We start from the raw sequence: 41090 nt of genomic DNA on the forward strand, positions 1-41090 counted from the left end.
AGTGATATGTGTGATTAATTTATTTATATAAATATTTGATTCTAAATATTTATTTCAACTCACTTAATGTCATTATTCCGAAAGCGCCAAGGCGGGGCCCAATGCGGGGCAATGTTGATCCTGCGCAAGGCAGCCCCGAGCGGGCGCAGCTAGTTTCTCTCCGTCAAGCCGACAGGAGAGGGACATGTCCGAGGCAACAATCACGCCGGAGCCGGTGACCGAAAAGATGGTCGAGGCCCTGGTCGAAACCTTTTACGGCCGCGCCCATGCCGACCCTTTGCTGGGTCCGTTTTTCGCCGCCACCATCCCGGACTGGCAGGAGCATCTGGTCACCGTCGGCGCCTTCTGGTCGCGCGCCCTGCTGGGCACCGACCGCTACCGCGGCTGCGTCATGGGCGCCCATACCCACCTGCGGATGGCGCCGGCGCATTTCGACCGCTGGATGGCGCTGTTCGAGCAGAGCGCCCGCGAGACCCTGTCGCCGGCCGGCTACGAGCGGGCGATGTCGGTCGCCGGCTTCATCGACGAGCGGCTGCGCGAATTCGGCCGCCGGTCGGCGGCGGCTGCCGGGGTGGGCTGACCGGCCGGGTTGCGGTCTGGCAGGGGGGGCGATATATCCACCGCGCCCCTTGATTTGGAGTCCCTGTCCGATGCCGAAAATGACCTTCATCCAGCCGGACGGCAAGCGCGTCGAGGTCGATGCGCCCATCGGCCTGTCGGTGCTGGAGATTGCCCATAAGCACGGCGTCGACATCGAGGGGGCCTGCGAGGGCTCGCTGGCCTGCTCGACCTGCCATGTCATCATCGATCCCGACTGGTACGGCAAGCTCACCCCGGCCAAGCCCGACGAGGAAGACATGCTCGACCTCGCCTTCGGCCTGACCAAGACCTCGCGGCTCGGCTGCCAGCTGATCATGTCCGACGCGCTCGACGGTCTGGTGGTCAGCCTGCCGGCCGCCACCCGGAACATGATGTAAGTCGGCCCAGGCAGTCCGTCCGTGGATCCCCTGTTTCTCGTCGTCGCCCTCGGGGCGGCGCTGGCCGGTTTCGTCCAGGGCCTGTCCGGCTTCGCCTTCGCCATGGTCGCCACGGCGGTCTGGGCCTGGTGGGTCGACCCGCAACTGGTCGCCGCCATGGCGGTGTTCGGCGGCTTCAGCGGCCAGCTGCTGGCGGCGCTCACGGTGCGGCGCGGTTTCGATCTCAAACTGCTGCTGCCCTTCGTGATCGGCGGCCTGGCCGGCATTCCGGTCGGCGTCGGCATCCTGCCGCTGCTGGATGTGACGCTGTTCAAGCTGGCCTTCGGCGCGCTGCTCGTCGTGATCTGCCCGGTCATGCTGCTGGGCCACCGGCTGCCGAAAGTCGCCGGCGGCGGACGATTTGCCGATGGCGCGGCGGGCTTCATCGGCGGCGTGCTCGGCGGCATCGGTGGCGTCTCGGGTGCGATCCCGACGCTGTGGTGCACCCTGCGCGGCATGCCCAAGGAGGCGCAGCGCGCGGTGATCCAGAATTTCAATCTCGGCATGTTGGGCGTCACGCTCGCCACCTATATCGGCACCGGCGTGATCACCACCGCCACTTTGCCGATGCTGGCCATCGTGCTGCCGGCCATGCTGATCCCGACGCTGCTGGGGGCAAAGCTCTATATCGGCATCAGCGAGGTGGCGTTCCGCCGCATCGTGCTCGGCCTGCTCACCGTGTCGGGGCTGGCGATGCTGGCGGCGGCGCTGCCGAAAATTCTCTAGTCGCGGAACCAGGCCGGGTACTTCGCCCGGATCGCCGCGCTGTCGGTCAGCGACCGCGACAGATGGTGACGCAGGGCGGCGCGCGCATGCTCCGGGTCGCCGGAGTCGATGGCATCGACAATCGCCGTATGGTCGCCGACGATCTGCTTCGGCCGGCCCTCGATCGGCAGATACAGCCGGCGCAGGCGGTCGATATGGCCGCTGTGGCGCCGCACCAGCGTCCACAGATCGGGCACGCCGGCGGCCTCGTACATCTGGCGATGGAAGGCCTGGTCGGCATCGTTGAAGCGGGCGAGGTCGCCGGCCTCGGCCAGCGCAAGCTGCAGCTTCAGGATATTGCGCAGGCCGGCGATCAGGTCCGGGTTGCGCTGCTGTGTCAGCAACTGCACGGCTTCCGTCTCGATCGAGCGGCGCAGGAAATGTGCCTGTCGCGTCAGGGTCAGATCGATCGGGCTGACCCGCGTGGCATGCTGCGGAAAGATCTCGACCAGCGATTCTTCGGCCAGGCGGATCAGCGCATCGCGGATCGGTGTCGAGCTGAGGCCGAACTGCAGCTGCAGTTCCTGGCGCGACAGCACAGTGCCGGGCACCAGCTCCAGGGCGATGATCTTCTCGCGCAGATGCTCGAAAACCTGCGGCGCGGCCAGACGCGAGCGGTCGCGCGGCGGGGTAAGGGCGAGGCGGCTGACGGTCACGGTCATGAGGTCTTTATAGCACGGCCTGCGGTTTGACGCACTAATGCATTAGTGCTTTAATCCCGGTCATAAGAAGAACCACTGGAGGAAACCATGACCGCGAAGACCCGCTTCCGGCGCCTGGCCAGCGCCACCCTGCTTGGCCTTTTGGCCACGGCAGCCGCTTTCAGCTCGCCCAATGCCGCCCCTTACCCCGAGCGCAATGTCACGATGATCGTGCCGTTCCCGGCCGGCGGCGCCTCGGACATCACCGCGCGCAACGTCGCCGCCAGACTGACCGACAGCCTCGGCAAGACCGTGGTGATCGACAACCGCGCCGGCGCCAACGGCTCGCTGGGCGCCACGCTGCTCAAGCAGGCAGCGCCCGACGGCTACACCATCCTGGTCGGTTCGATCGGCGTCTTCGCCATCAATCCGGCGCTGTTCCCGGACCTGAAATACGATCCGCTGAAGGATTTCGACCTGCTCACGGTGGCCGTGCGCACCCCCAACGTGCTGGTGGCGCATCCCGGCTTCCCGGCCAATACGGTGGCCGAGTTGGTCGACTATCTGAAAAAGAACCCGGACAAGGTGTCGTTCGCCTCCTCGGGCACCGGCTCGTCGGACCATCTGACGGCCGCGCTGTTCATGCAGAAGACCGGCACGGTCGGCGTCCATGTGCCTTACAAGGGCGGCGGGCCGGCCATCGGCGATCTGATCGGCGGCCATGCCAATGTGTCGTTCCAGAATCTCGGTGCCATCGCCAACCATGTGCGCGGCGGCAAGCTGAAGGCGCTGGCCGTCACCGCCGACAAGCGCAATGCTGCGCTGCCGAACGTGCCGACCATGGCGGAAGCCGGCGTCAAGGATGTGGAGGTCTATTCCTGGCAGGCGGCCGCGGCGCCCAAGGGCCTGCCGGCCGATATCCGCGCCCGGCTGGAAAAGGACACGATCGCCGGCCTGAAGTCGCCGGAGATGACGGCGAAGTTCAACGATATCGGTTTCGACGTGGTGGCCAACAGCAGCAAGGATTTCGAGGCCTTCCTCAAGGCCGAGATTGCGCGCTGGAAAACCGTGATCGAGGTCGGCAAAATCAAGCCGGAATAAGCTATCCTCCCGGGGCGGGCAGCGATGTCCGCCCCGTCTGCTTTTTACAAGAGTCGAGACCATGGCCAGCAAGAAGAAAACCCCAGACCAGTTGCGCTCCGCCCGCTGGTTTGCCCCTGACGACCTGCGCAGCTTCGGCCATCGCTCGCGCATCATGCAGATGGGCTATGCCGCCACCGAATGGACCGGCAAGCCGCTGATCGCCATCGTCAACACCTGGTCCGACATCAATCCCTGCCACGCGCATTTCAAGCATCGCGTCGAAGACGTGAAGCGCGGCGTGCTGCAGGCCGGCGGCCTGCCGATCGAGCTGCCGGCGATCTCGGTCTCCGAAAGCTTCGTCAAGCCGACCACCATGCTCTATCGCAACCTGCTGGCGATGGAGACCGAGGAACTGATCCGCAGCCATCCGGTCGATGGCGTGGTGCTGATGGGCGGCTGCGACAAATCCACCCCGGGCCTGCTGATGGGCGCCACCAGTGCCGGCCTGCCGATGATCTACCTGCCGGCCGGTCCTATGCTGCGCGGCAACTGGAAGGGCAAGATTCTCGGCTCGGGTTCGGATGCCTGGAAATTCTGGGACGAACGCCGCGCCGGCAACATCTCGAACCAGGAATGGAACGACATCGAGGCCGGCATCGCGCGCAGCTACGGCACCTGCATGACCATGGGCACGGCGGCCACGATGATGGCGATCACCGAGGCCATCGGCATGACCCTGCCGGGTGCCTCCTCCATCCCGGCCGCCGATGCCAACCATATCCGCATGAGCAGCGAATGCGGTCGCCGCATCGTCGAGATGGTGTGGGAAGACCTCACGCCCACCGCGATCCAGACCCGCAAGGCCTATGAGAATGCCATTGCCGTTGCCATGGCGATGGGCTGCTCGACGAATGCGATTATTCATCTCATTGCCATGGCACGCCGCGCCGGACAGGACATCTCACTGGATGATTTCGAGACGGCGTCACGTAAAGTACCGGTGATCGCCAATATCCGGCCGTCGGGCGACGCCTACCTGATGGAAGACTTCTTCTATGCCGGCGGCCTGCCGGCACTGATGACGCGGATCAAGCCGCATCTGCATCTGGATGCGGTCACCGTCAGCGGCAAGACGCTGGGCGAGAATATCGCCCATGCCCAGGTGCATAACGACGACGTCATCCGCAGCACCGAGACGGCCATCTATGCCGAGGGTGCACTGGCAGTGCTGAAGGGCAACCTGGCGCCGGATGGCTGTGTGATCAAGCCAAGCGCCTGCGAGCCGCGCTTCCTCAAACATTCCGGCCCGGCGCTGGTGTTCGACGATTATCCGTCGATGAAGAAGGCGGTGGACGACGAAAACCTGGATGTGACTGCCGACCATGTGCTGATCCTGCGCAACGCGGGCCCGCTCGGCGGACCGGGCATGCCGGAATGGGGCATGCTGCCGATCCCGAAGAAGCTGGTGAAGCAGGGGGTGCGCGACATGGTGCGCCTGTCGGATGCGCGCATGAGCGGCACCAGCTACGGCGCCTGCATCCTGCATGTGGCGCCGGAATCCTATATCGGCGGGCCGCTGGCGCTGGTGCGCAATGGAGATGTCATTTCTTTGGACGTCGACAAGCGCACGATTACCCTCGATGTGCCCGAGGCCGAACTGGCGAAACGCAAGGCCGCCTGGACGCAGCCCGAGGTGCGCTACGAGCGCGGCTATGGCTGGATGTTCAGCAAACATATCAAGCAGGCCGACCAGGGCTGCGATTTCGATTTCCTGGAAACCGGGTTCGGCGCACCCGTGCGCGAACCGGATATCTTCTGATGTGGACGCTTCCGACCTCGCGCTATCCCGATCCGGCCGTGCAGGTGCTGGACGACAGTTTCCTGAAGCTGCGCCTGCGCACCGCTGCGGTGGAAAGACTCGCCACCGGCTTTCGCTGGGCCGAGGGGCCGGTGTGGTTCGGTGACCAGCGCTGCCTGATCTGGAGCGATATTCCGAACAACCAGATGCTGCGCTGGGACGAACAGACCGGCGCGGTCAGCGTGTTCCGCAAGCCATCGCATTATGCCAACGGCAACACGCGCGACCGCCAGGGCCGGCTGATCACCTGTGAACACGAAACGCGCCGGGTGACGCGCACCGAATACGACGGCAGCATCACCGTGCTGGCCGACCGTTTCGAGGGCAAACGCTTCAACTCGCCGAACGATGTGGTGGTGAAATCGGACGGCACGGTGTGGTTCACCGATCCGATCTTCGGCGTCAACAGCAACTATGAAAGCCGCAAGTCGACCTCCGAACTGCCGCAGCATGTCTATCGTCTGGTTCCCGCCACCGGCGACCTGACTGTGGTGGCCGAGGGCCTGCTGGGGCCGAACGGGCTGTGTTTCTCGCCCGATGAAAGCCGGCTCTATATCGTGGAATCGCTGGCCGCGCCCAACCGCCTGATCCATGCCTATGACGTGGTGAAGGACGGCAAGGCGCTCGCCAACAAGACGATGCTGATCGATTGCGGCGCCGGCACCTCGGATGGCCTGCGCTGCGATACGGCCGGCAACCTGTGGTGCGGCTGGGGCATGGGCAGCGACGCGCTGGATGGCGTGATGGTGTTCAATCCCGATGGCAGGGCCATCGGCCGCATCGCGCTGCCGGAACGCTGTGCCAATCTGTGCTTCGGCGGCGAGATGCGCAACCGCCTGTTCATGGCCTCGAGCCAGTCGCTCTATGCGCTGTATGTCGACACCCAGGGCGCAACGCTGTCCTGATTTTTTGCGAGAAGGATTTTTCGACGTGACTCTCAAGGCAGAAACCCGCGACAAGCTGAAGACCGTCAGCACCGCCACGCTGGCCACCGCGCTGTACAAGCGCGGCCTGCGCAACCAGTTCATCCAGGATGTGACGCCGCTCAATCCCACGCTGCCGACCATGGTGGGTGAGGCTTTCACGCTGCGCTACATGCCGGCGCGCGAGGACCTCAACCCGATCACGGTGTTCCAGAATCCCGAGCATCCGCAGCGCAAGGCGGTGGAAATCTGCCCGGAAGGCGCCGTGCTGGTGATGGACAGCCGCAAGGATGCGCGCGCCGCCTCGGCCGGCTCGATCCTGATTTCGCGGCTGATGGTGCGCGGTGTGGCCGGCGTGGTCACCGATGGCGGTTTCCGCGACTCGGCTGAGATCGCGCAGATGAAGATTCCGGCCTTTCACAGCCGGCCCTCGGCGCCGACCAATCTCACGTTGCACCAGGCCATCGACATCAACGTGCCGATCGGCTGCGGCGATGCGCCGGTGTTTCCCGGCGATGTGATCGTGGGCGATGCCGATGGCGTGATGGTGATTCCGGCCGGCATCGCCGACGAGATCGCCACTGAAGCCGTCGAGATGACGGCATTCGAGGATTTCGTCACCGAACAGGTGCTGGCCGGCCGTTCGATCAAAGGGCTGTATCCCGCCACCGATCCGCAGACCAAGGTGGATTTCGAAGCCTGGCGCAAGCAGAAGGGGCGGTGAAGGGCAGCGTTAGTATGCAGAGAATTCGCCAATCCATAAACCGTCATCCTCGGGCCCGGCGGCTTTGCCGCCATACATATATCTTCGCGCAAAGCGCGATGGCCGAGGATCCATCTGCCCAAGCCAGTATGCACCGACCGATGCGTGGAGGGTTGGGATGGACCCTCGGCACAAGGCCGAGGGTGACGATGTTGAGTAAGGCAGCCAGTGTTACTTCAGCGCTTGCTGCGCGGCGACCATCCGCGCCGTCGATGTCGCGCGGCAGATCAGCGTGCCAGACTCGTCCCATAATTGCGCCTCCAGGAAGGCGATGGTCCTGCCGCGCTGGATCACGGTTGCTTCCGCGATCAGCGGTCCGGGCCTGGCCGGATTGAGGAAACTGACCGCGATATCGATGGAGGCGGTGAACCAGGCGCCGTCGGTGGCGATCCACACCGCCGGACCCATCGTGTCGTCCAGCATGGCGGTCAGCAATCCGCCCTGGATGAAGCCGGCCGGATTGCAGAAGTCCGGCTTGCCCTGAAAGCCGATCCGCACCCAGCTGCGCGCGGCATCGTGATCGAGCATCCGCCAGCCGAGCAGGCGGGCAGAGGGTGGCATCGGGATGCGGTCGAGGGCGGTCGCGGTCATGGTGGCTCCTTTTGGCCCCAGCCTAGTAGGTGAGCCTGACAACGGATGTCAGGTACGCCGCTGAAAACGGGCTTGCGCGCCTCTAAAATTATTTTATATTTAAAGCATCTGGCGTTGCTCGCTGGCGTGGCGGCAGCATTTAAACACTTTTTCCTTGTGTATAGTTTATAAACCTTGATTTTGAGTGGGGAATGCGAAATATCGGCTGTTCAGCCGGCCGGGATCGTATTATATGTACACATATGATTTAGGACGTGAGTTCCAGCCAGCCCTGCTGTACTGCCGCGCTGCCCCGAGACAGAAATCGGATTCCTGAGCCCATGACATCCTCCGCCGCCGCTGCTGTCGTTTCTCCCGCTCCGTCGCATCCGCTGCTCAAGCCGGGCGGCAATCTGCGCGAGGAGACGGTGACCTACGTGCATCACTGGACCGACACGCTGTTCACCTTCCGCACGACGCGCGAGCCGAGTTTCCGCTTCATCAATGGCCAGTTCGCCATGATCGGGCTGATCGTCGACAACAAGCCGCTGCTGCGCGCCTATTCGATGGTCAGCTCGAATTACGAGGAGTTCCTCGAATTCCTGTCGATCAAGGTGCCGGACGGCCCGCTGACCTCGCGCCTGCAGCACCTGAAGGTGGGCGACCGCATCATCGTGGGCAAGAAGGCGACCGGCACGCTGCTGCAGGACAACCTGACGCCGGCCAGGACGCTGTACCTGCTGTCCACCGGCACCGGCCTCGCACCCTTCATGTCGGTCATCAAGGACCCGGATGCCTATGAGCGGTTCGAGAAGATCGTGCTGGTGCATGGCGTGCGCACCGTGGGCGAGCTGGCCTATGCGGATTTCATCACCCGCGAACTGCCGGAAAACGAGTTCTTCGGCGAGATGGTGAAGGACAAGCTGGTCTATTACCCGACGGTGACCCGCGAGGCCTTCCGCAACGAGGGCCGCGTCACCGACCTGATCCGCTCGGGCAAGCTGTTCAGCGATCTGGGCCTGCCGCCGCTGAACAAGGAAACCGACCGCATCATGCTGTGCGGCAGCCCGGCCATGCTGGCCGAAATGCGCGAGATGCTGGAAGGCCTGAACTGGCAGGAAGGCTCCACCACCGGCGCCGGCCAGTATGTGATCGAAAAGGCGTTTGTGGAGCAGTAAGGGCAGCCAGCTCCGGCGCGTGGGTGGCTGCCATCTTTCCATATCGTCATGCCCGGCCTTGTGCCGGGCATCCATTTCCCTCTCGGCTGGGGTCTGACCTGACAGAACCGGCGGATGGACCCTCGGCCAAGAGACTTTCCTGGGCCCGAGGGTGAGGGAAGAGGGCGTATGCATTTTTTGTCGCAGGACGCAGAGCGCGCTTGGCCGCCGCCACCGGCTTGGCTATCTTTCCCCGCCATGACCGCGAGTCGCGATTTCACCGCTTTCATACAGGAGCTGTTCGCCCCGCTGGGCGGCGTCAGCCTGCGTCCGATGTTCGGCGGCGCCGGGGTCTATTGCAAAGGCCTGATGTTCGGCCTGATCGCGGATGACACCGTCTACCTGAAAGCCGATGCCGACAGCAAAAAAGCCTTCGAGGCGCGCGGCTGCGGCCCGTTTGTCTATGATGGCAAGGGCAAGCCGGTGGCGATGAGCTACTGGAAGCTGCCGCCCGACCTGATCGACGATGCCGAGCAGGCGCTGGCCTGGGCCAGGACCGCACTGGATGTCGCCCGGGCGCAGAAGGCCGCCGTGCCGCCGCCCTCTCGCCGCATCACGCTGGGCGCCGCGCGGCGGCATCGGTAAGCTGCGGCCTCGGCAGGATTCACGCGGCGGCAGGCCGGCCGCGCACAATCGCCATCGCCTCGTTGAGCACGTCCTGGTCGCCGATATGGTTGGCGAGCAGCAGCACCAGTTTGGCCATCGCCTTCATCGCGGCGGCGTCGTCCATGCCTTCGGTCATTTTCACCAGCGCGGCATAGGTCGCGTCGCCATCGGCAAGATTAGGCTCGGTGATCAGCTTGCTCATGTTCGTCAGCCTCCGAGGCCAGGAATGATCTCGCCGCCGATCTCGCGCGACAGGCCGCGGAACAGCGCCACCGTATTGCCGGCCTCATCGCGCACCGTCATGTCGTAAACGCTGCTGCGGCCCGCCGTCTCGCGCAGTTCGGCGGTGGCGGTCAGCACCGTGCCGACGGCGACCGGCTTGAGATAGGTGATGTCGCATTGCTGCGCCACGGCAACACGGTTGAAGCTGTTGCAGGCATAGCCGAAGGCGGAATCGGCCAGCGTGAACATCACGCCGCCATGGCAGGTGCCGCCGCTGTTGACCATGTCGGGCTGCACGGTCATGCGCAGCACGCAGCCGCCCGGGGTCACCGAGACAAGCTGCACGCCGAGCCTGCGTCCGGCCATGTCTCGTTCGGCGACCAGCTTCCCGACGGTTTCTGCAATCTGCTGCGGGGTCATTTGCCGCTGAACTTCGCCGGGCGTTTCTGCAGGAAGGCCGAGACGCCCTCGATGAAGTCGCGGGTGCGGCCGGCGATCACCTGGGATTCGCGTTCGGCTTCAAGCTGCGCATCCAGCCCGTTGGTGGCGGACTGGCGGATCAGTTTTCGAATCTGCGCCAGACCGACAGTCGGCCCGTTGGCAAACTTGGTCGCCACTTTCATGGCAGCGGGCATCAGCTCGGTATCCTCGACGCATTGCCAGATCAGGCCCCACTCGGCCGCGGTTTCGGCCGGCAGCTTCTCGGCCAGCATGGTGAGGCCGAGGGCCCGCGCCGTGCCGGCCAGGCGCGGCAGGAAGAAGGTGCTGCCGGCATCGGGCACCAGGCCGAGATTGCCGAAGGCCTGCAGGAAGGTGGCGGATTTTGCCGCGATGACGATATCGCCGCACAGCGCGAGGCTCATGCCGGCGCCTGCGGCCGGGCCGTTCACCGCGCAGACCACCGGCATGCGGAAGGCGGCGAGCTTGCGGATCACCGGGTGGTAGCGGTCGTGCAGCGCCTTGCCGAGATCTGGCATGCCACCATCGGCGCTCAGATCGCCCGAGGCGAGATCGGCACCGGAGCAGAAGCCACGGCCAGCGCCCGTGATCAGCAGGCAGCGGATCGACGCATCCTGGTCGATGTCTTCCAGCGCCTTGAGCAGTTCGCTCATCAGTTCGAGGCTGAGCGCATTGAGCCGCTCGGGGCGGTTCAGGGTGACGGTGGCGATGCCGTCGCGCTTGTCGACGATCAGGGTGTTCCAGGCCATGCGTTTCTCTCCCGTTTATGGAAGAACGCTAGCCGATTTGTCAGGAGCGGAGAACCGTCTCCGTAAAGGTAAGGGCTTCCGTTGCGGCAACCACGCGGTTGCGGCCTTCGCGTTTGGCGCCGTAAAGCGCGCCGTCGGCCCGCTGCACGAAGCTGCTGAGTGCCTCACCGATGCGGTATTCGGCCACGCCGGCCGACACCGTGATGCGGCCGAGCGGTTCGCCGGACGCGCGCTTGACCAGTTTGCGGGTGGCGATCAGCGCGCGGATGTTGTCGCCCAGCTTCACGGCCTGGTCGGCCCGGGTGCGCGGCAGCAGCAGGGCGAATTCCTCGCCGCCGTAGCGGGCGGCCAGATCCTGACCCTTCACATTGTCGCTCAGCGTGCGGGCCACCAGCTGCAGCACGGTATCGCCGGTCTGGTGGCCGTGGCGGTCGTTGAACAGCTTGAAATGGTCGATGTCGAGCAGCATCAGCGCCAGCGGCTCGCCGCTGTCCTGCGCCGCCTTGGCGAACAGCGTCAGGGTCTGCTCGAAATTCTTGCGGTTGGCCAGCCCGGTGAGCGAGTCCGACAGAGATTCGCGGCGCGCCTGCTCGAAATGCTCGCGCAGCTGCGCGACTTCCGCCGTGGTCTCGGCGAGCCGTTCCTCCAGCGACTGGTTGCGCTCCTGCATGGAACGGGTTTCCTGCAGCATGGCGCCGACCAGCGAGCCGAAGGCGGGACCGTTGCCGTGCTTGTCGAGCCGGTCGGAGAAATCCTCCAGCTTGTCGCCGTAGGTGCGGGTGTCTTCCTCGGCGGCGCCGACGAAGTTGCGCAGCTCGTCCATCGCTTCCTGCAGCTTCTCGGTGGTCTCGCGCGAGGCGCGCAGCATGCGCGCCGGGTTGAGGAATTCCTCGTAGAGCTGCAGCGTGGTGTCGGGCGTGAAGGATGTGCCGGCGGCGAGCAGGGCATCAATGGCGCGGCTCAGCGCCGGGTCGCGACCGGCATGGTATTCGTACCAGATGGTGAAATTGATCGGGGTCGGCGGAATCGAGAACCGCGTCATGCTGGCTACCGCCGCATGGGCGTATTCCGCTGCCTGATGCAGGTCGTCGTGATACACGCCGCGCTCCCCTCGGCGCCGGCCGTTCTCCCCCGATCACAGGCCCGCGCGGTGCCTACTTTGCTGCGCTGGCCGCGCCCTGTCCACGGGTTTGCCTATGAAATTGCTCAGATGCCGAGATAGCGGTGCTGGATGTCGGGCGCGGCCTGCAATTCGGCCGAATTGCCCTGCCAGACCACGCGACCCTTCTCGATCACGTAATGCCGGTCGGCCAGCTTGGTGAGTGCCCCGACATTCTTATCCACAACCAGGATGGCCTGGCCGGCCTGCTTCAATCGCTCCAGGCATTGCCAGATTTCCAAGCGAATCAAGGGCGCCAGGCCTTCGGTTGCCTCATCCAGGATCAGCAGATGCGGGTTGGTCATCAGGGCGCGGCCGACGGCCAGCATCTGCTGTTCGCCGCCCGACAGCTGGTTGCCCATGTTGCCCGACCGCTCGGCCAGGCGCGGGAAGAGTTCGATCACCCGCTCGTAGGTCCAGGGCTGGCTGGCGCCATTGCGATTGGCGGCAGTGGCGATCAGGTTTTCTTTCACCGACAGGTTGGGGAAAATCTGACGCCCCTCGGGCACCAGGCCGACGCCGATCTTGGCGACGCGGTAGGAGGGCAGGCCGCGGATATCGGCATCGCGGAAGCCGATGCGGCCGCGCGACGCCGGAGTCAGGCCCATGATCGAGCGGATCGTGGTGGTCTTGCCCATGCCGTTGCGGCCCATCAGCGTGACCACTTCGCCGGCGCGGATGCTGAGCGACATGCCGAACAGCACCTGGCTGCGGCCGTAAAACGTGTCGATACCTTCGACGGTGAGCAGATCGGTCATTGCAGTCACTCCGCCCCCTGCAGACTGGGGGTTTCGTCGCCGAGATAGGCCTGGCGGACCTGCTCGTTGCGGCGGATGTCGTCGGGCGTGCCGGTGGCGATGCCATGGCCGTAGACCAGCACGGTGATGCGGTCGGCCAGGGCGAAGACGGCGTCCATATCGTGTTCGATCAGCAGGATGGTGACGCTGCCCTTGATGCCGCGCAGCATGGTGACCATGCGGGCGGAATCCTCCGGCCCCATGCCGGCCATCGGTTCATCCAGCAGCAGCAGTTTCGGCTTGGTGGCCAGCGCCATGGCGATCTCGAGCTGGCGATGCTCGCCGTGGCTCAGCGCGCTGGCGGTCACGCCGGCGCGATGGCTGAGGCCGACCTGTTCCAGCGCCGCCATGGCCGGCTCGCGCAGACCCAGGTCCTTGCGGGCATCGGCCCAGAAGCGGAAGGAATGGCCGTCATGCGCCTGCACGGCCAGAGCGACGTTATCGAGCGCGGAGAAATTCGGGAAGATCGAGGTGATCTGGAACGAGCGGGCGATGCCGATGGCCGAGCGCAGGTGCACCGGCATCGCGGTGATGTCGCGGCCCATGAAATGGATCGTGCCGGCATCGGGACGCAGTTCGCCGATCAGCTGGCCGATCATCGTGGTCTTGCCGGCGCCGTTGGGGCCGATCACCGCATGAATCTCGCCGGCGCGGATATCGAGCGAAAGATTGTCGGTGGCGGTCAGGCCGCCGAAGCGCTTGATCAGGCCATCTACCTTTAAGACCGGAACCTGCAGCGCGGGATCAGACATGGCCGGCCTCCTTCGCAGACGCGCGCCGGTCGGCCAGCCACTTCGCCAGCCAGACCAGCGCGAAGGCGGCGGCCAGGATCGCGGTGGGGATCAGCCAGTCGCTCTCATAGGCGCTGTGCACGCCGTAGAGCAGGAAGAAACCGGCGCAGCCCGCCATCAGGATATTGGCCTGGCCGCGCATCAGCGCGCCATCGATGCCGCCGCGGGCAAAGATCACCACCAGCACCAGGATCGGGCCGAACACGATCTTCCAGTATTCGGTCCAGCTGGACAGGATTTCCTCCAGCAACAGGAAGGCGACGGTGCCGAACAGCGGGCCGAACAGGCTGCCCATGCCGCCGAGCACGACCATGACGATCAGATCGCCCGAGCGGCTCCAGTGCATCATCGCCGGGCTGATGAAATCGGTGAAAGCCGCGGACAGCACGCCGGCCAGACCGCAGACCATGCCGGCGATCACGAAAGCGGTGAGGCGATACCGGAAGACCGGGAAGCCGATGGTAGCCATGCGGCGGTCATTCGACTTGGCGCCCTGCAGCACCATGCCGAAGCGCGAATTGACCGTGCGGTAGCAGAGATACAGCGCCGCGACGAGAACCGCCCAGCACAGATAGTAGAGCGTGGGGCGATGGTTGAGATCGATCAGGCCGCCGAAATCCGAGCGCTTCAGGATGGTGAGCCCATCGTCGCCGCCATAGGCATAGGCGCCATTGCCGAGATAGTAGACCAGCTGGGCCAGCGCCAGCGTGATCATGATGAAGAAGATGCCCTTGGTGCGCAGCGACAGCAGGCCGATCAGCAGGGCGGTGAGGCCCGACATCAGCAGGGCGAGCGGCCACTGGATCCAGGCGGCATGCACGCCGTGATGCGCCAGGATGCCGACGGTATAGCCGCCGATACCGATATAGGCGGCATGACCGAAGCTGACCATGCCGCCATAGCCCAGGATCAGGTTCAGGCTGACGGCGGCGATCGCCATGATCACGATGCGGGTGAACAGCGTGAGCATGAAGGGATCGTCGAAGGCTTCGGCGGCAATTGGCACCAGCGCCAGCAGGCCGAGCAGGGCGACGGCGATCATCGTGGTGACGGGCTTGTGCATGAGGGCAGGCATCGACTATCGGCTCCTCAGCGACCGGGCGCGGGGAACAGCCCGGCGGGACGCAGCACCAGCACGGCGGCCATCAGGATGTAAATCAGCATGGAAGACAGGGCCTGGGCGAGGGTGCCGGCATCCGAGGGATTGAGGAAACTGCCCAGCATGTTGGGCAGAAAGGCGCGGCCCATGGTGTCGATGACGCCGATGGCGACGGCGGCGATGAAGGCGCCGCGGATCGAACCGATGCCGCCGATCACGATCACCACCAGGGCCAGGATCAGGATGTTGTCGCCCATGCCGATCTGCACGGTGGTGATCGGGCCGCTCATCAGGCCGGCCAGCGCCGCCAGCGCCGAACCGAGGCCGAAGACCAGGGTGAACAGCAGCTTGATGTCGATGCCGAGCGCGCCGACCATCTCGCGGTTGGAGGCGCCGGCGCGGATCAGCATGCCGAGCCGGGTCTTCTGCACCAGCAGATAGAGGAAGCCGGCGCAACCCAGGCCTACCACGATGATGAGGAAACGGAAGGACGGGTAGGGCAGACCGGGCATGATCTCGACCTGGCCTTCCAGCCAGGACGGCAGCTCGATCGCCATGCCGCCGGCGCCGAAGACGACGCGGGCGAATTCGTTGAAGAACAGGATCAGGCCGAAGGTGGCCAGCACCTGGTCGAGATGGTCGCGGGTGTACAGGGTGCGCAGCGCCACCACTTCGACGATGATGCCGAGCAGGGCACCGGCCGGCAGCGCCAGCAGCGCGCCGAGAAAGAAGTTGCCGGTCCACTGCGTGAAGACCGCGGCGAAATAGGCGCCCATCATGTAGAGCGAACCATGCGCCAGATTGACCAGGTCCATGATGCCGAAAACCAGCGTCAGGCCGGCAGCCAGCAGGAACAGCAGCAGGCCGATCTGCAGGCCGTTGAGAAATTGCTCGAAAAGAAGCAGCAGCATGGTCGCGGGGCACTCGTCAGGTAAAGACCGCACCCCGGCGAACCGGGGTGCGGCAGTGGTCAGATCAGTCCATCACATCTTGCATTTGGCGGCATGCGGATCCTGATGCGCGGTCAGCACCGTGCTGACCGTGCGCAGATCGTATTCGCCGTCGGCGGTCTTGTAGACCTCCTGCTGGTAGACGTTCTGGATCGGGAAATGGTTGTTGCCGAATTTGAACGGACCGCGCACGGAGTCGAACTTCGCGGCCTCCAGAGCCTTACGCACGGCATCCTTGTCCTTCAGGTTGCCCCTGGTGGCGGTCACCGCGCTGGCGATCAGGTTGGCGGCATCGTAGCTCTGCGCGCCGTAGAAGGTCGGATTGTCCTTGTGCTTCTTCCTGAAGTCGCCGACGAATTTCTGATTGGCGGCGTAGGGCAGATCGGTGCCCCAGGTCATGGTCAGATAGGTTTCGAGTGCCAGGTCTTTCTGCAGTTTCAGCGTCACGGCATCGACGGTGAAGGCGGAATAGAGCGGAATGTCCTTCTTCAGGCCGGCCTGGTTATACTGCGTGTAGAACTGCACGCCCCAGCGCGAGGGGAAGAAGACATAGACCGCGTCGGGCCTGGCGGCGCGGATCTTGGAAATCTCGGCCGAGAAGTCGAGCTGGTCCGGCCACTTGGTCATGTCCTGGCCGACCACCTGGCCCTTGAACAGCGCCTTCACGCCATTCGTGGCATCCTGGCCGGCGGCATAATTGGGCGCCACCATATACAGCTTCTTGGCGCCTTTCTGGTTCAGCAACTCGCCGACCGCCATGTGATTCTGGTCGTTCTGCCAGGAGGCGGCGAAGAAATACGGGCTGCACTGATCGCCAGCCAGCTGCGACGGGCCGGCATTGGCGCTGATCAGGAAAGTCTTGTTCTCGATGGCAGGCTTGTAGGAGGCCAGCAGCACGTTCGACCAGATATAACCGGCGACGAAATCGACCTTGTCACGCTGCAGCAGCTTCTCGGTCTTCTGCTTGCCGACTTCCGGCTTCTGTTCGTCGTCCTCATAGACGACTTCCACCGGGATGCCGCCCATCTTGCGGCCCATATGGTCGAGGGCAAGCTCGAAGGCATTCTTCATATCCTGGCCGTAGGCCGCATTCGGGCCCGACAGGGTGGTGACGAAGCCGATCCTGATTTTTTTGGCGGCCTGGGCGGCAGCCGGCGCGGCCGCCAGCGGCAGCGCGGCGAGGGTCGCCGCCAGAATGGCAAGGGTGGTCTTGAAGCTGGAACGTGTCATCCGTGTCTCCTTCAGTGGCATGCCTATGGCCCGGCCCATCCTGCGATGTGCCGCTGCCGCACCGCTTCCGTGCTGCATGCCCTGTGGGAGTCCCCCGTCGAAAGATACTTTAGACATAAAATACTCTGCGAGGCAAACAGTCTTGTCCGGCAGACAATTCTGTCTTGATGCCGACCTGTCGTGGTGCCGATGCGAAGCGGGGCGCCGGCATTGCGCGGCGCCCCACCCGGATCGGGCCGTCAGACCTCAGAGATCACATCTTGCATTTCGGTGCGTTCGGATCCTGCAGGTTGTCGATGATCTTGCTGATGGTGCGGATGTCATATTCGCTGTCCGACACCTTGTAGACTTCCTGCTGGTAGATCGCATGAATCGGGAAGTGATTGGTGTTGAACTTGAACGGACCGCGCACGGAGTCGAACTTCGCGGCCTCGAGCGCCTTGCGGACGGCGTCCTTGTCCTTGAGGTTGCCCTTGGTGCCGGCCACCGCCGAAGCGATCAGATTCATCGCATCATAGGACTGCGCGCCGTAGAAGGTCGGCGTGTCCTTGTGCTTCTTCTTGTAGTCGGTGACGAACTTCTGGTTGGTGGCGTAGGGCAGATCGGGCGCCCAGAACAGGCCGAAATAGGTATCGAGCGCCAGGTCTTTCTGCAGCTTCAGCGTCACCGCATCGATGGTGAACACGGAATAGAGCGGAATGTCCTTCTTCAGGCCCGACTGGCTGTACTGGGTGTAGAACTGCACGCCCCAGCGGCTCGGGTAGAAGACGTAGACCGCATCGGGCTTGGCGGCGCGGATCTTGGAAATCTCGGCCGAGAAGTCGAGCTGGTCCGGCCATTTGGTCATGTCCTGGCCGACCACCTGACCCTTGAAGGTGGCCTTCACACCGTTGGCCATGTCCTGGCCGGCGGCATAGTTCGGCGCCACGATGTAGAGCTTCTTCACGCCCTTCTGGTTCAGCAGCTCGCCGACGCCCATCGGGTTCTGCTCGTTGGCCCAGGAGGCGGCGAAGAAATACGGATTGCACTGCTCGCCGGCCAGCGGCGACGGGCCGGCATTGGCGCTGATCAGGAAGGTCTTGCTGTCGACCACCGGCTTGTAGGAGGCCAGCAGCACATTCGACCAGATGTAACCGGCGACGAAGTCGACCTTGTCGCGCTGCAGCAGCTTGTCGGTCTTCTGCTTGCCGACTTCCGGCTTCTGCTCGTCGTCCTCATAGACGACCTCGACCGGGATGCCGCCCATCTTGCGGCCCATATGCTCCAGCGCCAGCTCGACGCTGTTCTTCATGTCGACACCGTAGGCCGCATTCGGGCCCGACAGGGTGGTGACGAAGCCGATCTTGATCTTCTTGTTGGCCTGGGCGGCCGCGGGCTGTGCCACGAAGGGCACTGCCGCGAGCGCGAGCGCGCTGGTCAGGCTGAGCAACGTCGAAACTTTCATGGATGGGTCTCCTCTCCCTGCACGGTGCCGGTCTGATCCGGCCCGTCGCTTGTTACTGTTATGGCCCCTGCCGCCTGCGAAGGATGGCGGCGCATGCCCCCGTACACGCACTGTACTCCACGCTTGCATGACACGTCCAAACGACCTTTGCCACCGGCGGCGGCTGACGGGCGGATGTCCGGATTATGCTGCCGGTTGAAGGTCTTGCGATTGTTCGGCGATCGCACGAAACCGTCTCGCGGCATTCCTCATCGTTATTATCGAGTAGGTACTATAATGCCGGTTGCCTGCCTCGCAAGCATTATTATGCATGTCAAAGCGGATGCCGGCGCAAGTTCCAGTCCAGGTTAGTCCCTTGGCTACCTTAATCTTTCCGCCACGGCAGCCAATGGACCCGGCGGAGCGAAGCTTGCACATTTGCGCCGTCATGCCGGCGATGCCTTTCAGCCTTCCGCCGCCTTCTTGCGCAGCATGAAGCGCTGCACCTTGCCGCTTTCGGTGCGCGGCAGCGCGTCGATGAACTCGACCTGGCGCGGATATTTGTAGGGGGCGATCTCGGCCTTGACGAAATCCTGCAGCAGCTTGGTGGTTTCCGGTGCGGCTTTGGCCTTGTCGCGCAGCACCACATAGGCCTTCACCACCTGGCCGCGCTCGCCGTCGGGCGCGCCGACCACGGCGCAGTCCTGCACCAGCGGATGCAGCAGCAGCACGGATTCCACTTCGGGGCCGGAGATATTGTAGCCGGCGGAGACGATCATGTCGTCGGCACGCGCCTGGTACCAGTAATAGCCGTCCTCGTCGCAGAGATAGGCGTCGCCGGTGAAGTTCCAGCCGTTCTGCACATAGGCCTTCTGGCGTTCCGGGTTGTCGAGATAGCGGCAGCCGACCGGGCCGCGGATGGCGAGGCGGCCGACCGTGCCGGGCGGCACCGGCTTGCCGTCCTTGTCGAAGATGCCGGCCTCATAGCCCGGGATCGGCTTGCCGGTGGCGCCCGGGCGGATGCCGTCGCCTTCCGAGGTGATGAAGATATGCAGGATCTCGGTACCGCCCAGCCCGTCGATCAGCTTGACGCCGGTGGCATCGTGCCAGCCCTGCCAGGTCGCCAGCGGCAGCGTCTCGCCGGCCGACACGCCTTTCTTCAGCGAGGAGAGATCGTAATTCTTCGCCATGTCGGTCATGGCGCGATAGGCGGTCGGTGCGGTGAACAGGACCGAGACCTTTCTGGCCTGGATCGTCTCCAGCATCTTCTGCGGATTGTACTGCTCGACCAGCACGGTGCTGGCGCCGACATGCATGGGGAAGGTGACCAGCGCACCTAGTCCGAAGGTGAAGGCGAGCGGTGGGCTGCCGGTGAAGATATCGTCTTTCGTGGGCCGCAGCACATAGCGGTTGAAGGTGTCGCAGATCGCCATCACGTCGCGATGGAAATGCATGCAGCCTTTCGCGGGCCCGGTGGTGCCCGAGGTGAAGGCGATCAGGCAGACGTCGTCCCAGGCGGTGTCCAGCGTCTCGAACTGGGCCGGCTTGGTCGTCATGCGGGCTTCCAGCGAGTCCGCCACGCCTTCACTGTAGAAATAGCAGACGCGCTTGAGATGCTTCGACTCCTTGAGGGTGGTTTCCATCTCGTCGCGCAGGCGCCAGTCGCAGATGGCGAGTTCGATCTCGGCTTTCTCGGTCATGAAGGTGAGTTCACGCCAGCGATACAGCGGCATGGTGGCGACCGCGATGGCGCCCACCTTCATCACCGCGAACCAGCAGGCGACATACATCGGATTGTTGGGCGAGCGCAGCAGCACGCGGTTGCCAGGCTTTACGCCGTAATCCTCCACCAGCACATGGGCGATGCGGTTGGCGGCCTCCAGCAGCCGGGTATAGGTCCAGACTTCGTCGTTGTAGTAGATCACCGGGCGGTCGCCGTGGATCGCGGCCTGCCTGTCGAGCAGTTCGCGGGCGCAGTTCATGCGCTTCGGATAGGCCTTCAGCTCGGGCAGCGTGTCCCACAGCATGACCGGCCACTGGTCCTGTGGCGGCAGATGGTCGCGGGCGAAGCTGTCGAGGTGAGCCGAAGGCTCGAACCGATGGACGGGGGCGTGGGTTTCAATGCGGGACATGACGAACCTCGGAGGCAGCAGGAACAGCGGGTTCGGCGATCGGGACGGGGAGGTCGATACGCACCGCATCTGACGGCGGCGTTGCACGGCCGGCGGCATCGTGGCCGCGGACGTAATAGGTGTAGCGCAGGCCGCCGAGCACGACCTTGTCGCTGTGCTTGGTCGACTTCACCGCTTCGGTGACGCGTGCGGCGCCGTCATCCTCGGCGCGATAGACATTGTAGCCGGCGATCGGCGCGGCACCTGCTTCGGCCTTTTTCCAGCTCAGTTTGACCTGACCCTTTTCGACGGTCGCGGCCAGCTGTGCGCCGCCCTCGGGCCAGCGTGGCGCGGCGCCGTCGGTGGCATCGGCCGGCGCCTGCACCAGGCCCTTGGGCCACAGGAAGCAGGTGACTTCCTTGAAATTCTCGTCGAGCTGCTTGCAGACGTTGCAGTAGATGCAGCGCACGATCTGGTCGCCGCGCTGCTGCTCCACCTTCTTCACCCAGTCGGGATCGGCCAGCAGCTGGCGCGCCATGCCGATCATGTCGGCCTGACCGTTCTGCAGCAGCGATTCCGCATCTGCAGGGGCACTGATCTTGCCGACCGAGATCACCGGCACGGTGAAGCCCTTGGCATTGATATATTGCTTCACCGTGGCGGCGAGATGCACATGCGGCAGCGGCGGATACCAGTCGCCCGGCATGCAGCGGTCGCCGGAATAGCCGGTGTAAGGATAGAGCGGCTGGCCTTCGCGATGTACCGCGTCCTCGAACTTGCCGCCGACCGAGAGCGAGATGTAGTCGACGCCGAGCTGCGCCATGCGCAGGGCGATCAGCTTGGCCTCCTCGACGGTATAGCCTTCCTTGATCGCCTCTTCGGCGAGGAAGCGCACGCCCACGGTCCAGTCATGGCCCACATGCTTGCGCACGCTGGCCATCACGCGGCCGAACATGGCGAGCCGGCCTTCCAGGGTGCGGCCGTCATAGTCGTCGCGGCGCGGATTGCGGCGCGACAGGAAGGAGGACAGCGTATAGGCATGGGCCGAATGCAGCTCGACGCCATCGTAGCCGGCGCTGCGCGCGCGGGCGGCGGCCTGGCCGAATTCCTCGATGATGCGCTCGATATCGGCCTCGGACAGGCTATCGATGGTCTGGCGCCAGCCCGAGCGCGCCACTTTCAGGAAGTGGATGATCTGCGGTACGACCTTGCTGTCAGAGGTGCCGTGCACCTGGTCGACCAGGTTGCGATGGCCGGGGATGAATTCGTCGTCCGACAGCCGCAGCAAAGGCCCGGACTTGTTGCTGTGCACGGCCGTCGCCTCGACGACGATGAGTCCGACATGGCCCTGGGCATAGCGTACGTAGCGGTCGATGATCGGCTGGTTGACGAAACCGTCCTCGCCCGACAGCCGCGTCACCATCGCCGGTACCGCGATGCGGTTCGGCAGGGTCACGCCATTCAGCCTGAGCGGTTCGAGGATATTCATGGCTGGGCCTCGCCCGCAAAAGCGGCATAGGTCTGACCGGCGATCACCAGCTTGTTGATTTCGGTGGTGCCTTCGTAGATGCGCAGTGCCCGCACTTCGCGATACAGGCTCTCCACCATGACGCCGCGGGTGACGCCCAGGCCGCCCCAAAGCTGCACGGCGGCGTCGATCACGCGCTGCGCCGCCTCGGTGGCATACATCTTGGCCATCGAGGCTTCGCGGGTGACGCGGGCGGCGCCCATGTCCTTGGTCCAGGCCGCGCGGTAGATCAGCAGCGCCGAGGCATCGATCTCGGTTGCCATGTCGGCGATCTTGGCCTGGGTGAGCTGGTAATCCGCCAGCTTCTGGTCAAACACCTTGCGCTCCTGCACACGCTTCAGCGCTTCATCCAGCGCACGCCTTGCGAAACCGAGTGCCGCCGCGCCGACGGTGGAGCGGAAGACATCGAGATTGCTCATGGCGATCTTGAAGCCTTCGCCCGGCTTGCCGATCAGGTTGCCGGCCGGGATGATGCAGTCCTTGAATTCGAGCCGGCCGAGCGGATGCGGCGCGATCACGTCGATACGTTCGGTCACGCTGAAACCCGGCGTACCGGCCTCGACCACGAAGATGGCGAGACCCTTGGCGCCCGGTGCATCGCCGAGGCGGGCGACGACGGTATACTGGTCGGCAATGCCGCCGTTGGAAATCCAGGTCTTCACGCCATTCAGGCGATACCCCTGACCATCGGGCGTGGCCACAGTGCTGACGGCGGCGACATCGGAACCGGCATCAGGTTCCGACATGGCAAGGGCTGCGATGCGCGTGCCCTCGGCGACGCCGGGCAGCCAGCGTTTTTTCTGTTCCGGCGTGCCGAACAGGCTGATCGGGCCGGAGCCCAGTCCCTGCATCACGAAGGAGAAATCGGCCAGCCCGTGATGGTAGGCGAGGATTTCGCGTGCCAGTGCGAGGCTGCGCACTTCCAGCCGGTCATACGTACCGCCGCCATCCTTCGGCACGGTGAGGCGCAGGAAACCGGCGGCCCCCAGACGTGCGACAAAGCCGCGGCAGACATTGTCGATATCGGCGCTCTCGTCGTGATGCCCGGCGTGTTTCTTCGCCCAGGCCTGCAGCTCGGCGGCCAGGGCGCGATGGCGATCCTCGAAAAACGGCCAGGTGAGGTAGCTTTTGTCGGCCATCTCAGTTGCCCTCGAAGACCGGTTTCTGCTTGGCGACGAAGGCATGATAGGCGCGGGCGAAATCCTGCGTCTGCATGCAGATCGCCTGCGCCTGCGCCTCGGCCTCGATGGCGGCATCCAGATCCATTGACCACTCCTGGTGCAGGCAGGTCTTGGTGATGCCATGCGCGAAGGTCGGGCCGGCCGCGATCTCGGCAGCCAGCGCCTGTGCCTCGGCCAGCACCTGTTCGGGCGCCACCAGCCGGTTGAAGAAGCCCCAGCGTTCGCCTTCCTCGGCGCTCATGCTGCGGCCGGTATAGAGCAGCTCGGCGGCGCGACCGCTGCCGATGATGCGCGGCAGGATGTTGCAGGCCCCCATATCGGCGCCGGCGAGTCCGACGCGCACGAACAGGAAGGCGGTCTTGGTGCGGGCCGTCGCAAGGCGCAGATCGGAAGCCATGGCGAGGATCGCGCCGGCGCCCGCGCAGATGCCGTCGACGGCGGCGATCACCGGCTGCGGGCAATGCTGGATGGCTTTCACCAGATCACCGGTCATGCGGGTGAAGGCAAGCAGGCCCTGCATGTCGCCGGCGTCTTTCATTTTCACCAGCGGGCCGATGATCTCATGCACATCGCCGCCGGAGCAGAAATTGCCGCCTTCGCCGGTGATCACCACGGTCTTCACATCGCTGACGGTATTGAGCGCACGGAAGGTGTCGCGCAGTTCGGCGTAGGAGTCGAAGGTCAGCGGATTCTTGCGCTCGGGCCGGTTCAGCGTGACGGTCGCCACCTTGTCATCGACCGACCAGCCGAAATGCTTCGGTTTGAAATCCTTGCCCAGCGTGCTCACACCTTGTCTCCCTCATCGGCTTCGACGGCGTTCTGGTGCACCGACTGCTTCAGTTTGCCGAGCAGCTGGAACAGCTGCTGCATCTCCTGGCGGCTCAGGCCCGCCATCATCCGGTCGATCCAGCCCTCATGCACCGGCGTCATGGTGTCGAAGGCCTTCTTGCCGGCCGGCGTCAGGCTGATATGGCTGGAACGGCGGTCGCGCTGCGACGGCGTGCGCTTGACCAGACCTTCTTCCGCCAGGCGGTCGGCCAGGCCGGTGATATTGCCGTTCGAGACCATCATGCGGGCCGACAGCTCGCTCATGGTCAGGCCGTCCGGCGCGCGATCGAGCTGGGCCAGCAGGTCGAAGCGGGGCAGGGTGGTGTCGAACTGCAGACGCAGTGCGCCGCGTACATTCTGTTCGATCAGGCTGGAGCAGGTGAGCAGCCGCAGCCACAGCCGCAGTTCCAGCTTGTCGTCGCGGTTGGCCGCAGTCTCGCGGTCATTCGCCGGTACCGGCTGACGGACTTCACTCATGGTTTGCCTTTCCCGCATCCGCTCATGGCATGACTTCTCCCCCAGCGATGGCGATGCACTGGCCGGTCACCGACGCTGCCCCGGCACCCGCCAGCCAGAGCACCGCATCGGCGACTTCCTCCGGCTGGATCAAACGGCCCTGCGGATTGCTTTTGGCCAGTTCGGCGCGCGCCGCTTCGGCACTGCGCCCGGTTTTCCTGACGATGGTCTCGATGGTTGTCGCCGTCATGTCGGTATCGACATAGCCGGGGCAGACGGCATTCACGGTGATGCCGGCCGTGGCATATTCGCGCGCCAGAGCCCGGGTCAGGCCGACCACGCCATGCTTGGCGGCCACGTAAGCCGCGACATAGGCATAGCCGGTGAGGCCGGCCGTGGAGGCAATGTTGATAATGCGGCCGGATTTGCGCGGCAGCATGCCGTCGATGGCTGCGCGTGTGACATGGAACACGCCGGACAGGTTGATGCCCAGCATCTGGTTCCAGTGTTCGGCCGTCATTTTCGCGAAGGGCTGGCTGGCGCCATAGCCGGCATTGTTGACCAGGATATCGACCGGGCCGTGGGCGGCCACGGCATGGCGCACCATTGCGGTTGCGGCCTCGGCATCGGCAAGGTCGGCGGAAAAGGCTGTGTGGTTTGAAGCGCCGGAGGTGTTCAGCGCGGCGCGGCGCTGTTCCAGCAGGGCGGCATCGCGGCCGGCGAGACTGAGCGTGGCGCCGCGCGCGGCGAATGCCTGCGCGATCGACCAGCCGATGCCGCGGCTTGCACCGGTGACCAGCACATGCTGGCCGGTGAAAGCCCGGTCGGCTGCCACAGATGCCTTGGACTGCTCGTTCACCTGCTGCTCCCCGGTTGGTGGTGTCCGGTGATATTATTTTAAGTATAAAATAAATTGGGAGCAGCGACAAGCCAGAGTCTTCACTGGTCGCGGTATCAAACACGGCCTGCTAGTACCGGGCAGGGCGAAGGCGACTTGTCCGGGCGAGTATGGTAAATAAAGTGATTACCGATTCGCTGGGGGACGTCGAGCGCAGATGAAGGTTGCAGGCTTGGGATATAACCGGTTCGCCCGGGTTCTTATGCTTGTCGCGGTGATCGGCGGTGTAGCCGGCTGTTCGTCGGTCTGGAACAGCAGTGCCAGCAAGACTGCGGATTCCAGTTCGCCCGGCAGCGGTCCGCCGACGCAGATCGCCGGCGTGGCATTGCCCGACGGCTATTCGCTGGATTCCAACCGCACCATCATCCTGGGCGAGGGCGACCGCTGGATCGGCCGGCTGTCCTACAGCATCGGCTCCTCGGCCGACCAGATGTTCGATTTCATCCGCCGCGAAATGGGCAATTACGGCTGGACCGAGGTGGCGGTGGTGCGCGCCGAAGCCAGCCAGCTCACCTTCCTGTCGAGCGGCGGCGACCGCGTGGCCTCCGTGCTGATCACGCGCTCGACGCTGTATGGCTCGAAGGTCGACATGACGGTGGCGCCGTCGACCGGCAGCACGGTAACCGCCGCGCCGCGCCAGGCCGGCGGGCGACCGCGTTAAATCCGTTTAGCTGAAGGCCTTGAAGGTGATGAGCGTGAAGGTGTCCTTCACGCCGGTGATGGTCTGCAGCTTGTTGACCACGAAATGACCGATGTCCTGCCCGTCGGGCAGATAGCATTTCATCATCAGGTCGTACTGGCCGGAAATCGAATGCACCTCGGAGACCTGTTCGACCTCCTCGACAGCCTTTACCGCCACGTCATAGGCGCGGCCCAGCTCGCATTTCACCATCACGAAAATCGTCTGCATCGCCGGCTCCGTTTCCTCGTCCTGGCGCGACTGTAATCGAAGTTCGCAGCAGGCCGCAATCTGCCCGGATCGGGCGGCAGCCGGTCAGGTCAGGATGCCCTGCGGCTCGGGCGCAGCAGGAAGTCGGGGACATGGTCGCCCATGCCAACCACCGGCGGCTCGCGATCCTCGCGATGATCGCGGCGGCCGCGATCATTGCTGCGGTCGCGATCGTTGCGGTCGCGGCGGGCTTCGCGCGGCTGTTCGGCCCGGGATTGTTCGGGACGGGGTTGCTCCGAACGGGGCTGCTCCGGGCGGGGCTGTTCGGTACGCGCCTGCTGGTCCGCCTGTGCGGGGCGGTCCTGGCGCGAGCGGTCGCGGCGCGCACGCTGGCGCGGCTTGCGCTCCTCACGGGCCACGGCCACGGTCTCAACCGGCTCGGCGGCGGGCTGCTCGACTTCAGACGCTGCGGTAATCGTTGCCGGTTCCATCGAGGCATCGCTGGCGCGCGGTTCACGGCTGCGATCACGGGCGCGGCTGCGATCGCCTGCGCGATCCCGGCCGCCGCGGCCACGGCCGCCCTTGCGATCCCGTTCGCCACGCTCGCTGCGTTCGTCGGCGGCATCGCCGGCGACATCGCTCGAGTCATGGGCAAAGCCATGCAGTTCCATCACCGGGATGTCGCGCTGGATCAGCCTGGTAATGGCGGAGAGATATTTGCCGTCCTCGCCGGCGACCAGCGTGAAGGCGCGGCCGTTCATGCCGGCGCGGCCGGTGCGGCCGATGCGGTGCACGTAGTCTTCCGGATGGGTCGGGACGTCGAAATTGAACACATGGGTCAGGCCCTGCACGTCGAGGCCGCGGGCGGCGACGTCGGAGGCAACCAGAATGCCGATCTCGCCACGCTTGAACTTTTCCAGCGTCGCGGTGCGCACCGACTGGTCCATGTCGCCATGCAGCGGCTGGGCGTCGAAGCCGTGGCGGGCCAGCGATTTCGCCAGGATATCCACGTCGCGCTTGCGATTGCAGAAGATGATGGCGTTCTTCACATCCTCGTTGCGGATCAGCGTGCGCAGCGCTTCGCGCTTCAGGCGGTGCGGCACCAGGATCTGGAACTGGGCGATGGATTCAGCCGTCGTGGCCTGACGCGCAACCTCGATTTCCTTCGGGTTGCTCAGGAATTTATCGGCCAGCTTGCGCATGTCGGCCGCCATGGTGGCCGAGAAGAACAGGGTCTGGCGCAGCGGCGGCAGCATTTTGCCGATCCGTTCGATATCGGGCATGAAGCCCATATCCAGCATGCGGTCGGCTTCGTCGATGACGAAGATCTGCACGCCGGTCAGCATGACCTTGCCGCGCTCGAAATGGTCGATCAGGCGGCCCGGCGTGGCGATCAGCACGTCGACGCCGCGATCGAGCAGCTTTTCCTGCTCGGTGTAGTTCACGCCGCCGATCAGCAGTGCCATCGAAAGCGGGGAATTCTTGCCGTATTTGTCGAAGCTCTGGGCGACCTGGTCGGCCAGTTCGCGGGTCGGTTCGAGGATAAGGGCGCGCGGCATGCGCGCACGGGCGCGGCCGCCGGCCAGGATGTCGATCAGCGGCAGGGTGAAGCCGGCGGTCTTGCCGGTGCCGGTCTGCGCCGTGCCGAGCACGTCGCGTCCCATCAGTACGATGGGGATGGCCTGAGCCTGAATCGGGGTGGGCTTGGTGTACCCGGCATCGGCGACGGCCTTGAGGACCGGCTCGCTCAAGCCCAAACTTTCAAAATCCATGGATTTCCGCGTTATTAGAACTGCCAGCGCAAGATGCACGGCGTCCGCGGGCGGACAAGACCACAGGAGTTCCCCTGAGTCAATGCCCCCTTATGCAGGTGGAAAGAGCAAAATCAATCGGTTATCGTCCTAAACTTCACCATTTTCCCCAATAGATCTTCCTGGCGGAGCACTCCCTGATGAAACTGATCGACGAGATCGTCGCCAACAAGGCACAGCTCACTGCCTGGCGTCGTGATCTGCATATGCACCCCGAAACCGCCTTCGAGGAGCATCGCACTGCCGATTTCGTGGCCAGGACGCTGGAGTCTTTCGGCATGCCGGTGCATCGCGGCCTGGCCAAGACCGGGGTGGTCGGCACGCTGAAGGCGGGCACCGGCAACCGCGCCATCGGGCTGCGCGCCGATATGGATGCGCTCGACCTGATCGAGATGAACGAGTTCGGCCACAAGTCCAGGCATGAGGGCAAGATGCATGGCTGCGGCCATGATGGCCATACCATCATGCTGCTCGGCGCTGCCCAGCATCTGGCCAAGGCGAAGAATTTCGACGGCATCGTGCATTTCATCTTCCAGCCGGCCGAGGAGAATCTCGCCGGCGGCAAGGTGATGGTGGACGAGGGCCTGTTCGAGAAGTTCCCCTGCGAGACCGTGTTCGGCATGCACAACATGCCCGGCGTCGACGTCGGACAGTTCGGCGTGCGCGTCGGCCCGATGATGGCCTCGGCCGACATGTTCTGGATCAAGGTGAAGGGCGTCGGCGCCCATGGCGCCTATCCGCATCGTGGCGTCGATCCGGTGCTGATCGCCGCCGAGATCGTGATGGCGCTGCAGCATATCGTCGGCCGCAATGTCGATCCGATGCATTCGGCGGTGGTGAGCTGCTGCCAGATCCAGGGCGGACAGACCACCAACGTGATTCCGGAAGACGTGATGATCGCCGGCACCACGCGCGCCTTCCTGCCCGAGGTGCAGGACATGATCGAGAGCCGGCTGAAACAGATCGCGACCGGCATCGCCGCCGCCCATGGCGCCAGCGCCACGGTGGACTACCAGCGCCGCTACCCGCCCACCATCAACACGGCCGATGAAACCGAGCTGGCCGCCAGGGCGGCGGCGGCGGTCGTCGGCACCGAGAACGTGCTGCGCAACCTCAATCCCAGCATGGGGGCGGAAGATTTCGCCTGGATGCTGCGCGAGAAGCCTGGCGCTTATGTCTGGGTCGGCAACGGTGCCGGCGAGAGCAGCTGCATGGTTCACAACCCGCGCTATGACTTCAACGACGACGTGCTGCCGATCGGCGCCAGTTACTGGTCGCGCCTGGTCGAGCTGGCATTGCCGGTTTCCTGAGGCGGGCGGACGCAGCATGAGCTTCAAGGTGAAGTTCTGGGGCGTCCGCGGCAGTATCGCCACGCCGTCGCCGCGCCATATCGGCTTCGGTGGCAATACCTCCTGCGTCGAACTGAAGATCGGCCACCGTGTCGTCATTCTCGATGCCGGCACCGGCATCCGCAATCTCGGCCACTGGCTGCTGCGGCGTAACGTGATGCAGGGCGACATCTTCCTGTCGCACACGCACTGGGATCACATCAACGGCTTTCCGTTTTTCTCGCCGGCCTTCAAGCCGGACCGGCATTTCACCATCCATGCCGGCCATCTCTCCGACAAAGGCGGCATCGGCAATGCCCTGCAGTCGCAGATGGCGCAGCCGTTCTTTCCGGTGCCGCTGAGCAAGATGGGCGCGCAGATCGACAGCGTCGATTTCCGCGCCGGCGACAGCTTCGATCTAGGCGACAAGATCAAGGTGCGCACCACGCCGCTGAATCATCCTGACGGCGCCACGGGTTACCGGTTCGAATATGGCGGCAAGGCCCTGTGCTATGTCACCGATACCGAGCATGTGCCGGGCAAGCCGGACCAGAATATCCTCGGGCTGATCGAGGGCGCCGATCTGGTGATCTACGACAGCACCTATACCGACAAGGAATTCGAGGATCACATCGGCTGGGGCCATTCGACCTGGCAGGAAGGGGTGCGGCTGTGCCGCGCCGCCGGGGCCAAGACGCTTGCGATTTTCCATCACGATCCCGATCATGAGGATCTGTTCATGGAGGAACTGGAAGCCGAGGCGAGACAGCTTTGGTCCGGTGCCATGGTCGCGCGTGAGAACATGCGCGTGAATCTGCTCTAGGGGAGGGGCGGGGATATGTCTCGTATTTATCTGGTACGTCATGCCAAGGCCGCGTCGCGGTTCGACGAAGATCCCGATCCCAGCCTGTCGGAAGACGGCAAGGAGGCGGCGGTCGATCTGGCGCTCGAGCTGGAAAAGCTCGGGCCGATGCCGATCTACACCTCGCCGATGGAACGGGCGCGCGAGACCGCCCTGCCGCTGGCCAACCGCTGGGGCATTGTGCCGGAGGTGAGCGCGGCCTTTTCCGAAATCCCGACGCCGCAGGAGATCGCCGAACAGGGCATCAAGGCGCGTGGGCCATGGCTGCAGCAGATCGCCAATCAGCGTATCTCCGTTCAGCCGTCGATCATCCGCGCATGGCGCGAGGGACTGATCGGCATGCTGAAATCCTGCCGCAGCGATACCGTGATCTTCACCCATTTCATGGTCATCAACGCAGCGATGAGCGCGGCGATGAACGACGACCGCATGGTGGTGATGCAGCCCGATTACTGTTCCTGCACGGTGGTCGAGACCAGCATGCGTGGCCTGGCCGTGGTGTCGCGCGGCACCGAGGCTTCGACCAAGGTCCTGTAGAACAGGCATTGGCGACACGACAGCGTATGCATAACCGCGGCATAACGTCTGTTCTGGCAGAGCCGGGCCTGAATGCCTTGGCCCGGACGGAGCGAACCGGCTAGATTGGGGTCGCAACAGTGCAGCGAAATGAGCGGCGCATGAATGTGAAACCCGAGATCAAGGCCGAGCCCGCCGCCATGCCCGACGGCTATGTGCTGGAGGATCAGGTCGGCCATCTGATCCGCCGGGCGCATCAGCGCCATACCGCGCTGTTCCTGGCCATGATCGGCGACGAACAGATCACCACCACGCAATATGCGGCGCTGGTGAAGCTGTATGAAATGGGCGAGCTGTCGCAGAACCATCTCGGCCGGCTCACCGCGATGGACCCGGCCACCATTCAGGGTGTGATCCGCCGCCTGACCCTGCGCAAGCTGATCTCGCACCGGCCGGACAAGAACGACAAGCGCCGCCGTTGCCTCAGCCTGACCGGACTGGGGCGCGACCTGGTCGGCCGTCTGCTGAGCAACGGGCCGAAAGTCAGCAAGGCCACGCTTGATCCGCTCAGCCCGGCGGAACAGCAGCAGTTCATTGCGCTGCTCAAGCGCCTGACCTGAGGGCAGGTTTCAGGTTCGGCCGCGTCAGGCCGAGGGAGTGGCTGTCGCGCGGATACGCCGGCTTGTTGCGCCGGTGCCATCGGGCAACCAGCCCGGCGGACCGAAAAGATAGCCGGTCGCCTCGCGCAGGCTCCTGGCGCGCCACAGGTCCCTGGCGATAGCAACATATTCACGGAAGACGATGACGAGCGGATTGCGGCTGCGCTCGGGTTTGACCAGCCCGTAGCGGCAGGGATCGTCCGCGCGTTCCTCGGCGAAGGTGCCGAACAGTCGGTCGAAGACGATCAGCACGCCGCCATAGTTGGTGTCGAGATAGCGCGGGTTGACCGCATGGTGGACGCGATGGTGCGACGGCGTGTTCAGCACCCATTCGAGCGGCCCGAGTTTCGGCACCAGCTCGGTGTGCAGCCAGATCTGATAGGTCAGGTTGATGGCGATCATCAGGAAGATGGCGAGCGGATGGATGCCGAGGAAGGCGAGCGGCACATAGAACAGCCAGTCGCCGCTGATCAGGCCGGTCACCGAGGTGCGGGATGTGGTCAGGATGTTGAACCAGTTGGTCGAATGATGCGTGCGGTGCGCGGCCCACATCCAGCGCACCTCATGATGCATGCGGTGCTGCCAGTAATAGGCGAATTCCACCAGCAGGAAAGCCAGCGCCCATCCCGTCGCGCTTTTCAGCGACACATGCCACAGCCGGTGGTCCCAGGCCCAGAAATAGACTGGTGCTACCAGGCCGGCAGTTGCCAGCTTGACCAGGCGTCGCCCGATCTTGATGCCGATGGAGGCGGCGACATCGGCCCAGGGATAGCCGTGCTGTCGGATCAGCCTGATCCAGACAAGTTCGATGAGGCCGAGGCCTACCAGCAGGCCGAGAGAAATTATGGAAACGAGCGACATCATGGATCCAAGGCTGCTCATGGACGTATCTCCCCCCGAAATTGCCCGTGCCGGACAGTTATTCTGACACCACGATTCTAGGCCGCCGCCGAGCGGCGTCGCGCCGCGGCGGCAACGAGTTCTGCCACAGGCGCGGAGTCCGCCAGCCTGAGCATCACCTGCGCGGCTTCCAACAGCGTCGCGCGTTCGCGTGCCGTCAGCATCCCGCTCATGGCGGCTTTGAGCCATTGCCGCCGTTCGCGCATATCGGCCAGAAAAGCACCGCGGCCTCGACGGGTCAGCGCAATCATGCGTTCGCGACGGTCATGCGCACCTGGTGTGCGCGTGATCAGGTCACTGTCTTCCAGCGCGTCGAGCAGGCGGGTGAGGGATTGCGGCTGCAGGTGCAGCTCGGCTGCGAGTTGTACCGCCGGCACCGGGCCCAGGCGATAGAGCGCGCCCAGCAGGGCAATCGCTGCGGGACTGATGGCGCCTTCCGGCCGTTCGGCCCGCAGGCGGCGGCCCAGGGAAAGCACGCCGCGCAGGATCAGGGTTGCCTCGTCATTGTCCAGATCGTTCATCGCTGTCGCCGCCAGTAAGATACGCAGTGCGTAGTTTAATAATACGCATAGCGTAGTATTATCCCGGCCTCAAGCGGAATCTGGCGGTCTGCATCGGGGTGCCACGCAAAAAGCGGCGCAGCACGGCTTGCGCTTTGTTGCTTGCGGGCGTTCGACAATTCATGCTGCACTGCCGCATTCCCGCGCAGCGCCTGCCTATATTTTGACGTTGACTCTTTGGAGGCAGCGACGCAGCATCATATGCGTACAAATGATATCGGCCTGCGGGGGTGGGCGTGGCGTTTGTATGCCGACGGGAGGCCCCAACACCGATGGCGTCGTATCTGCGTCCCACGAGTCTGGCCGAAGCGCTCGATCATCTGAGCGCCGCCAATACCAATGCCCCGGTGATTCTGGCCGGCGGCACCGATTTCTATCCGGTCCGCGTCGGGCGCGCCCTCGATGACGATATCCTCGACCTCACCGGGATCGCCGACCTGCGCGGCATCACCGCATCCGATGAGGGCTGGCGCATCGGCGCCACTACCACTTGGAGCGATGTGGCCGCCGCCGAGCTGCCGCCGCTGTTCGACGGGTTGCGGTCCGCGGCGCGCGCCATTGGCGGCGTGCAGATCCAGAATGCGGCCACCGTGGCCGGAAATCTGTGCAATGCCTCGCCGGCCGCCGACAGCGTGCCGCCGCTGCTGGCGATGCGGGCGCGGGTTGAACTCCGCGCCGCTGCCGGCAAGCGCGAACTGCCGCTGGGCGATTTCATCACCGGCAATCGCCGCACCGTGCTCAGGCCGGGCGAACTGGTCTCCGCCATCCTGGTGCCCCGGCCGAAGAAAGACGCGCAGAGCATCTTTCTCAAGCTCGGCGCCCGCGAATATCTGGTGATCTCGATTGCTATGGTGGCGGTGGTGCTGGAGGTCGAGAATAACGTGGTTTCCGCCGCCAGCGTCGCGGTCGGCGCCTGTTCGGCGGTGGCGCAACGCCTGTCGTATCTCGAATCGGAACTGATCGGCCGCCGCCTGAATGCGGCGCTGGCCAACCGCGTCGCACCGGCGCATTTCGAGGGCCTGAACCCGATCGACGACATCCGCGCCAGCGCCGGCTATCGCCGCGAAGCCGCAGCAGTACTGGTGCGCCGGGCTTTGACCATGCTCGGCAAGCAGAAGGGGAACTGAAGCCATGCGGCTGATCGTCAACGGCAAACCGCATAGCTATCACGGCTCGCCGGCCAAACGCCTGAGCGACGTGCTGCGCGACGATCTCGGACTGACCGGCACCAAGGTCGGCTGCAATGCCGGCGATTGCGGCGCCTGCACGGTGATGATCGACGGCAAGCAGGTCTGTTCCTGCCTCACCGCCGTGGGCCAGGCCGCCGGCCGGCCGATCGCCACCGTGGAAGGGCTGAAGGCACATGGCGCGCTGTCGCGCCTGCAGCGGGCTTTCCTCAAGCATGGCGCAGCGCAATGCGGCATCTGCACACCGGGCATGCTGATGGCGGCCACCGATCTGCTGGCCGAAGTGTCCAAACCCGATGAGCAGCAGGTGATGGATGCCATCGGCGGCGTGCTGTGCCGCTGCACCGGGTATCGCAAGATCGTCGAAGCCGTGCTGGATGCCACCCGGACGCCGGATATGCCGGAGGTGCCGCCGGTCGGCACTGCCGTCGGTGCGCGCAGCCTGAAAGTCGATGGGGTGCAGAAGGTGGAGGGCACCGAGAAATACGGCGCCGATTACATCCCGCATGAGGCGCTGTGGCTGCGCGCCATCCGCAGTCCGCATGCCCGCGCCAGCTTCACGCTCGGCGATTTCTCCGAGGTGATGCGCAAATACGGCCTGGAGCGCGTGTTCACCGCCGCTGACGTGCCGCGCAACGGCTTTGCGATTTTCGAGACCAAGGACCAGCCGGTGCTGGCTGACGGGCTGGTGCGCTATCGCGGCGAGGCCGTGGTGGCGCTGGTCGGCCCGCGTGAGGCGGTCGAGGCCGTGAAACCCGACGAGCTGCCGATCCATTACGTGCCGGAAGAACCGGTCAGCGGCGTGATCGCTGCCGCCGCGCCGGGCGCCAGGCTGGTGCAGGCCGACAAGCCGGAGAATGTGCTGATCCGCGGCAATGTCACCAAGGGCGACGTGGCGAAGGGATTTGCCGAAGCCGCCGCCACGGCGGAAGGTCTGTTCCAGACCAGTTTCGTCGAACATGCCTATATCGAGCCGGAAGCCGGCTGGGCGGTGCGCATCGGCGACCGTATCGAAATCCATGCCTCGACCCAGGCGCCCTATATGGATCGCGACGAGGTGGCGAGCGTCATGCAGCTGCCGCCCGACCGCGTGCGCATCGTGCCGACCGCCTGCGGCGGCGGCTTCGGCGGCAAGCTGGATGTCTCGGTGCAGCCGCTGATCGCGCTGGCGGCCTGGACGCTGGGTAAGCCCGTCGCCTGCGTCTATACGCGGCCGGAAAGCATGGCCTCCAGCACCAAGCGGCATCCGGCGCGCATCACGGCGAAATTCGCCGCAGCGAAAGATGGCCGCCTTGTCGCCGTCGAAACGGCAGCCGATTTCGATACCGGTGCCTATGCCAGCTGGGGCCCGACCGTGGCCAACCGCGTGCCGGTGCATGCCAGCGGTCCCTATCATGTGCCGCATGTGAAGAACCGCAGCCGCGCGCTGTTCACCAATGCGCCGCCCTCGGGCGCCTTCCGCGGCTTCGGTGTGCCGCAGGCCGCCATCGCGCATGAGACCCTGATGGATGACCTGGCTGCCCGGCTCGGCATCGACCGGCTGGAGATGCGCTACATCAACGCGATCCGCGCCGGCGACCTGACCGCCACCAGCCAGAGGCTGGAACATTCCGCCGGCCTGGCCGACTGCATCGCGGCGCTCCGCCCGCACTGGCAGGCGCTGGGCGCCGATGTGGAGGCTTTCAATGCCCGCCGCAAGACCGTGCGTCGCGGCATCGGCATCGGCTGCATGTGGTACGGGCTGGGCAATACCTCGATCTCCAACCCTTCCACCATGCGCATTGCGCTGCGCGCCGACGGCCGCGTGTTCTACTACAACGGCGCCGTCGATATCGGGCAGGGCTCGAACACCATTTTCGTGCAGATTGTGGCCGATGCGCTCGGCGTCGGCATGGACCGCATCGACTATGTGATGGGCGATACCGACCGCACCCAGGATGCCGGCAAGACCTCGGCCTCGCGCCAGACTTTCGTGTCGGGCAAGGCCACCGAGATCGCGGCGCGTGATCTGCGGGCGCAGATTCTGCGGCTGGCCAATGCCGGCGACGGCGCGAAACTCAACTTTGATGGTGCCGTCCTGACGGTGGAAGACAGTGGCGTCGTGCGCCGGCTCGATCTTGCCACGCTGCCCCGGCTGAATGCCGATGGCGATGTGCTGCTGGGTGAAGGCCGCTTCGATCCGCCGACCACCATGCTGGATGCGGATGGCCAGGGCGTGCCCTACGCCACCTACGGCTTTGCCGCCCAGATGGCATTGGTCGAAGTCGATACGGAGCTTGGGAAAGTCAAGGTGAAGAAGATCATCGCCGCCCATGACGTGGGCAAGGCGGTGAATCCCACCCAGGTGGAAGGCCAGATTCATGGCGGCATCGCGCAGGGGCTGGGCCTCGCGCTGATGGAGGAATACCTGCCGGGCCGCACCGAGAACCTGCATGACTACCTGATCCCGACCGTGGGCGATGTGCCCGAGATCGACGTGATCATGATCGAGGATGCCGAGCCGCTGGGCCCGTTCGGCGCCAAGGGCGTCGGCGAGCCCGGTCTGGTGCCGACCGCACCGGCCATCCTCGGCGCCATTCGCCATGCCACCGGCGTGCGCGTCACCGAAGTGCCGGTGTTGCCGCATCGCCTGCATGCGGCGCTCAAAGATCTGCCGCTGGCAGCCGAATAGGACAGGGGAGGCACGCATGAGCCAGGCCGTCGCCACATCTGCACCGTCGCCCAAGGACGAGGTCGTCCGCTGCGATGCCTGCCCGGTGCTCTGCCGCATCCGGCCCGGCAAGGCCGGTGCCTGCGACCGCTATGCCAATGTCGAGGGCGTGCTGACCCGCGTCGATCCGCTGGTGATCACCGAACGCGCGGCTTCGGCCGGCACCGTGGTGCCATTCCTCTCGGGCAGCGAAGGCTGGAATGGCAGCGTTGCCGCGCCGCCGCCGGCAGCACTCGCCGCGGCCACCTTCGTCACCGGCGTCGGTGCCGGCACCACCTATCCCGATTACAAACCGGCGCCTTTCATCGTGTCGTCGCAGCATGACGGCGTCGACATGGTCACCGTGGTGACCGAAGGCATCTTCAGCTATTGCGGCGTGAAGGTGAAGATCGACACCGACCGCTATCTCGGCCCCGAACAGGCTGCGGTGCGCGTGAACGGCGAGGCCATCGGCCATGTCACCACCACGGAATACGGTTCGCAGATGCTGTCGCTCGGCGGCGTGCATCACCTGACCGGCGGCAGCAAGAAGGAAGGCACCGTCACCTGCGATGCCCTGCTGGCTTTGTGCAACAAGCAGGCCGTTACCCTGCAGATCGATGGCGGCGCCGAACTGGTCGTGCAGGCCGGCCAGCCGCCGGTGGTCAACGGCAAGCCGGAAGCGCGCATGCGCGTCGGCTGCGGCTCGGCCACCATCGGCATTTTCGCCAAGCAGTGGCTCGGCCATGCCGACGAGGTGATCGTGGTCGATGACCACATCACCGGCGTGCTGACCGAACACCAGGCCGGACGTTTCCTCGACATGCCGCTGTCCGGCATCCGCGTGCGCGGCCGCAAATCCACGCCCGGCCGCTATTTCCAGGTCGCCGAGCCGGGGCTGGGCTGGGGCGGCACCAATGTGTCCGATCCGCTCGACATCATCGAAAGCATCGATCCGAAGACGGCCTGGCCAGGCATGAAGCTGCTGATGGTTTCCACCACCGGCGAGCACAGCGCCTGGTATGTGCTGGATGATGCGCTGAAGCCGCAGCCGGCTGCGATGCCGGCGCCGATCACCAAGGTGGTCGACCGCATTGCCGAGAATTGCGAGCCTTCGCTCTGCACCGTGCTGTTCATGGCCGGTGCCGGCGGCAGTCTGCGCGCCGGCGTGACTGAAAACCCGGTGCGGCTGACGCTGTCGGTGAAGGATCGCCTGACCCGCGTCACCTCCGGCGGCGCACCGGTCTATGTCTGGCCCGGCGGCGGCATCACCTACATGGTGGATGTGGCGCGCATGCCGGACAATTCCTTCGGTTATGTGCCGACGCCGGCGCTGGTGGCGCCGATCGAATTCACCATGAGCCGCGACGACTATGCCGCGCTCGGCGGCCATATGGACTACGTGGTGCAGCTCGATGACGTGCTGCAGGCCGGACGCCTGAGCAGGCAGGCCTGGCGCAACGATAATCCCTGGCCGATCAGCCGTCCCACCGCCGAGGAACAGCCGTGAGCGGCCCATCTTCGTCCACTGGACCCACCGCCGCCTGGCTGGTCGGTCGCGATGGGATATCGCGCCGGCTGCATCTGCAGCATGGCCCGATCGACCTGGTGATCGAGGCTTTCGGCACCCAGCCGGATGTCGCGCGCGCTTATGACCAGGCCGTGGCGCGTTTCCAGGATATCCTGGAAACGCTGGCGGGCGAGCTGGATGACCTGCGCCGACCGCTCGGGCCGGCGCATCCGTTGTTCCGCGGCCCGGTGGCGCGCCGCATGGCGGCGGCCTGCTGGCCATATCGTACGGTCTTCATCACGCCGATGGCCGCCGTGGCCGGTGCCGTGGCCGACGAAGTGCTGGCGGCGATGCTGGCCGGCGTGCAACTGGCCAAAGCCTATGTCAACAATGGCGGCGATATCGCTTTCCATCTGTCCGGCCAGGAAACCCTGCGTGCTGCCGTGGTGTGCAATCCCGACCTGCCGCATCTCGATGCCATTGCCACCTTGAACGCCGCGCAGCCGTCGTGCGGAATCGCTACCTCCGGTTGGCGCGGCCGTTCGTTTTCCCTCGGCATCGCCGATGCCGTCACCGTGCTGGCCGAAACCGCCGCGCAGGCCGATGCGGCCGCCACCATCATCGCCAATGCGGTGACGGTGGAGCATGAGATGATTCGCCGCCAGCCGGCACACTCTCTGCGGGACGACAGCGATCTCGGCGCGCTGCCGGTCACGGTATCCGTAGGTACACTGCCGATTTTCGCGATCAACGAAGCCTTGTCGGCGGGTGCGGCGCGCGCGCAAGATTTGCGCCGCAGCGGCCTGATTCAGGCCGCGTTTTTGTCGCTGCAGGGCGAGACCAGAACCGTCGGCGGCGAGGTGCTGCTGGCATCGGCACAGCAAGCGCCGCAAGACATGAAAGTATCGGGGTAGGGGAAATGAGTCTGGTCGACGTGCGCAAGATCGTCTGCATCACCGAAGATACATTCCATGACGGTGGGCCGAAGGCAGCAAAGCCGCCGCGCAAGGGCGTGATCGGCGCTTTCGTGAAGAATCCTTACGCTGGCCGCTATGTCGAAGACATCACGCCGATGATGGACGCGCTCAAGCCGCTCGGTCTCGACCTCACCAGGCGCCTGGTCGCCGCACTCGGCAACGATCCCAAGGTGATCGAGGCCTATGGCAAGGGCGCCCTGATCGGCGCTGGCGGCGAGCTGGAGCATGGCGCGCTGTGGCATGTGCCCGGCGGCTATTCGATGCGCGAAATCCTCGGCAATGCCAGGGCCATCGTGCCCTCGGCCACCAAGGTGGGCGGCCCGGGTGCGCGGATCGACATTCCGCTGCATCATGTGAATGCCGCCTATGTGCGCAGCCATTTCGATGCCATCGAATTCGGCGTGGCCGACGGGCCGCGCGACAACGAGATCGCCTTCATCCTGGCGATGAGCACCGGCGGGCGCGTGCATGCCCGGGTCGGCGGCCTGCAGGTCCATGAGATCAAGGGCGAGGATGGGCAGCGATAATTGCGTCAGAAGAAAAGTTTAGCGTTCGCGTATTCGGGAATCATGGGATCAACAGGAGGCAGAAAATGGATCGTAGAAGCTGGTTGAAACTGAGTGCCGCATTCGGTGCGGCGATGATCGGTCTGACATCCGGCGCGCAGGCGCAGGACACCATCAAAGTCGGCGAGATGAATTCCTACAAGAATTTCGCCGCCTTCCTCGAGCCCTACAAGAAGGGCTGGGAATTAGCGGTGGAACAGATCAATGCCAGCGGCGGTCTGCTGGGCAAGAAGCTGGAAATCGTCAGCCGCGACGATAACGGCACGCCCGGCGATGCCGTGCGTATCGCCGAGGAGCTGGTGACGCGCGAGAAGGTGTCATTCCTGATCGGCACTTTCCCCTCGCATGTCGGTCTGGCGGTTGCCAGCTTCGCCAAGGAGAAGAAGACGCTGTTCATCGCGGCCGAGCCGCTGACCGACAAGATCGTCTGGGACCAGGGCAACAAGTACACATTCCGCCTGCGCGCCTCGACTTACATGCAGACGGCGATGCTGGTGCCGGAAGCGGCCAAGCTGAAGAAAAAGCGCTGGGCCATCGTTTACCCGAACTATGAATACGGTCAGTCGGCCACGGCAGCCTTCAAGCAGCTGATGAAGGCGGCACAGCCCGATGTCGAATTCGTCATCGAGCAGGCGCCGCCGCTGGGCAAGATCGAAGCTGGTGCGGTGGCTGATGCCATTGCCGCCGCCAAGCCGGATGCGATCTTCTCGTCGCTGTTCGGCGCCGATCTCGCCAAGTTCGTGCGCGAAGGCCAGACCCGCGATCTGTTCAAGAATGTCGCGGTGTTCAACCTGCTCGCCGGCGAACCGGAATATCTCGATCCGCTGAAGGACGAAGCGCCGGTCGGCTGGTGGGTCACCGGCTATCCCTGGTATGCCATCAACACGCCGGAGCATAAGGCGTTTGCCGATGCCTACCAGAAGAAGTTCAACGACTATCCGCGTCTGGGTTCGATCGTCGGCTATGCCACCGTGCAGTCTGCTGCGGCCGTGATCAAGAAGGCTGGCACGCTCGACACCGAGAAGCTGGTGGCGGCGATGAAGGGCCTGACCCACAGCACCCCACTCGGCAACATCACCTATCGTCCCCAGGACCATCAGTCCACGATGGGTGCCTATGTCGGCAAGATCGGGCTGAAGGACGGCAAGGGCGTCATGACCGACTGGTACTACGCCGATGGCGCCAAGTTCCTGCCGTCGGATGCCGATGTCGCCAAGATGCGTCCGGCCGACTGAGCCTGCCGCGACTGTGCCCTCCCGCATGAATGGCGGGAGGGCATCTTTCTCTCCTGAATTTCTCTTTCCTTATTGCTT

General features: G+C 64.7%; 42 protein-coding genes. 20 read left to right on the plus strand and 22 right to left on the minus strand.

Translation table 11 applies throughout. The features are described from left to right. The first annotated feature begins 184 nt into the window (after window positions 1-184). From OJJ21_RS17925 to OJJ21_RS17935, 3 genes are all read left to right on the plus strand, one after another. Window positions 185-580, plus strand: coding sequence for a group III truncated hemoglobin (locus OJJ21_RS17925; RefSeq protein WP_297688344.1), 396 nt, complete (start codon window positions 185-187; stop codon window positions 578-580). Between the two features lie 70 nt (window positions 581-650). Beyond that, a complete protein-coding gene (locus tag OJJ21_RS17930; protein ID WP_297688346.1) occupies window positions 651-977 on the plus strand; it encodes a ferredoxin family 2Fe-2S iron-sulfur cluster binding protein in 327 nt (108 codons plus the stop codon). A gap of 21 nt (window positions 978-998) precedes the next feature. Then, window positions 999-1742: a sulfite exporter TauE/SafE family protein gene (locus tag OJJ21_RS17935; protein ID WP_297688347.1), complete on the plus strand. Its 744-nt coding sequence runs from the start codon at window positions 999-1001 to the stop codon at window positions 1740-1742. Here the strand turns inward: OJJ21_RS17935 and OJJ21_RS17940 are convergent. Further along, on the minus strand, window positions 1739-2443 hold the full coding sequence (locus OJJ21_RS17940; protein WP_297688349.1) for a GntR family transcriptional regulator: 705 nt from the start codon (window positions 2441-2443) through the stop codon (window positions 1739-1741). The genes OJJ21_RS17935 and OJJ21_RS17940 overlap by 4 nt on opposite strands. Window positions 2444-2530: 87 nt before the next feature. On the opposite strand from OJJ21_RS17940, the gene OJJ21_RS17945 reads away from it, so the two are divergent. The 4 genes from OJJ21_RS17945 to OJJ21_RS17960 all read left to right on the plus strand — a co-directional run bounded on the left by OJJ21_RS17945 (window position 2531) and on the right by OJJ21_RS17960 (window position 7010). Next, window positions 2531-3523 carry a tripartite tricarboxylate transporter substrate binding protein gene (locus OJJ21_RS17945; RefSeq protein ID WP_297688351.1) on the plus strand — a complete coding sequence of 331 codons (993 nt, stop codon included), beginning with the start codon at window positions 2531-2533 and terminating at the stop codon, window positions 3521-3523. 61 nt (window positions 3524-3584) lie between these two features. Continuing rightward, window positions 3585-5324: an L-arabinonate dehydratase gene (araD, locus tag OJJ21_RS17950; protein WP_297688353.1), complete on the plus strand. Its 1740-nt coding sequence runs from the start codon at window positions 3585-3587 to the stop codon at window positions 5322-5324. Next, window positions 5324-6268: an SMP-30/gluconolactonase/LRE family protein gene (locus OJJ21_RS17955; RefSeq protein ID WP_297688355.1), complete on the plus strand. Its 945-nt coding sequence runs from the start codon at window positions 5324-5326 to the stop codon at window positions 6266-6268. The genes araD and OJJ21_RS17955 overlap by 1 nt, the downstream gene beginning before the upstream one ends. Before the next feature lie 25 nt (window positions 6269-6293). Continuing rightward, window positions 6294-7010, plus strand: a complete 717-nt coding sequence (locus OJJ21_RS17960; protein ID WP_297688356.1) for a ribonuclease activity regulator RraA — start codon at window positions 6294-6296, stop codon at window positions 7008-7010. A gap of 210 nt (window positions 7011-7220) precedes the next feature. On the opposite strand, the gene OJJ21_RS17965 is transcribed toward OJJ21_RS17960, so the two are convergent. Beyond that, window positions 7221-7640 carry a PaaI family thioesterase gene (locus tag OJJ21_RS17965; protein ID WP_297688358.1) on the minus strand — a complete coding sequence of 140 codons (420 nt, stop codon included), beginning with the start codon at window positions 7638-7640 and terminating at the stop codon, window positions 7221-7223. 320 nt (window positions 7641-7960) lie between these two features. Between OJJ21_RS17965 and OJJ21_RS17970 the strand changes: the two genes are divergently transcribed. Together OJJ21_RS17970 and OJJ21_RS17975 are read left to right on the plus strand one after the other, a co-directional pair. Beyond that, window positions 7961-8797, plus strand: coding sequence for a ferredoxin--NADP reductase (locus tag OJJ21_RS17970; RefSeq protein ID WP_297688360.1), 837 nt, complete (start codon window positions 7961-7963; stop codon window positions 8795-8797). Between the two features lie 237 nt (window positions 8798-9034). Further along, window positions 9035-9421, plus strand: coding sequence for a TfoX/Sxy family protein (locus OJJ21_RS17975; protein ID WP_297688362.1), 387 nt, complete (start codon window positions 9035-9037; stop codon window positions 9419-9421). A 19-nt stretch (window positions 9422-9440) separates the two neighbouring features. On the opposite strand, the gene OJJ21_RS17980 is transcribed toward OJJ21_RS17975, so the two are convergent. The 16 genes from OJJ21_RS17980 to OJJ21_RS18055 all read right to left on the minus strand — a co-directional run bounded on the left by OJJ21_RS17980 (window position 9441) and on the right by OJJ21_RS18055 (window position 25284). Beyond that, window positions 9441-9644, minus strand: coding sequence for a DUF2783 domain-containing protein (locus OJJ21_RS17980; protein WP_297688364.1), 204 nt, complete (start codon window positions 9642-9644; stop codon window positions 9441-9443). 5 nt (window positions 9645-9649) lie between these two features. Further along, window positions 9650-10084, minus strand: a complete 435-nt coding sequence (paaI, locus tag OJJ21_RS17985) for a hydroxyphenylacetyl-CoA thioesterase PaaI (RefSeq protein ID WP_297688366.1) — start codon at window positions 10082-10084, stop codon at window positions 9650-9652. Next, window positions 10081-10872, minus strand: a complete 792-nt coding sequence (locus OJJ21_RS17990) for an enoyl-CoA hydratase-related protein (RefSeq protein WP_297688368.1) — start codon at window positions 10870-10872, stop codon at window positions 10081-10083. Before OJJ21_RS17990 ends, paaI begins: the two co-directional genes overlap by 4 nt. A gap of 40 nt (window positions 10873-10912) precedes the next feature. Continuing rightward, window positions 10913-11971, minus strand: coding sequence for a GGDEF domain-containing protein (locus tag OJJ21_RS17995; RefSeq protein WP_297688369.1), 1059 nt, complete (start codon window positions 11969-11971; stop codon window positions 10913-10915). 107 nt (window positions 11972-12078) lie between these two features. Then, the gene (locus OJJ21_RS18000) at window positions 12079-12780 is read right to left on the minus strand and encodes an ABC transporter ATP-binding protein (protein WP_366093291.1); all 702 of its coding nucleotides are present in this window, start codon (window positions 12778-12780) and stop codon (window positions 12079-12081) included. 14 nt (window positions 12781-12794) lie between these two features. Then, window positions 12795-13580, minus strand: coding sequence for an ABC transporter ATP-binding protein (locus OJJ21_RS18005; RefSeq protein ID WP_297688373.1), 786 nt, complete (start codon window positions 13578-13580; stop codon window positions 12795-12797). Continuing rightward, window positions 13573-14694 (minus strand): branched-chain amino acid ABC transporter permease, encoded by a 1122-nt coding sequence (locus OJJ21_RS18010; protein WP_297688375.1) that lies wholly within the window; start codon window positions 14692-14694, stop codon window positions 13573-13575. The genes OJJ21_RS18005 and OJJ21_RS18010 overlap by 8 nt, the downstream gene beginning before the upstream one ends. Window positions 14695-14708: 14 nt before the next feature. Beyond that, on the minus strand, window positions 14709-15629 hold the full coding sequence (locus tag OJJ21_RS18015) for a branched-chain amino acid ABC transporter permease (protein ID WP_297688377.1): 921 nt from the start codon (window positions 15627-15629) through the stop codon (window positions 14709-14711). Between the two features lie 72 nt (window positions 15630-15701). Next, complete coding sequence (locus tag OJJ21_RS18020; protein WP_297688379.1) at window positions 15702-16898, minus strand: ABC transporter substrate-binding protein; 1197 nt, start codon at window positions 16896-16898, stop codon at window positions 15702-15704. A gap of 253 nt (window positions 16899-17151) precedes the next feature. Next, a complete protein-coding gene (locus OJJ21_RS18025) occupies window positions 17152-18342 on the minus strand; it encodes an ABC transporter substrate-binding protein (protein WP_297688381.1) in 1191 nt (396 codons plus the stop codon). 443 nt (window positions 18343-18785) lie between these two features. Beyond that, on the minus strand, window positions 18786-20453 hold the full coding sequence (locus OJJ21_RS18030; protein WP_297688383.1) for an AMP-binding protein: 1668 nt from the start codon (window positions 20451-20453) through the stop codon (window positions 18786-18788). Then, window positions 20440-21921 carry an NADH:flavin oxidoreductase gene (locus tag OJJ21_RS18035; RefSeq protein ID WP_297688385.1) on the minus strand — a complete coding sequence of 494 codons (1482 nt, stop codon included), beginning with the start codon at window positions 21919-21921 and terminating at the stop codon, window positions 20440-20442. The genes OJJ21_RS18030 and OJJ21_RS18035 overlap by 14 nt, the downstream gene beginning before the upstream one ends. Continuing rightward, window positions 21918-23099: an acyl-CoA dehydrogenase family protein gene (locus OJJ21_RS18040; RefSeq protein WP_297688387.1), complete on the minus strand. Its 1182-nt coding sequence runs from the start codon at window positions 23097-23099 to the stop codon at window positions 21918-21920. Before OJJ21_RS18040 ends, OJJ21_RS18035 begins: the two co-directional genes overlap by 4 nt. Before the next feature lies 1 nt (window position 23100). Further along, the gene (locus tag OJJ21_RS18045) at window positions 23101-23928 is read right to left on the minus strand and encodes an enoyl-CoA hydratase family protein (protein ID WP_297688388.1); all 828 of its coding nucleotides are present in this window, start codon (window positions 23926-23928) and stop codon (window positions 23101-23103) included. Next, a complete protein-coding gene (locus OJJ21_RS18050; RefSeq protein WP_297688390.1) occupies window positions 23925-24446 on the minus strand; it encodes a MarR family transcriptional regulator in 522 nt (173 codons plus the stop codon). Before OJJ21_RS18050 ends, OJJ21_RS18045 begins: the two co-directional genes overlap by 4 nt. Before the next feature lie 22 nt (window positions 24447-24468). Continuing rightward, window positions 24469-25284 carry an SDR family NAD(P)-dependent oxidoreductase gene (locus tag OJJ21_RS18055; protein ID WP_297688392.1) on the minus strand — a complete coding sequence of 272 codons (816 nt, stop codon included), beginning with the start codon at window positions 25282-25284 and terminating at the stop codon, window positions 24469-24471. Between the two features lie 241 nt (window positions 25285-25525). Here OJJ21_RS18055 and OJJ21_RS18060 point away from each other — a divergent pair, with 241 nt between their 5' ends. Continuing rightward, complete coding sequence (locus OJJ21_RS18060) at window positions 25526-25984, plus strand: hypothetical protein (RefSeq protein ID WP_297688394.1); 459 nt, start codon at window positions 25526-25528, stop codon at window positions 25982-25984. Window positions 25985-25990: 6 nt separating this feature from the next. On the opposite strand, the gene OJJ21_RS18065 is transcribed toward OJJ21_RS18060, so the two are convergent. Both OJJ21_RS18065 and OJJ21_RS18070 read right to left on the minus strand, forming a co-directional pair. Continuing rightward, the gene (locus tag OJJ21_RS18065) at window positions 25991-26233 is read right to left on the minus strand and encodes an Lrp/AsnC ligand binding domain-containing protein (RefSeq protein ID WP_297688396.1); all 243 of its coding nucleotides are present in this window, start codon (window positions 26231-26233) and stop codon (window positions 25991-25993) included. A gap of 89 nt (window positions 26234-26322) precedes the next feature. Further along, a complete protein-coding gene (locus tag OJJ21_RS18070; RefSeq protein ID WP_366093284.1) occupies window positions 26323-27963 on the minus strand; it encodes a DEAD/DEAH box helicase in 1641 nt (546 codons plus the stop codon). A gap of 200 nt (window positions 27964-28163) precedes the next feature. On the opposite strand from OJJ21_RS18070, the gene OJJ21_RS18075 reads away from it, so the two are divergent. The 4 genes from OJJ21_RS18075 to OJJ21_RS18090 all read left to right on the plus strand — a co-directional run bounded on the left by OJJ21_RS18075 (window position 28164) and on the right by OJJ21_RS18090 (window position 31349). After that, a complete protein-coding gene (locus OJJ21_RS18075) occupies window positions 28164-29333 on the plus strand; it encodes a M20 aminoacylase family protein (protein ID WP_297688399.1) in 1170 nt (389 codons plus the stop codon). A 16-nt stretch (window positions 29334-29349) separates the two neighbouring features. Then, complete coding sequence (locus tag OJJ21_RS18080) at window positions 29350-30174, plus strand: MBL fold metallo-hydrolase (protein WP_297688401.1); 825 nt, start codon at window positions 29350-29352, stop codon at window positions 30172-30174. Window positions 30175-30189: 15 nt separating this feature from the next. Continuing rightward, on the plus strand, window positions 30190-30750 hold the full coding sequence (locus OJJ21_RS18085) for a histidine phosphatase family protein (RefSeq protein WP_297688403.1): 561 nt from the start codon (window positions 30190-30192) through the stop codon (window positions 30748-30750). 140 nt (window positions 30751-30890) lie between these two features. Beyond that, the gene (locus OJJ21_RS18090) at window positions 30891-31349 is read left to right on the plus strand and encodes a MarR family winged helix-turn-helix transcriptional regulator (protein ID WP_297688405.1); all 459 of its coding nucleotides are present in this window, start codon (window positions 30891-30893) and stop codon (window positions 31347-31349) included. 24 nt (window positions 31350-31373) lie between these two features. Here the strand turns inward: OJJ21_RS18090 and OJJ21_RS18095 are convergent, their stop codons facing one another. Both OJJ21_RS18095 and OJJ21_RS18100 read right to left on the minus strand, forming a co-directional pair. Next, window positions 31374-32270: a sterol desaturase family protein gene (locus OJJ21_RS18095; RefSeq protein ID WP_297688407.1), complete on the minus strand. Its 897-nt coding sequence runs from the start codon at window positions 32268-32270 to the stop codon at window positions 31374-31376. Window positions 32271-32326: 56 nt separating this feature from the next. Then, window positions 32327-32809 (minus strand): MarR family transcriptional regulator, encoded by a 483-nt coding sequence (locus OJJ21_RS18100; protein ID WP_297688409.1) that lies wholly within the window; start codon window positions 32807-32809, stop codon window positions 32327-32329. A 311-nt stretch (window positions 32810-33120) separates the two neighbouring features. Here OJJ21_RS18100 and OJJ21_RS18105 point away from each other — a divergent pair, with 311 nt between their 5' ends. From OJJ21_RS18105 to OJJ21_RS18130, 6 genes are all read left to right on the plus strand, one after another. After that, window positions 33121-33975: a xanthine dehydrogenase family protein subunit M gene (locus OJJ21_RS18105; protein ID WP_297688410.1), complete on the plus strand. Its 855-nt coding sequence runs from the start codon at window positions 33121-33123 to the stop codon at window positions 33973-33975. A 4-nt stretch (window positions 33976-33979) separates the two neighbouring features. Continuing rightward, window positions 33980-36706 carry a molybdopterin cofactor-binding domain-containing protein gene (locus tag OJJ21_RS18110; RefSeq protein WP_297688412.1) on the plus strand — a complete coding sequence of 909 codons (2727 nt, stop codon included), beginning with the start codon at window positions 33980-33982 and terminating at the stop codon, window positions 36704-36706. Window positions 36707-36722: 16 nt separating this feature from the next. Continuing rightward, window positions 36723-38234, plus strand: coding sequence for a 6-hydroxynicotinate reductase (locus tag OJJ21_RS18115; protein ID WP_297688414.1), 1512 nt, complete (start codon window positions 36723-36725; stop codon window positions 38232-38234). Then, the gene (locus OJJ21_RS18120) at window positions 38231-39148 is read left to right on the plus strand and encodes a UPF0280 family protein (RefSeq protein ID WP_297688416.1); all 918 of its coding nucleotides are present in this window, start codon (window positions 38231-38233) and stop codon (window positions 39146-39148) included. The genes OJJ21_RS18115 and OJJ21_RS18120 overlap by 4 nt, the downstream gene beginning before the upstream one ends. A 5-nt stretch (window positions 39149-39153) precedes the next feature. Beyond that, on the plus strand, window positions 39154-39738 hold the full coding sequence (locus tag OJJ21_RS18125; protein ID WP_297688418.1) for an amino acid synthesis family protein: 585 nt from the start codon (window positions 39154-39156) through the stop codon (window positions 39736-39738). Window positions 39739-39803: 65 nt separating this feature from the next. Continuing rightward, window positions 39804-41012 (plus strand): ABC transporter substrate-binding protein, encoded by a 1209-nt coding sequence (locus tag OJJ21_RS18130; RefSeq protein ID WP_297688420.1) that lies wholly within the window; start codon window positions 39804-39806, stop codon window positions 41010-41012. Window positions 41013-41090 lie beyond the last annotated feature (78 nt).

Source organism: Ferrovibrio sp., assembly GCF_025869515.1.
In the GTDB taxonomy this organism is placed as follows: Bacteria; Pseudomonadota; Alphaproteobacteria; order Ferrovibrionales; family Ferrovibrionaceae; genus Ferrovibrio.

What these genes read in the sequence shown, in the direction of transcription:
- OJJ21_RS17970 (WP_297688360.1), top strand. Translation starts at nt 7,961, where the DNA reads ATGACATCCTCCGCCGCCGCTGCTGTCGTTTCTCCCGCTCCGTCGCAT.
- OJJ21_RS18095 (WP_297688407.1), bottom strand. Translation starts at nt 32,270, where the DNA reads ATGAGCAGCCTTGGATCCATGATGTCGCTCGTTTCCATAATTTCTCTC.
- araD (WP_297688353.1), top strand. Translation starts at nt 3,585, where the DNA reads ATGGCCAGCAAGAAGAAAACCCCAGACCAGTTGCGCTCCGCCCGCTGG.
- OJJ21_RS17925 (WP_297688344.1), top strand. Translation starts at nt 185, where the DNA reads ATGTCCGAGGCAACAATCACGCCGGAGCCGGTGACCGAAAAGATGGTC.
- paaI (WP_297688366.1), bottom strand. Translation starts at nt 10,084, where the DNA reads ATGACCCCGCAGCAGATTGCAGAAACCGTCGGGAAGCTGGTCGCCGAA.
- OJJ21_RS17975 (WP_297688362.1), top strand. Translation starts at nt 9,035, where the DNA reads ATGACCGCGAGTCGCGATTTCACCGCTTTCATACAGGAGCTGTTCGCC.
- OJJ21_RS17940 (WP_297688349.1), bottom strand. Translation starts at nt 2,443, where the DNA reads ATGACCGTGACCGTCAGCCGCCTCGCCCTTACCCCGCCGCGCGACCGC.
- OJJ21_RS18085 (WP_297688403.1), top strand. Translation starts at nt 30,190, where the DNA reads ATGTCTCGTATTTATCTGGTACGTCATGCCAAGGCCGCGTCGCGGTTC.
- OJJ21_RS18010 (WP_297688375.1), bottom strand. Translation starts at nt 14,694, where the DNA reads ATGCCTGCCCTCATGCACAAGCCCGTCACCACGATGATCGCCGTCGCC.
- OJJ21_RS18050 (WP_297688390.1), bottom strand. Translation starts at nt 24,446, where the DNA reads ATGAGTGAAGTCCGTCAGCCGGTACCGGCGAATGACCGCGAGACTGCG.
- OJJ21_RS18110 (WP_297688412.1), top strand. Translation starts at nt 33,980, where the DNA reads ATGCGGCTGATCGTCAACGGCAAACCGCATAGCTATCACGGCTCGCCG.
- OJJ21_RS18100 (WP_297688409.1), bottom strand. Translation starts at nt 32,809, where the DNA reads ATGAACGATCTGGACAATGACGAGGCAACCCTGATCCTGCGCGGCGTG.
- OJJ21_RS18105 (WP_297688410.1), top strand. Translation starts at nt 33,121, where the DNA reads ATGGCGTCGTATCTGCGTCCCACGAGTCTGGCCGAAGCGCTCGATCAT.
- OJJ21_RS17990 (WP_297688368.1), bottom strand. Translation starts at nt 10,872, where the DNA reads ATGGCCTGGAACACCCTGATCGTCGACAAGCGCGACGGCATCGCCACC.
- OJJ21_RS18015 (WP_297688377.1), bottom strand. Translation starts at nt 15,629, where the DNA reads ATGCTGCTGCTTCTTTTCGAGCAATTTCTCAACGGCCTGCAGATCGGC.
- OJJ21_RS18005 (WP_297688373.1), bottom strand. Translation starts at nt 13,580, where the DNA reads ATGTCTGATCCCGCGCTGCAGGTTCCGGTCTTAAAGGTAGATGGCCTG.
- OJJ21_RS18020 (WP_297688379.1), bottom strand. Translation starts at nt 16,898, where the DNA reads ATGACACGTTCCAGCTTCAAGACCACCCTTGCCATTCTGGCGGCGACC.
- OJJ21_RS18115 (WP_297688414.1), top strand. Translation starts at nt 36,723, where the DNA reads ATGAGCCAGGCCGTCGCCACATCTGCACCGTCGCCCAAGGACGAGGTC.
- OJJ21_RS18025 (WP_297688381.1), bottom strand. Translation starts at nt 18,342, where the DNA reads ATGAAAGTTTCGACGTTGCTCAGCCTGACCAGCGCGCTCGCGCTCGCG.
- OJJ21_RS18040 (WP_297688387.1), bottom strand. Translation starts at nt 23,099, where the DNA reads ATGGCCGACAAAAGCTACCTCACCTGGCCGTTTTTCGAGGATCGCCAT.
- OJJ21_RS17930 (WP_297688346.1), top strand. Translation starts at nt 651, where the DNA reads ATGCCGAAAATGACCTTCATCCAGCCGGACGGCAAGCGCGTCGAGGTC.
- OJJ21_RS17945 (WP_297688351.1), top strand. Translation starts at nt 2,531, where the DNA reads ATGACCGCGAAGACCCGCTTCCGGCGCCTGGCCAGCGCCACCCTGCTT.
- OJJ21_RS17955 (WP_297688355.1), top strand. Translation starts at nt 5,324, where the DNA reads ATGTGGACGCTTCCGACCTCGCGCTATCCCGATCCGGCCGTGCAGGTG.
- OJJ21_RS18030 (WP_297688383.1), bottom strand. Translation starts at nt 20,453, where the DNA reads ATGTCCCGCATTGAAACCCACGCCCCCGTCCATCGGTTCGAGCCTTCG.
- OJJ21_RS18060 (WP_297688394.1), top strand. Translation starts at nt 25,526, where the DNA reads ATGCTTGTCGCGGTGATCGGCGGTGTAGCCGGCTGTTCGTCGGTCTGG.
- OJJ21_RS17965 (WP_297688358.1), bottom strand. Translation starts at nt 7,640, where the DNA reads ATGACCGCGACCGCCCTCGACCGCATCCCGATGCCACCCTCTGCCCGC.
- OJJ21_RS18080 (WP_297688401.1), top strand. Translation starts at nt 29,350, where the DNA reads ATGAGCTTCAAGGTGAAGTTCTGGGGCGTCCGCGGCAGTATCGCCACG.
- OJJ21_RS17980 (WP_297688364.1), bottom strand. Translation starts at nt 9,644, where the DNA reads ATGAGCAAGCTGATCACCGAGCCTAATCTTGCCGATGGCGACGCGACC.
- OJJ21_RS18075 (WP_297688399.1), top strand. Translation starts at nt 28,164, where the DNA reads ATGAAACTGATCGACGAGATCGTCGCCAACAAGGCACAGCTCACTGCC.
- OJJ21_RS18035 (WP_297688385.1), bottom strand. Translation starts at nt 21,921, where the DNA reads ATGAATATCCTCGAACCGCTCAGGCTGAATGGCGTGACCCTGCCGAAC.
- OJJ21_RS18065 (WP_297688396.1), bottom strand. Translation starts at nt 26,233, where the DNA reads ATGCAGACGATTTTCGTGATGGTGAAATGCGAGCTGGGCCGCGCCTAT.
- OJJ21_RS18130 (WP_297688420.1), top strand. Translation starts at nt 39,804, where the DNA reads ATGGATCGTAGAAGCTGGTTGAAACTGAGTGCCGCATTCGGTGCGGCG.
- OJJ21_RS18125 (WP_297688418.1), top strand. Translation starts at nt 39,154, where the DNA reads ATGAGTCTGGTCGACGTGCGCAAGATCGTCTGCATCACCGAAGATACA.
- OJJ21_RS18090 (WP_297688405.1), top strand. Translation starts at nt 30,891, where the DNA reads ATGAATGTGAAACCCGAGATCAAGGCCGAGCCCGCCGCCATGCCCGAC.